The following is a 57,671-nucleotide window of genomic DNA, read 5'->3' as shown; positions in this document are numbered from 1 at the left end:
GTGAACAATTTGCGCCAGGTGCTGATTGAGGAACCTCTTGCGGAAATGTGGTGGGTCTAAAGCATGGAGAGCTTCACTAAAGTCAAATTAACAGATTTCCAGCTAAGTGCTTTAGTAGCAGGCACCTTCGGGACGGAGACGGCCATAACCGGCAGCACAGAGCTGACCGGGGGATTTTTTAATACAGCTTATGATATTGAATTGAGGGGCGGCCGGCATGCCATTCTGAAGGTTGCTCCTGCAGCGGAGACAGAGACCTTAAGCTATGAAAAGGACATTATGCGGGCTGAAGTGGAAGCTCTTCGTCTGGTCCAGGCGTCAGGAACCGTTCCGGTTCCTGACGTGTATAGCTTCGATGAGAGCTGCCGGATGATACCGTGTCCTTATTTTTTCATGGAGAAGGTTGAAGGCCAGCCCTACTCTGAAGTGAAGGATAGCCTTTCGGAAGAGCAAAGAGCTTCGATAGAATACGAAGTGGGCCGTTATCAGCGTTTGATTAATGAGATCAAGGGAGACAGATTTGGCCTCTTCGTTCAGCATGACGGGAAGACAAGTACGGGCTGGCGTGAGACATTTACGGCTATGATGGATAGTGTATTTGCTGATGCTCGGCGGCTGCAAGTCGTGTTGCCGGCTTCGGTTGATTCGATCAAGCGGAGCCTTGAGAAATATCTCCCAGCGCTTGATGAAGTGACTGAGCCCCGTCTGGTCCATTGGGATTTATGGAATGGCAATATTTTTGTCAAGGATGGGATTGTTGTCTCGATCATTGATTGGGAACGGGCTATGTGGGGAGATGTGCTGCTGGAGTATTATTTCCGGCATTTTGAGAACTCGCAGGCATTCTTTGAGGGCTATGGGGCCAGAATGGACAGTCCTAATGAGAAGCTTCGCCTCAAGCTGTATGATTTGTACCTTGATCTGATTCTGGTTGTTGAGTGTTATTCCCGGCTATACAAGGACGAGAATCATGTACGCTGGGCTTTCGATAATCTGACAGAGACCCTGAAGTCATTTGATGGTATTATAGAAACAACCGTATAGCAAATCAGGCGGCCGATTCTCTGTGGAGACTCCGGCCTTCTTGCCTGTATAGATAATGGAGGGAATATTCCTGGAAAGCGCAACAAAAAGTAAACTGACTTCCCGGCAGCAGGACTTGATTGTGAAGTCGGCTTTTGGAAGCGAGGTAACCATTCTTGAGCGGAAGGAGCTGACCGGCGGATATTTTAATGCTGCGTATGATATGCTCCTCTCGGATGGCCGGGAGACGATTCTCAAGGTTGCCCCGTCAGATGATACTGAGATTCTGAGCTATGAGCGTAATATTATGATGGCAGAGGTTGACCTGCTGCGGCTGATTCGTTCCAAAGGAACCGTACCGGTTCCCAAAGTGTACATCTACGATAACAGCCGGACTGTAATTCCGTTCGACTTTTTTTTCATGGAGAAGGTTAGGGGCGAGCCTTACAGTGATCTCAAGGATACCTTGACACCTGAAGCGAGAGCGGCAATTGAAGCTGAGTTAGGGCGGTATAACCGGTTCATTAATGAAATACGCGGGAAGCGGTTTGGCATGTATAGTGCGCCTTCTCATAGCTCGGATGATTCCTGGCGTGATACCTTCGGCCGCCTAGTTACGGCGCTGCTCGATGATGCTCAGCGTCTGGATGCACCGCTTCCGATCCCGAGAGAAACAATTGAGGCGGAGATGGCCAAGCTGCTGCCCGCACTTGATGCTGTGACAGAGCCGCGTCTCGTGCACTGGGATTTATGGGATGGGAATGTGTTCGTGCGCGATGGCCGGATTGTTGCCCTGATTGATTGGGAGCGCGCGCTATGGGGCGATCATCTTATGGAATATTATTTCCGTTATGTTGAGGATACAAGACACTTCTGCCGCGGTTATGGCGGGGGCTTTGACAGCCCGAATGAGACCGCCCGCAAAAAGCTGTACGACCTGTACATCGACCTGATCTACTTCATTGAATGTTATTCGCGCAAGTATGACAGTGAAGGGCATTTGGAATGGGCTCACGGCAATTTGCTGGAGGGCTGGCAGAGATTCTTGAGCGTGTAGCTCTGGATGGGCAGCGGGGAGCACTACAAGAATACATGCACAGAATTGTTACTAAATATGGTTGTTTTCAGAAAAATCTTGACGTAAGCGCATAAACATAGATAAAATAATACTTATTGCTTGTTTGCGTATTGAGAACTATTATCACAATTTGAAAAGATGCAGAGAGGGTGACAGAATGGAGCGCCTTTTAGAGGTAAAGGACCTGGCTATATCATTCAGAACACGCGGAGGCGAAGTACAAGCAATCCGTGGTGTCAGCTTTCATGTTAATAAAGGAGAGACTCTGGCAATTGTAGGTGAATCCGGTTCCGGCAAGAGTGTAACCTCCCAGGCCGTGATGAAGCTGGTTCCCCAGCCGATGGGTCAATACAAACGCGGACAGATTCTGTTTGAGGGTCAAGACCTAATTAACAAGAACGAGAAGCAAATGCAAAAGATTCGCGGCAAAGAAATTGGGATGATCTTCCAAGATCCGATGACCTCATTGAACCCGATGATGAAGGTCGGCAAACAAATTACCGAAGTGCTCTTCAAGCATGAGAAAATCTCCAAAGATGCCGCATACAAGCGTGCTATCGAGCTGCTTGGCCTGGTGGGAATCCCTTCACCGGAGCGGCGTTTTCAGCAGTATCCGCATGAGTTCAGCGGCGGGATGCGGCAGCGTGTCGTTATTGCCATGGCGCTTGCAGCGAACCCTAAGCTGCTGATTGCCGATGAGCCGACAACCGCGCTCGATGTGACAATTCAGGCGCAAATTTTGGATCTGATGAAGGACCTGCAGAAGAAAATTGACACTGCGATTATTTTCATCACCCATGACCTCGGGGTCGTAGCAAGAATGGCAGACCGTGTTGCCGTTATGTATGCCGGACAAATTGTTGAAATGGGTACAGCCGAAGAAATTTTCTATGATCCAAGACATCCGTATACTTGGGGTTTGCTCGCTTCCATGCCAAGTCTCGAGAGCAAGGGCTCCTTGCTTACAGCGATTCCCGGCACACCTCCCGATCTGATCAAACCTCCGAAGGGGGATGCCTTTGCACTTCGCAGCACTTATGCCATGAAGGTTGATATGGAGAAGGAGCCGCCAATGTACAAGGTATCCGATTCGCATTTGGTGAAATCCTGGCTGATGCACCCGATGGCTCCGGCGGTAGAACCGCCAGTAGTGGTGAAGAAGCAGCATCGTGAACTGAAGAACAATTATCCTCAGCCGGTTTTGGTTGAAAATCCCTCCGAATATTAATTTAGAGCTGCAGGAGTATTCCAGATGAACCAGCGTCAGGCCGTTAAGTCGGCCTGGCGCTTTTTTGTACCGGACTAGAATCTTTATGTTTATATAAACATAAAATAATACAAATATATATAAATAAAAGTATTGACTAATTCATCATTTCACAGCAAAATGTAAGGGTATACATAGGAGGCTGGAGAATGAGAAAACGAACGTTAACCGCAGTGCTATCCTTATCCTTGCTAGCAGCGTGCAGCAGCAGTAGTGTCCCTAAGTTTAATAATGTATCCGTACATGATCCATCGGTAATCAAGGTGAATGATACGTATTATGTATTCGGCTCCCATCTGGCTTCGGCCAAATCCAAGGACCTGATGGACTGGAAGCAGATTTCTTCGGGGGTGGAAGACGGGAATGTGCTCATTCCTAACGTTACCGAGGAATTAAGCGCTGCGCTGAACTGGGCTCAGACCGATACCCTGTGGGCGCCGGATGTCATTCAACTTGCGGACGGAAAATTCTATATGTATTATAATGCCTGCCGCGGGGATTCGCCGTTGTCGGCAATGGGGATCGCCGTGTCCAGCAAGGTAGAAGGACCGTACAAGGACATGGGAATCATTCTGAAATCCGGCATGGCCGGTGCTGGCAATGACGGAGAGAGGTACGACGCCACTATGAAGCCGAATGTGGTGGACCCTGATGTGTTTTTTGATAAGGACGGCAAGCTGTGGATGGTCTACGGGTCTTACTCCGGGGGGATCTTTATTATGGAGCTGGATGCCGCAACTGGCTTTCCGCTGCCGGACCAGGGGTACGGAAAGAAGCTGCTGGGCGCCAATCATGCCCGGATTGAAGGACCGTATATGCTGTACAGTCCTGAAACGGATTACTACTATCTCTTTCTGTCTTATGGGGGACTGGATGCGAAGGGAGGCTATAATATCCGTGTAGCCCGCTCGAAGAATCCCGACGGACCATTCGAGGATTCCGAAGGCAAAGCAATGCTTGATGCGCAAGGCACAAAGGGAGTGCTGTTCGATGATAAAGCCTACTCGCCTTACGGGGTGAAGCTGATGGGCAATTTCGAATTTCTGAATACGGACGGCGAACCGGCAGCAATTGGAGCAGGTTATGTATCTCCCGGCCACAATTCGGCATACTACGATGCCAAGAATGGAGATTATTATTTGATTTTTCATACCCGCTTCCCTGGACGTGGAGAGGAGCATGAGGTACGCGTACATCAGATGTTCATGAATAAGGACGGCTGGCCGGTTGTTGCTCCACATCGCTACAGCGGGGAGAAGATAGGGGAGTACACAGCCGATGACATTATCGGAGAGTACAAGCTTGTGAATCACGGCAAAGAGATCACAGCGAAGATTGCTCAATCCCAGCTCATCCAGCTAACTGCTGACGGTAAGATTACAGGAGCGGCCAAGGGAACCTGGGAGCTCAGTGATGCCCATAACGCAGAACTGACGATTGATGGCGCTGTATATAGCGGCGTATTTCTGCGGGAATGGAATGAAGCTGTAAGCAGCAATATTATGACGTTCACGGCGGTGTCCGAAGCAGGTATTTCCATTTGGGGAAGCCATGTATCGGCTGGGAAGAAGTAGCAGCCGGTCCCGGCACATCATTGAATATGGCGCTGAATGCTAAAAACCTTCAGATTATCGTGATGAGCGGTAATCTGGAGGTTTTTTGTTGTTATTCCTCCTCATACTTGCGCAGGACAATCACAGCGTTATGTCCTCCGAAGCCAAAGGAATTGGATATTCCGATATTTAGACTGGCTGCACGGGCCACGTTGGGCACATAATCCAGATCACAAAGCTCATCAGCCTCCTCCAGATTAATTGTAGGCGGGATGATGCCCTTCTGGAGGCTTTGGAGCAGTGCAATGGCCTCCAGGCCGCCTGCTGCACCCAAAGCATGCCCGGTCATTGACTTATTTGCTGTCACCGGAACACGGTAGGCTTCTTCACCGAACAGCTTTTTGATCGCCATTGTCTCCGAACGGTCTCCCACCACGGTGCTGGTTGCATGGGCGCTGATCACATCCACATCTCCAGGCTTGATGCCAGCTTCGTTCAGCGCCAGCTTCATTGCCTGATAAGCCCCGATTCCTTCGGGGTGAGTAGCCACCATATGATAAGCATCCGAGCTTGCACCATAACCGGTTACTTCACCGTAAATGACGGCATTTCTGTGCAAGGCATGGGAGAGCGACTCCAAAATAACAATGCCCGCGCCTTCACTGATAACGAAGCCGTCGCGGCTGGTGTCAAAAGGCCGGCTCGCTTTACCCGGCTCATCGCACCGCGTGGACAGTGCTGTCGCATTTCCGAAGCTGGCCAGAGAGATTTCGGTAATTGCAGCTTCGGTGCCTCCGGCAACAATAACATCGGCGCCGCCGTAACGGATCAGCCGGAAGGCTTCGCCAATCGCCGTGTTGCCTATAGAACAGGCGGTAACCGGAGATAAGGCCGGCCCTAGCGCCCCCAGCTTAATACTGATTAACGCCGAGGCCATATTCGAGATGAGCATCGGAATGAGAGTCGGGCTGATCCGCTCCGGTCCGCGCTCCCGCAGCAAATCCCCCTGTTCCATCAACGTCTGGATGCCTCCAACACCGGAGCCTACATATACACCCAGCCGCTCGCGGTCAATCTTGCTTAGCTGCAGCCCGGAATGCTCCCAGGCCTCCTCCGCAGCAGCCAGCGCGAACTGGCTGAACCGGTCCATCCGCCGCGCCTCCTTGCGGCCAAATCTTGCTTCCGGGTCGAAGTCCCGCACAACACCGGCTATCTTGGTCTTTAAATGTGTTGTATCAAATGAAGTGATCGGTGAAATTCCCGATTGACCGGCAACCAGGCGGCTCCAGAACTGCTCCACAGAATTTCCAAGCGGCGAGACGAGGCCCATGCCTGTAATAACTACGCGTTCCATAAGTATCCTCCTAAAAAGCTTAATAGCAAATTTGGGTCTTTTACGACAAAACCGGCATCCTAAGCAACTCCGCGCCAGTAATGGTTATGCCTGTATTTTTCCATGGATTTTATCCTATTACAAGTTGTCATTTATCATAGTATAATTACTACTATTCTCAGCATAGGATAAAGAAGAGGGGTTAACATCATGTCCAATCAAACAAGGCTTCAAGCACTATCGGATTTCCTGAAATCACGGCGTGCAGCCATATCTCCCGCCTCCGTGGGACTGCCTGAGGGCACGCGCAGAAGAACCCCGGGGCTGCGCCGGGAAGAGGTTGCGCAGCTCGCAGGGGTAAGCAACACATGGTATACATGGCTGGAGCAGGGCAGGGATATAAAGGTATCGCCATCGGTGCTGGATTGCATCGCAGCGGCTCTGCAACTGACCAAGGATGAACGGAGCTATTTGTTTGCATTAGCTTTGGAGAACGGCCCTGGAGCAGCCGCTTATCCGCAGGAGGAGCCGTCTGTTATCAGTGCTTCACTGCAGAAGATTCTGGATGAGCTTACCACCTGCCCTACCATTATTTCAGACCGCCGCTGCGGTATTGTGGGCTGGAACGAGGCGGCTGCTCATGTATTTCTGAACTTCGCTAAGCTGGTGCCGGAGGAACGGAATATGATCGCATTATTATTTGCCCGCAAGGAATTTAAGCGGCTGGCGGTGAACTGGCAGCAGTTCGTCAGAGGTTTTTTAGCCATCTTCCGTGCCTATTACGGGCAGTATGTGGAGGATCGCTGGTATGATGATTTTATCGCGGAAATGAAGGGGCAGCATCCAGAATTCAATGCGTTGTGGGAAGAGAGAGAGGTCAGCTCAGCCCCCGATGTGGTGCTCGAATTCCGTCATGCCAAGGCGGGAAAAATGCTGTTCCATCTGACCTCACTCCAGGTCCAGGGCAGCACTGACTTGCGTTGCAGCATTTATACGCCTGCCGGAGATTCCAACACGGAAGCCAAGCTTCGGCAGCTTATGGAGCAGCATATGCTGGAGTGATGATAAAATTATTTTATGAATTCATAAAAAACTATAAATATGCAATGTAACATTTGGCGTTTATACTCCTAATATGATGTTAACTTTTATTGAACCGGAAAAGGAGCAGACAACCATGGCAAAAGTGACCGGATTGGAAGGCGTAGTGGCAGGGGAGACAGATATCGGGCTGGTGGATGGCGAGAGGGGCTATCTGGTATACCGGGGGTATTGGGCCAAAGAACTGGCAGTGACCCGCAGCTACGAGGAAGTGGCTCATTTATTGTGGAATGGTCATCTGCCGTCAGCGGAAGAACTGAACCTGCTCAAGCAAGAAATGGCCGCAGCGCGCTCAATGCCGGAATATCTCTGCCGGATGATTGACCTGCTGCCTGCTTCGGTGCCCCTGATGCTGGTGCTGCAAAGCGCAGTAGCTGCCTTGGGAGAAGGCAACGCTGCCTGGCCGCCCACGCAGAAGCAGGGGATGAGGCTGACGTCGGTTCTGCCGACTATTATTGCTTACAGATATCGTAAGCTGAACGGATTAACACCTGTGGAACCGTTATCAGAGCTTGGGCACGCTGCTAATTACTTATATATGCTAACTGGTGAAGTTCCGGCAGATACCCATGTAAAGGCTCTTAGCGCCTATATGATCCTCTGCATGGAGCATGGCATGAATGCTTCAACCTTCGCCGCCCGTGTAATTCTCTCCACCGAATCGGATATGTGTGCGGCGGTTAGTGGGGCTATTGGGGCCATGAAAGGCCCGCTGCATGGCGGAGCCCCTTATGAGGTTATTTCCATGCTGGAGGATATTGGAACGAAGGAACGCGCTGAACCATGGCTCCGCCATGCGCTGAACAGCGGAACGAAAATCATGGGCTTTGGACACCGGATCTACAAAACGAAAGATCCGCGCGCCGAAGCGCTGCAGATTGCCACTCAAGAGATGATTGGCAATGATTCTTCCTTTGACCTGGCTCTTCATGTGGAGGCAACTGCGATCCGTCTGCTTGATGAATATAAGCCTGGACGCCGGCTGTTCACCAATGTTGAATTTTATGCCGCCGCAATCCTGCGTGCGCTTCATCTTGCTCCGGAGATTTTCACACCAACCTTCACGGCCGGAAGAATCGTCGGCTGGACATCGCATATTATGGAGCAAGCGAAGAGCAACCGGATTTTCCGTCCGCAATCGGTCTATACCGGTCCGATGCCTGAAGCGGAGTTCTAGGAATCTGTCTGCTATGTAAGCCTGAACAACTATAAACATCCCCGGCTGATTTCCAGCCGGAGATGCCTGATCAGGGAATGATCATGAGAGAGTATGAGGGGAATACTCTAGCATTTTAGAAATCGGAAGTTGCGACTTGAATCGTGCCGTTTGCTGTGCCAGCGCCTGGATGGAGCAAAGCAGCAACTAGCAAGCTACGAACAGCAAGGGTAAGACTGTTAAATGCAGGGATGGTGTAAGTGATGACAGGCGCGTCGACACGCGTAAGGACCAATTCCACCGGGGAAGCAGAAGTGTTGTTTACTGTGACAGCGGCGTTGATGCCCCCTGCCAGGTTTTCATAATAGGATTTACCTTCACCGGCAGCAAGACTGAAGATTTGTTGAGGTAATAAGATAGCCATGGTAACGACCTCCTTTTCGTTTGATAGAATATTGTATTCGCTAAATCTACTATTGCTTTGACGAATGCCTTAGGAGATTGGCACAATTTAGAGGACAGGCTTCAGAGCTTGCAGATAACTGAGTTAAATAAGGAGAATAACGATGATCAAGCTGGTTTCGTGGAATGTCAACGGGTTAAGGGCATGTGTGAGCAAAGGCTTCAATGAATATTTCAAAGAAACTGCTGCGGACATCTTTTGTGTGCAGGAGACGAAGCTTCAGGAGGGGCAGATTGCTCTGGAGCTGGGAGAAGAGTACGAACAGTATTGGAATTACGCAATCAAAAAAGGCTATTCCGGAACAGCGATTTTTACCAGAATCAAGCCTCTCTCCGTAAGATACGGCATGGAAGAGAACTCGGAGCCCGAAGGCCGGATCATTACTTTGGAGTTCAATGAATTTTATCTTGTTAATGTGTACACTCCAAATGCCAAACGCGACTTATCCAGGCTGGACTATAGAATGGAATGGGAGGACCGGTTCAGCAGCTATCTGCAGGAGCTGGACAAGCATAAACCGGTGCTGGTCTGCGGAGATCTCAATGTTGCCCATCAGGAGATTGACATCAAGAATGCCAAGCCTAACCGGGGAAATTCGGGATTTACCGATGAAGAACGCGGGAAAATGACACTGCTGCTGGAATCAGGCTTCATAGATACCTTCAGATACTTCCACCCCGATCAGGAAGGGGCCTATAGCTGGTGGTCTAATATGCCCAAGGTGAGAGAGCGTAATGTTGGCTGGCGTATTGATTATTTTCTTGCTTCATCCCGTCTTGCACCGAATTTATCCAAGGCGGCAATAGATTCCAGCATACTTGGCAGTGATCATTGTCCGGTAGTACTGGAGCTGGAAGCGGAAGAAGAATAGATTCTGTAGATACAAATAAAGGCCATATCGTCCCGGCAATCGGGAGATATGGCCTTTGACTTGCGGTACTGACGGATATGTTCGCACACAATTTCTCTGCTCTACACGGCACTATGAATAAGCGGAATCAGCCAAAGAATCTGAGCCTGAACTGTGCTGCATTTCCGGCCAGGTGATGACACTGCGGGTCCGGCTTAATCTTTCATAGACCAATTGCGGGTTCCGCTTGAAAATCCGGATGATTAGGTGGATGAGAAAAATGAAATCTATTAAGAGCGCCAGACCGCGCAGGTCGGCTGGCCACAAGATTCCGCCAATCAGCATTCCATACAGCAGGATGTATCTCACCACAAGCTCCCCTGGACGGCTGCGTCCTTCCAGTCCGCTTATGCGAATGCGTACGATCCATTTTCCCAGCGTCCGCCCGCCGGTCAACCAGGGGAGCAGCACGAAATACACGGCGGTTGTTATCCAGTAGGCGCCTTGTACGGACCACCAATTGAGCGCCAGAGCGACAGGCATCCAGACCATCGCGTCCAGCATAAAAGCAATGCCCCGGCGTGTATAGGTGACTCTCTTGGCGGATAGATCCACCTTGCTGTCAAGCTGTTCGATGCGCGGCAGCAGCCCCGACACCCATAGCGCAATTCTATACCCGGCAATGCCGCCCAGTGTGTTGGTAATCAAATCATCGACATCGAAGATACGGTAAGGATAATCGAAGAAACCGTAGATTCCCGTAATCTGTGTAACCTCAAAACAAAGGGACAACGCGAAGGACAGCAAAATGCAAACCACCCACCGGGTGCGGAAATAGTAGCCCAGGAACAGGCCAAAGGGTACGACAAGGGCCACATTGAACGCTGCCTGCAGAAAAGCCGGTTCGTGAAGAAGCGTCAGATAGGTTGACGGATCATTTGCCTTCAGAGCGGTACTTTGCTTGATATCTTGAATGAACTGCAAAGGAATGTGTTGAATCATCGAGCCGGTAGGCGGTGCGTTGTGCCTTGAAGCAGGCATTGGCAGCATAATAAGAAAGAACGCGTTGAGCAAATAGAGCAGCAGCAGATAAAGCACCAGCGCTCTGACCTTGTTGATATAACCATGCCGCCGGTATTGCACAATAAGAAAGGGGAGCGTGAAGAGCAGCGCCGCCAGCGGAAAAAACATAAATGCATGAGAGATAGGAAAAAGATAAGGTTGAAGCATGATCCACCTGCCGTGTGTGAGTTAGTAGTGAGCTGCTCACCACCAAACCATCAGTAATCCTGAATCAGCTTCATGGAGAGCCCTCCACTCATTGGACGTTCATCTCTGCCCTTATCCCTGCAATACATATGAAATAGAATGTGAATATTAAGGAATTGACGGGCTAATCCGGCATACATATGTCTGGAGAGGAGCGTGAAGCCGCATGGAGAAAAAGGTACAGCAGTATTATAAGCTCAAAGGAAAGCAGAAGGAAATTGAAAAGGAGCTGGCGGAGCTTCGACAGGATATCCTGGACTATTGCGCGCAAAAGGGGGAAGCTGACAGTGAAATAGGCGCCTACAGGGTGAAGCTGGTCGCACAGAACCGCAAAGAATACGATGACGATAAACTGTATCAAACCTTATCTGATCCTGAGGTATGGCGGCTGCTCTCCCGGGCGGACCCGGCCAAAATCGCCAGCCTGACCAAGCTTAATATCCTTCAGGAAGACAAACTTGCGCATACTTATACCTTGAAGACTGTCACTCTATTACAGGTGGATAAAAGATAACGAGTCTCTGTTATTGAAGAAAGTAAAGCAAAGTGAAGGGCTGCGCAGTGAGTAAGACAGGCGGTTGCTCCCGGAGGGGGTGCCGCCTATTTCTTGCGAAGTGAAACCTTTCTTCAGCAAGTGAAAGTAAAAGCGGATGTGGTGTTCCCCAACGGCGACTATCGGGTGACGGATAGCAGAACACCGGGTTTTCCAATCATAGTAAATGTTGACGGAGCGGATACGATCCAATTAAAAGCAACAAAAGGCAGCTTCATCCACTGGACTGCGCCTGATTATTACGTGGATGATATGGGCGCAGAGCAAGTTCTCAGGAAGATTAGCGGGCGCTGAATAGCGGACGGTTTCATATACTTTTTTCATATTTGTCTCACAAAATTCCCGTATCCAATTGTTATGCTTAAGTCACTTCAAAGGAAGAGGTGGTATAAGATGAATAACAAATGGACAAGAAAAGCAATTGCAGTACTGGCAGTAGTGAGTGTGTTGGGAGGCTCTACGAGCGCATTCGCAGCAACGGCTCCGGCTAAAGCGGCTGTTACAACTAAGGTAACCGCACCGGTTGTGAAGCACACGGCAGTGGTTAAATCCACAACCACAACTGCAAAGGCACCAGCAAAAGCGGTAGTGAAGACTCCTGCAAAAGCAGCAGTAAAGACACCAGCGAAAACCACAGCAAAGGCACCGGCAAAAGCAGTAGTTAAGACTCCTGCAAAAGCAGCAGTAAAGACACCAGCGAAAACCACAGCAAAGGCACCAGCAAAAACAACAGCTAAGGCACCGGCAAAAACAACAGTGAAGACTCCTGCAAAGGCACCAGCGAAAACAACAGTAAAAACTCCAGCAAAACCTAAGAAAAAATAAGCACTCTATCTTTTGCAATAAAACAGGTTAACTAACTTCACAGCGTATTCTTTGACTGAGACGGGGCCGCAAGCAGGATTCCCGTCTTTTGTCTATTTGTGTTAACCTGTAGATATATGAGGCTGATATAGAAAGGCAGAGTGACTTGACGGTGGGCAAAATAGTGGTGGTAGACGATGATCTTTTCATTTTACAGTTGCTCTCCGAGTATTTGCGAAAGGAAGCCTATGAGGTTGCTTCTTTCTCGAACGGGTCTAACCTGGTAGAGTATGTGCGCTCGGATGAACCGGAATGTCTGATTCTCGATATTATGATGCCCGGAATCGACGGACTTTCTCTGCTGACCGAATTACGTTCATTTACTGAGATTCCTATTATTATGATCTCCGCACGGGGAGAAGAAAGTGACCGTATTCAGGGGCTGGAGCTGGGCTGCAGCGATTTCCTGAGCAAGCCGTTCAATCCGCGTGAGCTGGTAGGCAGGGTCAAGGCTATGCTGCGCTTGGTGAAGCTAGGGAGCAGCGCGCCGGGGGAAGTTTCCGGGCAGCCCAAGTCTGAGAGTGTATGCCGTGCAGGAAACCTGGAGATTTTTCCTGATCTTCGCAGAGTTTCTGTGAATAACGAGGAAATAAGCCTGACCTCGCGCGAATTTGAGCTGCTGCTGTTTTTGGCGTCGCATATCGAGCGGCCGTTCGGCCGGGAGCAGCTTATCCAGCATGTGTGGAATTATGATTTCTTCGGAGATGTCCGGGTTGTGGACGATCTTGTCAAAAGAATCCGTAAAAAGCTTGCTGAACACGGCTCTTCACTGTTGATCAATACCGTCTGGGGCTTCGGCTACAAAGCGGCCGTGAGAAAACTATAGATGCGCACCATAAGAGGCAAAATGCTGCTGTCCTTTATTTTGGCGCTTGTGGTTACGGTTGGAATTACGGTTGCGCTGTTCGTCAGCCTGATTGATGACATCCTCGTAAATCAGGTCAAGGCACAGCTTCACGGTCAGGCGGAAAAAGCGGGAAAAATATTGCGCGACGGCGACATCTCCGGGCTGGATAACACGGAATTCAAGTATGTCGTAAAGGGACTGATGCTGGATGCGGATTACCTGATTCTCGACGTGCACAATAAAATTATTGATGCGAACGACGACAAGGAAATAGGAACCACCCTGCAATATACGTTATCCGGGCGGCAAGGCATAGCGATATTGCATGGCAAGAAATTTCTGTTCACCAAGGAGCCGCTGCCGGGCCGGCCTTACGCTATTTTCATCTATGCTCCGCTCTCCTCGCTCAGGGCCCACTACGGGTCTCTGATGAGAACAACGCTGCTGTCGATCGGGTTCAGCTTTTTCATCATCCTGGCAATTGGGTTGCTTACCGTATCGCGGGTCGTGCGGCCATTGAACCAGTTAAAGGAAGCAGTGGGGCGGTATGAGCCATTTCGTTCACCTGCTGCGGCTTTTCCAAAGGGGGATACTACGGAGATCGGCGAACTGATCACTACCTTTCAGTCGATGTCCGACCGCATACAGCAGCATCAGAGCAATCAGATCGAATTTCTGCAGAATGTATCTCATGAACTAAAAACCCCCCTCATGTCGATCCACGGCTTTGTCTTCGCCATTCAGGACCAGGTGGTCACTCAAGAGGAGGGGCTTGAAGTGATCCAGACGCAGTCGGTGCGCCTGATGGAAATGGTAGACAAGCTGCTGCAGCTTTCCAGGCTGGAGGCCGTGGATGAAGAGTGGCCAACCTCTGAAATCGACCTTCGCGCCATGGCAGAGGAAGCGGCGTTATTGCTTATGCCGGCAGCGAATGCCCGGGCCATTGAACTGAACGTGGATGGGGATAGTCTCCACACCGTTGTAGCTGGAGAGCAGTTGTTCCGAGTACTTGTAAATCTGCTGCAGAATGCGGTAAGACACACTTCAAGCCAGATCAATGTGCGCGTTGAAGCGGATTTTCCGGGAGCGGAGTGGGCAATACATATTGACGATGATGGCAATGGATTGAGCGAGCAGGAGCGGGAGGTCGTTTTCCAGCGTTTTTACACGGGGGCTAACGGTGTTACAGGACTTGGCCTGGCGATCTGCCGTCAAATTGCTGCGAATTTGGACAGCGAGCTAACGTATTCAGATTCCCCGCTTGGCGGAGCACGGTTCAGTTTTATTAAGTATGGCGGGCGGTCATCCGGGTCAGGAGGCTAATACCAATCCGGGTCAGGCTCGCAACCTCGCGTATTTTGCGTTAAAATTACTGTGGAAACGGAACGCCTGCTGCTTCGGGCAGCGGGATGTCCCGCCTGAGGTACAGCAATTAAGGATACGGGGGAAAAGAAGCGATGAAGGATTTTGATGTGATGCTGGAGAAATATGCGGACCTGGTGGTCAAGGTCGGAGTGAACGTGCAGCCAGGACAAGTGCTGATGGTTCATTCGCCGCTGGAAACGGCTGACTTGACCCGGCTGATCGTAGGCAAAGCCTACGAAGCGGGAGCCAAATATGTGTTAGTGGATTGGGACGATGAGAAGATCACCCGGATTCGTTATGAGAAAGCTCCAGAGGACTCTTTCGGCTATTACCCGCAGTGGCATGCGGATATGCTGGAGGGATTCGCCGAGGAAGGCGGAGCGATATTACATATTAAGGTGCCTGATCCGGAACTGTTCCGCGGCATCGACGGCTCGAAGGTGTCAACGGCAGTGAAAGCAGCAGCGGTGGCCCGGAAGAACTATCAGAACTACACCCGCAACAACAGAATTAGCTGGTCGCTGATCAAAGCGCCGACACGGGCTTGGGCGGACAAGGTGTTTGCAGATCTTCCTGAGGAGCAGCGTGTGGATGCTATGTGGGAGGCCGTGTTCCAGATGAACCGTGTGGGCAGTGAAGACCCGGTAGCGGCCTGGCGCGGCCATATTGCCGATCTCAAACTATCCCAGGAGCGGATGAATGCCAAACGTTATAAAAGCCTGCACTACCGCGCTCCGGGTACAGATCTGCATGTAGCGCTGCCTGAAGGCCATCTCTGGCGCGGCGGCGGCGGCGAGAATGCAAGCGGTGTGTACTTCGTGGCCAATATGCCGACTGAAGAAATCTATACCATGCCGCACCGCAAAGGGGTCAACGGAACGGTGGCGAGCACCCTGCCGCTCAATTTGAACGGACGGCTTGTGGATGGCATTACGATTACTTTTACAGACGGGAAGGTTACCGCCTACGATGCCAAGTCCGGGCGGGAGCACCTGACCTCACTGCTGGAAACGGATGAAGGAGCCTCTTATCTGGGAGAAATGGCCCTGGTGCCGCATGATTCCCCGATTTCCCGGCTGAACCGGATTTTCTACAATACGGGAATCGACGAGAATGCTTCCTGCCATTTTGCGCTGGGCAGTGCGTATCCGGTCAACATTGAAGGCGGAACTTCACTCAGCAGTGAAGAGCTGCTGGAGCGGGGAGCCAATGTCAGCTTGACGCATGTTGACTTCATGATCGGCTCCGCTGAGCTCGACATCGACGGTGAGCTGGCGGATGGAACGATCGAGCCGGTATTCCGCAAAGGGAACTGGGTGCTGTAACCTGCTGTGAACCACAGCAGACTGTATTTAAGTACATGAGCAAAGGCTGCAAACTCATCTGATGGTGGGCTTTGCAGCCTTTTTTATAAAGATAAGGCCCTATTGCTGGAACAAGTTTGCAGGATGCAAAAACGGTTTGGGCTAGTTCCCCGTCTTAAACATATAGAGACAGCAAGGAGGGGAATGGATGACAACAACATCCAAGGCGGAAATGAAAAAGATCACCGGCACCAGCGCTCTGCCGTGGGAAGAGCATGCCTTTTGTGATGCTGTGTTGGAGCACAGTGATCAGTTGTATCACATTGCTTACAGTTATTTGCGCAACCGGAATGACGCGCTGGAGGCGGTGCAGGAGACAACCTGCCGGGCCTGGATCAAGCGGGGCACACTGAAGGAGCCGCGGGCGTTCAAATCATGGATCATTCGGATATTGATTTATGTCTGCATTGATGAACAAAGAAGACGGAAAAAATCGGTGCCGACGCCGGAGGAGGCGATGGGGGAGCGCAGTGTCGAGGACAGCGGCAGCAGGCTGGAAATGATGTGGGCCGTAGAGCAGGTGAAGCCCAAATATCGTCATGTGCTGCTGCTTAAATACTATAATGACATGACCTTGACGGAGATTGCAGAACTGCTCAAGAAGCCGGAAGGAACAATAAAAACCTGGCAGCATAAAGGGCTGAAGCAGCTAAGAACAATTATGAAGAATCGGGGTGAATGGAATGAACAGTAAACGTGAAGAAGAGGTGCTGCTGTCCGATGCGGCCCAAATGCAGAGGGAGCTGGAAAAGGATGCAGGCACCACCTCCATAAGACTGTCTGTTCAATTAGGAATCGAGCGGGGGCAACGCGGTGATCGTCAACGCTTTTGGAATAAAAGCAGGAGTCTGGGGTTTGCCGCAGCCATTATAGTTGCAGCCTTACTGTTCATCATTCCATTCCTGCCGAGAGCCTCTCAGCCTGCTGCCCCTGCGCCCAAGGTGAATTGGGGAGCGCTTCAAGTTTTTAAGGACAATGTATTATATGAGATGGATGTACCTACCTTTGAATCTGCAATCCGGAATAATTATATTCAGTTGGTGAACCAAACGGTGGAGAGCGGGGGATATTCGATTACCTTAAATGCTATCACCGCTGATGAAAATAAAATCATGTACCTTTATACGGCGACTACGGATGATAAGCAGGAAATTTACAGCATCAACAGTGCAAAAATGAAGGACAGCGCCACGAACCGCTATCTGAATGCAACATCTCAGGTGGGTGGGAATGTGGAAGTGCCTGAACAACAGAGAAATCATGTCTATTACGGGCGGGGAGTTGTGGAGCTGGATCGAACGCAGCCGTTTCCGCAGCAGCTTGAAGCTGAGTTCAGAATTGCTTCTGTGAATCCCGGGAAAATGGACGCCCCCAGGACGGGAACGATTATGTCGGAAATGCATTATTCCCCGGTGCTGAAGATTGGATTCACGCTTGATCCTAAGTTTATGGCATACAAGACACAGATTGTGCAGCCGAACCGTTCGTTTACGCTGAGCGGGCATGAAGTAGTGATCAGTAAGGTTGAATTGTCTCCTCTGGTGATTAAGGCAACAATAGCCTTGAAGAATCCGTCCGAGAACAGCCGTCAGATCCGCAGTGCAATCTTTGAAGAATTCTTTTCAAAAGAAATACTGGCGGAGGTGCATGACAAAACAATATCCCTTAGCACGATCTCAGGCGGCGGTTCGGAGGAGGGGTACGACTACCTGTTCGCCAGCAATTGGCTCGACCATCCCGAGTCGCTCATAATGGCGATTAAGACAGGTGCGAAGAATAACCAAACCGAGCTGAAGCTTGATATTTATAAGCGCGGCAAATAAAAGCACATGCTAGTGTTATAAGTTTGCTCAGCCTGAAAGACGGTCCCGATACGAAAGCAATGGGACCGTCTTCGGGTTATTTCTGTATAAGTTGAACTTAAAGAAACCATAAAAAGGTAGGAGTGCGGTGGGAGGGGATTCGTCGTATCCATCCTTCTGTTGCTTGCGGACCGTAAAGCCTTTATTTTCCTAAAAGAGTACATTTAGCCGAGCTAGCGGACCGAAAAGCGCTTATCGCCGCTTCGGCAGGTATAATTGAGTAAATGTCCGCCCATAAAGGCTCTGGAGTCCGTTCACTTGCGGAAAAATGACTTCTAGCAGAAATAAGATCTGCTCAGTCCGTTCCAAACGGTGCTGCGAAATCTGAACACCAGCATATTTCCATTGAACGTCTCGCTGAGCTTTTCCTCATACTGTCCACCGGTATATGCCGACAAGGTTTTACGCCAGAATTGCTGTCCCACAATATTTTTCTCTGCCGGATTGGTGAACAGCTCCCACTGGCCTTGGAATTGTTCGAATACCTGTATGGCAGCCTGCTGGGCATAACCGGTACCTCTGAAGGGCTGCAGCACAAAAAATTCATTCATAAAAAAGTCAACGCCCTTCGCGCAGTGGGGCGGGGTTGCGACAAAGGCGAAGCCGGCAGGAAGGCCATCCATCCTGAATAGAAATGGATACAGCACACCGGGCTTTTCCCACCAGATGCTCTGAACATCATATTGGTCCGCCAAAGTTCTGAACTAGGGACTCTCCTCAAAGATCCCATGCCTGTTTAGGACCGTTCCACCCGTAAGCCCATAATGCCCGGACAAATCATGCAGGTAGAGCGGGTAAAGATTCTTGATAATATACGCTTCAGCTTGAGAGGCGAGGTTGACTTCGATGTTCATATCGAACCTACTTTCTACAATATTTGTATGAATCTAATGCAACTTTATATCACGTCATTAAGGCTGAACAAGGGAGAATTCAAGTACAGAAAGAGTTTGGTATAGTAAAAAAGAAAGCGTTCCCAAAAATATCATTTACATATATCTGTAAACAAAGTATGATTTGCGTATATTCGGGAACGTTCCCGAAAATAGTGGGAGGGTGAAACTCATGCGCAAATATATTCTGCTGGCAGCAGGCATTGTGATTGTACTCGCAGCCCTGATTTTCTGGTATCCAGGTAATGATCAGACAGAGAAAGCCGAACTGCTCAAGGAGACCGCCGGGCCTTCAGCGGAAATTGTGGAAACGGTTGCGGAGCCAAGCGTAAATCCTGTAGAGGAGAAGGCTGCACTAGCCGATTTAGTTGCTAAATATAAAGGATTGCAGTTAATTGATGCCCACAACCACGGGGCCAGCTTCTATAAGTACAAGGGGATGCTGAACACCTGGAAAGAAGATGCGGTGCATCAGGTCGTGCTGTTCGGCAATTCCTCCGAGCCGGCGGCGATTGATACGGATGAGACCGCCTGGAACGCTTACCAGCAATACCCGGAACTGATCATTCCTTATTTCTCAGGGTTTGATCTGCATGACAAAGGTAGTCTTGAGGTGGTGAAGAACAATCTGGAAAAAGGCTACTTCGGGCTAGGAGAGGTGGCGGGCGCTTCAACGGCTTCGCCGTCCATGTCTAAGGTGGCGTGGAAGGCCAATGATCCGATGGATGGTTATCTTCCGCAGATTTACGACCTTATCGCAGCCTACAAGGCGCCGATTCTGATGCATGTTGATCCTCCAAACGGCATGCCGGTTGCGAAGCTGGAGGAGGCGCTTGCGAAACATCCGGGTACAATCATTATTTTTGCCCATATCAATGCGTACAACACGCCGGAGGAGGTGGACCGGTTGCTCGGCAAGTATCCGAATCTGTATGCGGATTTTTTCGCCGGGTTCTCTGTGTATAATCCTGACAGCGGCAAGCATCCTGAGCTATATATTCCTGTGATGAAAAAATACCCAAACCGCTTCATGCTCAGCACGGATTCCGGCTATGGGATAGGCGGCGAGGAACAAGCGATTGATGCGATGTACCGGATGATTGATCTTCTTGGCGATTCGGCAGTCGCCCGCAAAATTGCCCATGACAATCTCGCTGCAATCATTGAAGCTCAGCCGGCTACAGTGACACAAATGAAGGCATTACGCAAGCTTGAACAGCAGACCGGCAAGAGTTATGATAAGGCAAAACTTTCAAAGGCTGAAGCCGGCACAATTTTGGCGGAAGCCGCAAAGGGTGAATAATCACTTGGACATAACGATTCAGCATATCGCCGACAGGCTGGGCCTATCCGTCAGTACAGTATCGAGAGCACTTAACGGCAGCTACGGCGTTCATCCCCGGACAATCGCCCGTGTGCAAGAGGCGGCAGCGGAGCTAGGCTACGTTCCGAACCTTGGCGCGAAGCAATTGGTGACACGCCGGAGCAATCTGATCGGGGTATTTATGCCCGAGCTGGACTCGGAATCAAACCGCGGCTTTGATGATATTTTTGCCGCCTTACGCAAAGGGCTGAGGTTATATCAGAAGGAGATTCTGATTTTTTCCGTCCCGTTTGGCGAAGAAGAGTATCGGCCCGGCAGTTTATCCGAATGGGTGCGGATGCGCAGCTTGGAGGGCTGTGTGTTCATGCAGCCTTTCGGGAAGGGTCATCCGCTGATCAGAGAAGCAATTAAGCTGCAGGTGCCTAGTGTTAATATGGGCTCTGCCGTGGGGCCGCGCTGTTCGCTTGCCGTCTCGGACAATTACGAGGGCGGAAGAATGGCCGGTTCCTATCTGCTGGAGCTGGGGCATGAGAAGCTAGGCTACATCAACGGGCCGGAGCATTTAAGCATTTGTGAAGACCGCTATAGAGGCTTCTGTGCCGCTTTTCGGAACGGAACCGGGACGGAGCATGATCCGGCGCTTAAGAGAACAGGGGATTTCAGCGGGGCCAGCGGCGCTGGGGTCATCCTCGAGCTGATGGAAAGTTATCCTGAGCTGACCGCCGTCTGCTGTGCCAACGATATGATGGCCATGGGAGCGATAATGGAGCTGGCCCGCCACGGAATTTCTGTTCCTGAGGATCTCTCCCTGGTAGGCTACGACGGAACTTATTTCACCGCCTATACCAATCCGCCGCTCAGCACCATCCGCCACCGCTTCGAGCAGATCGGAATACGTGCCGCGGAGCTGCTGCTAGAACTGATAAACGGAGGGGCCGGACGCACTCTGAAGGTTATGCCTGAGCTGGTCCGGCGGGATTCGGTGCGTTCGATTTAACGCTGCTTAGGGGACACTTTGGCATATACTGCCGTGTGTCCTCTTTGCTTTTTCTGGAGCAACCGGTGCCGCTTCTTAATCTGTGACTAAATTCGACATATTTCTTCTTTGTTTGAACAATTTTTATGTTACCTACTTGAAATCGCTAACAGCAAGTCATATAATAAGTTTGTCGAAACGATTCGATATATGAAAGCGTTGAACTAAAGATACATTTGAGAAAAGAACTCCTTTTCGAGGGAAATTGTAGAAAAAGTAGTTTTAGATCTCCTTTTCATGGTTATTAGTGACAAAGAGATCAGTGATCAGTACTTTATTTCACAGATAAATTCGAAATTTTTTTCGAAAACAATCGAAACGTTTCGATGAAAGGGCTTTATTCATAGTTTTCCAAGTTTGGCTAACACTAAAATAGGGGTGACAGAAATGAAGAAAAAAACTGGTATTGTAGTTTCAGCAGCAATGTTGAGCTTGTCTCTGGTCGTTGCAGGCTGTGGAAGCTCGAACTCGAACAACTCGGCATCAGGTGACAGCAAAACATTGAAGGTATGGTTCATGGGGACAGCCGATACCGTAACACCGATTGCTAAGATGTATGAAGAAAAAAATCCGGGCATCAAAGTGGAAGTGCAGGCTATTCCTTGGGATACCGCGCATGATAAATTGCTGACCGCCGTTGCTTCCAAAAACGGTCCTGACGTTGTGCAAATGGGAACCACCTGGATTCCTGAATTCGCGGCTGCCGGAGCCTTGAAGGATATGGCGCCTTATATTGAAAAATACCCAAGCATGAAAGCGGAGAACTTCTTCGACGGTGCGGTTCAAACGACCAAATACGAAGACAAGACAGTGGCTATTCCTTTCTATGTTGAAACACGTGCAATGTTCTACCGCACAGACCTGCTTGGCAGCGTTGGTTATCCTGAAGGTCCGAAAACTTGGGATGAGCTGAAGGATGCAAGCAAGAAGCTGGTAGCTAAAGGCGGCGCAGGACACTATGCTCTGCCGATCGAAGGTAAGGATTCCATTTACACTGCAATCTTCGCTTGGCAGAACGGAAGCGAGCTGATTGACAGCAACCGTCAACCGCAGTTCAATCAGCCGGCTTATGTAGAAATGGTTAATTATTTGAAGAGCTTCTATGACGAAGGTTTGTCTCCTAAAGGCACCGACCTGGATACTGTAGCAGCATTTAAAGACGGCACAATGGGTATGTTCATCAGCGGTCCTTGGATGATTCAGACTGTAAAAGAAAAAGCGCCTGAAATTGATGGCAAATGGGCTGTAACCACATTGCCAGCGAAGAAAACCAATACTTCTTCCATTGGCGGCGCTGACCTGTCGATCTTCAATTACAGCAAAAACCCTGATGAAGCAGCGAAGTTCATTGCTTTCATGGCTGAACAGGATGCCCAGTTGAAATTCTATGAAACTTCGAACTCTATGCCTGCACTGAAAGCAGCTTGGAGCAATGAAGCTCTGAAAGATCCAATGATCCAGGCTTTCGGCAAGCAGCTTGAGAATACCCGTCCTGCTCCAATGGTCAAAGAATATGAAGAAATTGCCCAGGCAGCTATGGCTTCGTTCGAGCAGATCACCATTGGTGGCGCGGACACGCAAACCGAGCTTGACAAGCTGAATGCAAAAGCAAATGAGCTTCTAGGCAATAAATAAGATCTGAACTTACGTGATCAGGCAGACTGCCGGAATCTCCTTAGCTGAGAGGTCCCGGCAGTGTGTATGTTCATTCTTGGATATGGAAGAAAGTGTGAGAAAGCGAAGGGATGTGATTTTGTGAGCTCATTTGTGAAGCAATGGAACAAATATAAATATCCATATATGTTCATCGCTCCGGCGGTGCTGCTGCTGACCTTATTTTCAATCGTTCCGATCATCATCGCGCTGGTCATCAGCTTTACCGATATGGATTTGGTGGGGCTTGCGGATTATTCCAATATTAGCGGCGTGGGATTTTCGAATTATCTCGAAATTTTTAAAGATCCGATTTTCTTGAAATCCATGTATAATACGCTTATTTATGTAGCCGTTGGTGTACCGATGGTTGTAATCGCCTCTATGGCTGTCGCGCTGCTGCTTAATTATGGAACAGGCTGGCTGTTCAAAAGCTTCCGCGTGATTTATTACATGCCCTCCATTACCAACATTGTGGCTGTAGCTGTGGTTTGGGGATATTTGTACAACGGCAGCTATGGATTGTTCAACTATATTTTGTCCGTATTCGGTCTTCCGGCACAGCAATGGCTCCAGGACCCGGTACTCGCGAAATTTTCATTGATATTGCTGGCCTTCTGGAAGTCTATTGGTCTGAATATGATTATCTTCCTGGCAGCGCTGCAAGGAATTCCCCGTTCGTATTATGAAGCGGCAGAAATTGACGGAGCAACCGGCTGGAAGAAGCTGCGGTACATTACAGTTCCTTTGCTCGGATTCGCTACTTTCTTTGTGACCATTACGACCTTGATCGGCTGGATTCAATTCTTCGAAGAACCGCTGGTGATGACAAAGGGCGGACCGCTTAATGCAACAATGTCGATGGCACTGTTCATTTACAACAACGGATTCCAGCTCAGCAAATTCGGCTATGCGGCATCCGGCTCGTTTGTACTGTTCATCATCATCATCATAGTGACACTCATTCAGTTCGCGGTCAAAAAGAAAGAAGTGGAATACTAAACCTCAGCCTCTGGCTGCGGATAGTAAGAAGGAGGGAACAAGCATGGCCCTAAAGATGAAAATGGAAAAAGGTGTAATGATCGCCCTGCTTATTATCGGAGGACTCCTGATGATGGTGCCGTTCATTTGGATGATAGGTTCATCCTTTAAGCCTGAAAATGAATTTACCATAATTCCGCCAACGCTCATACCGAGCCACCCGACCTTATCCAACTATAAGGATTTGTTCGTGAAGATGGACTTTTTGATTTATTTGAAAAATACGCTGATTATCGTGCTGTGCTCGTTCGCAGGGCTGTTCCTGAATGCGATGGCCGGCTATGCTTTTGCAAAGTTTGATTTTCCGGGTAAAAACAAGTTTTTCTATCTGATCCTGGCTACCATGATGATTCCGTCGCAGGTAACTATGATTCCAACCTATCTGATTATTAATAAAATGAATTTGGTGAATACGATGGCGGGCATTGTGCTGCCTGGTTTGGTCGGGGCCTTTGCGATCTTCCTGTTCCGCCAGTTTATGTCTACGATCCCTATGGATTTGCTCGAAGCGGCAAGACTGGACGGAGCGGGCGAGCTGCGGATTTTCTTCCAGTTAATGGTGCCGATTGTGAAGCCGGTGTTTGCCGTACAGGGGATTCTGACCTTTATCGGCGCTTGGAACAGCTTCCTCTGGCCGCTGATTATTGCCAATGACGAAAGACTATATACACTGTCCGTGGGTCTATCCCTGCTGAAGGGGCAATACGGAACCCAATTCGGGCTGCAGATGGCGGGGGCCGCATTTATGGTCGTGCCGATTATTATCATATTTATCATCTTCCAAAAGCATATCATAGAAGGATATACCATATCCGGCATAAAATAATATAGAGAAATATACCTGAGGGTCTTGGAAGGATTGAACAGGATGGCAACGATCAAGGATGTGGCAAAGCTGGCAGGCGTGGCCTTGTCAACGGCTTCATATGCGATGAACGGCGACAGCAAGGTAAGCGCCAAGACGAGAGAAAAGGTGCTTGAGGCAGCAAGACAGCTCAATTATCAGAAAAATGGCTTTGCCATGGATTTGAAAAGAAGCCGGACCAATACCATTGCGCTAATACTCCGGGATCTGTCCGGTCCCTATTATTCAGAACTGATCCGCAGTATACAGGATGTGGCATTATCCAATTCGTATGATCTGATCGCCTGCAGCTCAATGGGCGGCAAAGACTCGACTGCGGTCAAATTTTTGATGGAGAAGAGAGTCGATGGGGCCATTGTTCTGGCTCATAATATAACGGATGAGATTCTGCACGCAGCGGGAAGCAGCCGTTTTCCGATCGTTGTCATGGACCGTTTGATTACCGGAGAGGGACTAATCAATGTAGTGGTAGATGGTGAGCAGGGGGGCTACAGCGCAACCCGCCACCTGATCGAAAAGGGACATAAGGAGATCGCCTTTGTCAGCGGTCCCGCCAATTCCTATGACAATGCGCTCCGCTACCAGGGCTTTTTGCGGGCCATGCGGGAAGCCGGGCTTGAGGAGAAAACAAAGTGGAAGCTGAGCGGCGGCTTTATCCGCGAGGGCGGATACAAGGCGACCAAGATGATGCTGGTGCAGGGGGAGCTTCCGACAGCTATCTTTTATGCGAATGATGAAATGGCTGTAGGCGGGATGAAGGCGCTGGAGGAGGGCGGAGTTTCTGTCCCGGAAGAACTATCGGTTATTGGCTTTGACGATATTCAACTGGCTGAATACATTCAGCCTCCAATGACAACGATCCGCCAGCCCATGTATGAATCCGGCTCACTGGCTGGACATCTGCTGTTCCAAAGACTGAACGGCGATGCCGTCAATTCGTTCTACAAGCTAAAAATCGAGCTGATTGAACGCAGATCAGTCAAAGCCCAGAGTTAACTGGAGAGCCTCTGAATGGAGGCCTTAAGTCTGGAAATTAAGTGAAACGTTTCTTATTATTCAATAATTTGTTGGTTGTGAAGCTATATTATTAAAGGATTTATTGAATAGAAACGTTTCAAATTCACTGGGGGAGTAAATCTATGAGTGAGCATTTGTATAACAAATATGTAAAGAACATGACGCTTGAAGAAAAGATCGCCCAGTTGCTTCAGCTCGCAGCCCCATTTTATGACGAGCCGGGCGATGACTCGGAAATTACCGGTCCTATGGAAGAGCTGGGCATCGGGAACGATACCAAGCGTGCGGCAGGCTCGGTGCTGGGTATCGCCGGTGCGGAGAAAATGATGGCCGTGCAGAAGGAACACCTGGCTAGCAACAGACTTGGGATTCCGCTGCTGTTCATGGCCGACATTGTGCATGGGTTCAAAACCATTTTCCCGATCCCGCTTGCGATTGGCTGCTCGTGGAACCCGGAGCTGGCTGAGCTGAGCGCGGAGATTGCTGCACGTGAGGCTGCGGTCTCCGGTCTGCATGTTACCTTTGCTCCAATGGTGGATTTGGTCCGCGATGGACGCTGGGGCCGTGTAATGGAGTCCACCGGTGAAGACACTTATTTGAACTCCGTGTTTGCCAAGGCATTTGTGCAGGGCTTCCAGGGCGATGATTTGGAGAACGATATGACCCGCGTAGCTGCTTGCGTGAAGCATTTTGCAGCTTATGGGCTAGCCGAAGGCGGACGCGATTATAACACGGTTGATTTGTCGGAACGCCAGTTGCGCGAATATTATTTGCCGGCATATAAAGCGGCGGTAGACGCCGGGGTAGAGATGGTAATGACCTCCTTCAATATTGTGGACGGCATCCCGGCTACAGGCAACCGCAGATTAATGCGCGGGCTGCTGCGCGACGAATGGGGTTTTGACGGAGTTGTCATTTCCGACTGGGCTGCGATCAAAGAGATGATTGCTCACGGTGCGGCGGAAGATGATAAAGAAGCTGCCTTCAAAGCGATTTACAGCGGTGTCGATATCGACATGATGACCACAAGCTATGTGAAGCATTTGCCGGAGCTGGTGAAGGAAGGGCTTGTTGATGAGGCCCTGATTGATGAAGCGGTGCTGCGCATTCTGAAATTGAAGGAAAAGCTCGGTTTGTTCGAAAATCCGATGCGTGGAGCAGATCCTGAGCTAGAGAAGAAGATTGTATACAGCGATGAGCATCGCCAGGTATCCCGCAAGCTTGCCGAGAAATCCAGTGTGCTGCTCAAGAATGAAGGTGTTTTGCCGTTACAGGCGAATCAGCGGGTTGCGCTCATTGGTCCGTTCGCAGACAGCGGCGATATCCTTGGCTGGTGGTCCTGGCAGGGCTCCAAGGAGACTGCTGTGAAGCTGGGAGCTTCCATGCAGGTATTAAGCGCCAGCCCGGACCATGTAGTCATCGCAGAAGGCAGCGGTATCCACACTATTAGCGAGTCCCAAAAGGCTGAAGCCATAAAAGCCGCTGCGGACGCGGATGTTATTGTTCTGGCAGTTGGCGAAGCCTCGGAAATGAGCGGAGAAGGCGGCAGCCGCAGTGATATCAGATTGCCCCAGGCGCAGTTGGAATTGATCCGTGTGATGAAAGAGCTGGGCAAGCCGCTGGCCGTCGTATTGTTCAACGGACGTCCGCTTGATCTGCATGGTGTATACGATGTGGCGGATGCCGTGCTGGAAGCCTGGTTCCCGGGCAGCGAAGGCGGGGCGGCTCTGGCAGACCTGCTATATGGCAAGGTGAACCCTTCCGGCCGTCTGTCCATGTCCTTCCCTTATTCGGTAGGTCAAATTCCTGTCTACTATAATGCTTATAATACCGGCCGGCCCAAGCCGGAAGAAGAAACAGACAACCGTTATATTTCCCAGTACATTGACATTCCAAATGAGCCGCTGCTGCCCTTTGGTTTCGGCCTGAGCTATACAACCTTTGCTTATGAAGGGTTGTCGTTATCCTCAGAGGTTATGGCCGCTGACCGTCCGCTTGAAGTGAAGGTAACGGTAACCAATACCGGAAATATGGCCGGAACGGAAACCGTCCAGCTATACATTCGCGACATATCGGGAGAGGTAGTCCGTCCGGTTAAAGAGCTGAAGGACTTCCGGCAGGTTGGTCTCGCGCCCGGTGAGAGTAAGGAGGTAGTCTTCCGCATCGAAGAAACACAGCTCCGCTACCATCACAGCGATCTCTCTTTTACCAGTGACCCCGGCCGGTTCACCGTCTATGTCGGTGCAAGCAGCCGTGAGGTGCAGAAGGCTGGCTTCCGGTTAGCATAATAGTTTACAAATGACAGATCATTCGGGGCATTCGCCCGATCAGATAAGGAAGTGAAAGAATTGACAACTATTACAAACTCCAAGCTGTCGCTTCAAAAGGGTGAGCTGACCTTTACATTCCTGGAGAGCGGTGACCTCTATCAGGCCTTTGGCGGCAAGATGATGATCAATCAACTCCTGTCGAACAGTGTGGATGGGGCGCCTGGGAATATCTATGCAAGACTTCACCTGCAGGACGGGATTCATGCGTTTCCGCTGATTGGAGCTAAATCGGGCAGCCGCTTCCGTAAGGAGGGCGAACGCCTGGTATGGCAGGGCGAGATTGGAGCAGATCCGGCAGGTCAAGGACTCCCGGCAAACCTCAAGTATCAGGTCGTCTTCACATTGGCTGATAACGGAATATGGTTCTGGGACGTGACGATCGAAGGCGGCGGTGTTCTGCTGGACGTGATTTACACTCAGGATGTAGGGATTGCTTCCCCCGGAGCGGTTACGAGCAATGAAGCCTATTTATCGCAATACATTGACCATACAGTCTTCGGGGATAAAGACAAAGGCTACGTGGTATGCTCGCGTCAGAATCAGCCGCAAGGCGGAAAGTTTCCTTATCTTCAGCAGGGATTGCTGGGCGGTTCCGCCAGTTATTCCACCGATGGTTTCCAATTCTTCGGCCTGTCTTACAAAGAGACCGATCAACCGGAGGCTCTGCTCAAGCAGAAGCTTGCGAACGAAGTTTACCAATACGAATTTGCCTATACGGCATTGCAGTCTGAGCAAATCCAGTTAGACGGTCAGGCGCGCTTCACATTCTATGGTCTGTTCTGTGAAGATCATCCTGCTGCTATAACAGAGCTGGAGCATGCTGCGGCTGTGCAGCATGCCTGGCAGGAGACGTTATCTTTGGGTGACGTGTCTGAGCAGGGTGACTGGAATACCCGTATTGCTGTATCCCCGAAGGTAGGGGAACCGCTGCAGACCTTGCCGCTGACGCAGGATGAGCTGAATGCGCTATTCCCGCACAAATTCCAGGAGGAACGGGAAGACGGCAAGCTGCTGGCCTTCTTCACAGACAGCTACGAGCATGTGGTGCTCAAAGATAAGGAGCTGCTTGTCGAGCGTCCGCACGGACATATTCTCATGAGCGGCGACAATGCACGTCTGAACCCGGAAGTGCTGACCACTACTTCTTATATGTACGGTATCTTCAATTCTCAAGTGGTTGTCGGCAATACCAATATGAATAAAATGATGTCCAATGCCCGCAACGCATTGAATGTATACAAAACCTCCGGTCAGCGCATTTATGTGCAGACAGAAGGCCAATACCATTTGCTTACCATGCCTTCACTGTTCGAAATCGGCTTCAACTATGTCCGCTGGTATTATAAAACAGCTTCAGACACCCTGGTAATTACCAATTACACCACTATGGATGCACCGGAGATCAGACTTCATGTCCGTTCTGCGAACGGCATCGCTTACCGCTTCCTGATCACTAACCAGATTACGATGAATGTGGCGGAATATGAGGTTCCTTACCAAATGGCCCAAGACGCAGCAAGCGGAGCATTAACCTTCCGTGCGTCGGAGACGGGAACTAGCAGCCAGGTATATCCTGAGCTGGCCTACCGGATGTTTGTTGAGGGAACGTCTTACCAGCTTGGGAATGAGTCGGTACTGGTAGAAGGTCCGGTAGAAGGCACCGCCTCACTGGTTGTTCTGGAGCTTGAGGACAGCGCGGACTGGACGTTGAGACTGCAAGGGCTGCTGGATGGCAAAGAGCTTCCGCTCACACACACTGCCGCAGAGACCGAGATCGCCCGTTACCGCGAATTTTTTGCCGGTGTGATGAATGGCTTCAAGCTGACCCAGCCGGGCGGCGATGAAGGTGAGCTGTTCAAGGTAAATGCACTTGCCTGGTGGTACACCCATAACATGCTCGTTCACTATTCGATGCCGCATGGTCTGGAGCAGTATGGCGGAGCGGCTTGGGGTACGCGCGATGTGTGCCAGGGACCGGTGGAATATTTCCTGGCTACCCATAAATATGAGCAGGTACGGGAAATTCTTCTGACAGTATTCGCCCATCAATATGAGGATGACGGCAACTGGCCGCAATGGTTCATGTTCGACAAGTATACTCGAATCCAGCAGGAGGAGAGCCACGGCGACATTATCGTCTGGCCGCTCAAGGTGCTGGGAGATTATTTGCGGGCAACCCGTGATTTCGCCGTTCTCGACGAGCAGATTCCGTATACCCGCAAGCATGTCTTTGATTTTACAGAAACGACAGCTTCCCTTCGTGAGCATGCGGTTAAGGAACTGGATTATATTAAAGCCAACTTCCTCCATGACACCTTCCTGTCCTCGTACGGAGACGGCGACTGGGATGATACGCTGCAGCCGGCCAATGCTCAGCTTAAGCAGTATATGGTCAGCAGTTGGACGGTTGCTTTGACGTATCAGACGGTGCTGGGGTTGTCGGGAGTGCTGCAAGGTGTGGATGATGTATGGTCCGGAGAACTGAAAGGGCTGGCGGAAGGAATTAAAGGCGACTTTAACCGCTATATGCTGGGAACCGATGTCATCCCGGGCTTCCTGTACTTTGAAGATCCGGCTGATGCCAAGCTGATGCTGCATCCCGAAGACATGGAGACGGGCATTCAGTACCGTCTGCTGCCGATGACCCGCAGCATGATTGGCGAGCTGCTGACACCGCAGCAGATGGAGGACCATTACAAGCTGATCCAGAAACAGTTCCTCTGCCCGGACGGTGTGCGGCTGATGAACCACCCGGCTCAGTATGCGGGCGGAGTGAGCCTCCACTTCAAACGTGCAGAGCAGGCGGCGAACTTCGGCCGTGAGATTGGCCTGCAATATGTGCATGCACATATCCGTTTTGTTGAGGCTATGGCGAAGATCGGTAAACGCGATCAGGTATGGAAAGGACTGGCGGTCATCAACCCGGTCGGCATCCGCGATGCGGTTCCGAATGCGGAGCTGCGCCAGAGCAATTCCTATTTCAGCAGCTCGGACGGCAAATTCGCCAACCGCTACGAGGCGCAGGAGCGTTTTGCAGAGCTGCGTGACGGCTCGGTTCCGGTCAAAGGCGGCTGGAGAATCTATTCGAGCGGCCCGGGGATCTACATGAACCAGTTGATTTCGAATGTGCTGGGCATCCGCGAAGCCGGCGGCGATCTGATCATTGATCCTATGCTCCCGGATGAGCTGGATGGCACACATTTTGATTTTGAATATGGAGGCGCTAAGGCCACCTTTGTGTACCATCTTGCACAAGGCGAGCTTAGCGCTGTCAAGGTGAACGGCCGGGAGGTTCAGGCTGAGCGGCTGGCTAATCCGTACCGCACCGGCGGACTGCGGATCAAGCGCGCTGACTTTGACCGTCTGCGGAGCGCAGAAGGAACTGTAGTAGACATTTATATGTAACTTAAGATGAAGAAAGCGGCCAGTGGCGCAGACATCCTCAGGTGGGGGTCTGCGCTCATTGGCCGCTTTTTTTTAAATACGCCAGAATTTATATGTTTCACACAATAATTTATCCTTCTATTTCTCGCTGAAACGGATACCGTCACGTCTTTAGAAGGATGGCGTAGCCGTAGCCGCTTGTCAGCTAAAGAATAAGGGAAATAAGCGGATGACGGCTTGAGGGAAGGGGGCTCCGTTAAGATGGCTGCCTAAGCCCTAACTGTATATCGTACAACTAAAAAGCCGTATTTTTGTGCTGAATCTGACTTAATTGCATTCTGTACATCTAAATTGGCGGCAATCCGATAAAAATATAGTTTTAGCCATTTTTAATTGCAAGAATACAGTTACCGCTACAAATACAGGTTAAAGCAGCCTTTTAACTGCATAAATACAATTAACTACTGCAAGCGTCAGACTGCATTGTGTTTGGGAATGCCCAGGAGGTATGGCTCACAATCCGCCGCAGTCTATCCAAAGTTTAAAGGTTAGGCGTTATTTGTCAAACAACGAACGCAAGAACTCGATTCAGCCGGATGACATCTGCCGGAGCGATTTTTAGGGTGTGCAGTTCATCGCCTGTGCCTCCATAAATATAGTCCAGGGACAGCAGGCGGTTATCGAACAGGCAGGGTAAGCCGTGGCCGATCAAAGGAATTGCTCCTATATGATAGCCTGTGGCTTCCAGAACTTTGGAGGGCTCCGCCATCTTCAGGGTAACATAACCGAGCTCCTGCTTCAGAGCTTTAAGATCTACCCGGCCCCGTTGAGAGCTGGCTATAAAAGCAACTAATCCGTGCTCTGTTTGAATGATAAGTGTAGGTGCAGCTTTTGCAAGATCAAAGTATTGCTCCGCATCCCGGGTGGAGCGGATAGGGGCCTCATGGGCAATCAGCTCATAGTCGCTGTTCTTCTCGTCCAGAAACGCTGCAAGCTCCGGTAAAGTAAGCATTAGAGCACCCGTCTTTCCCTGGCGGAGAGGTCGAAATAATCAAGGCTCATCGCTGCCCGGACTTCCTTCATCGTCTCCTTGGCGATTTCGCGGGCATGCTGCGTTCCGGACATCAGAATTTCTTCCACTGCTTTTGGCTTACCTGCGTAATAGGCCCGGCGTTCCCGCATAGGCGCGATTAGCTGCTCAAGCGTCAAGGAAATACGCTCTTTACAGGCGGAGCAGCCCATAGTTCCACGTTCACAGCCTTGACGTATCTCAGGAAGAGCATCCGGCTGGAAGGCTCTGTGATAAGCGTAAATAGGGCAGATCTCCGGATGGCCGGGATCGTTCTTATGCACACGGGCGGGGTCGGTGACCGCTCTTTTTATTTTATAGGCAATGTCTTCCCTGGTAGAATCAAGCGCGATGGCATTCCCGAGACTCTTGCTCATCTTCGCGTTTCCATCGGTCCCCACCAGTCTTGGCGTATTGCTAATGAGCGCTCTAGGCTCCACGAGTATAGGCTGATACAGCTCACCAAACCGGCGTACGATCTTGCGGGCCAGCTCTAAATGGGGAAGCTGATCATCGCCCACGGGAATCAATGTTGCTTTGCAGAAGGTGATATCTGCGGCCTGACTTACCGGATAGCCGAGAAAACCATAATACAGCTCATCCAGTCCCTGCCCCTTGGACTCCGCCTTAATGGTTGGGTTGTGGCGCAGCGTATTGACGGATACGAACATCGAGAAATATACGGTCAATTCAGCGATCTCGGGAATCATCGACTGAATGAAGATTGTGGACTTCTCCGGGTCAATCCCTGCGGACAAATAGTCAAGGGTCATCTCGTGAATGTGGCTGCGGATCAAGTCCTTTTGTTCAAAATGGGTCGTCAGCGCCTGGACATCGGCCAGAAATACAAAGGATTCATACTCCTCCTGTAAACGCACCCGGTTCTCCAGACTGCCGGCATAATGGCCAAGGTGAAGCTTTCCGGTAACCCGGTCTCCTGTCAATACTCGTTCTGTCATCGCTTAACATCCTCCTATAATAGTTATAAGTAAAGTTGTGCAGCTTGTGAGATTGCATTAACCGCCACCACCAGCCATCCTCCATGGCCATCACCCCCCTGAAAAACAAAATAACCCCGCCCGCTAAGGACGAAGTTGTCGTTGTACCACCTTAAATGACCGCTGAGCCGCAGATAGACGGCCTTCCGGTCTTCGTAATACGGTGCGGAGATTGATGCATGAATCATCTCGAGACCGTTCCCCTGATAACGGCGGGATTCCCGGCATTTCCCTACTGCCCCCGAAGGAGGGAGGTTCGGAAAAGCAACTCCAAAGGCCATTCGAGCATATCCTGGACACCGGTTCACAGCAACCACCGGCTCTCTGCAGATCCACGCGGAATATGTCTACTTACCCTTTTTCAATGTTGTTCTTGATATATGGGAATATTACCTGATGATGTATGATTCGTCAAGCCTCTATTACAAAAAGCCGAAGCCCCATTTCTGGAGCTCCGGCGGACTGGCGAATATCTACCAGGTATTGAACTTAACGTGGTGAGATGGTCTCAATGGAATCCACGGTTGTTTCGGAAAGCTTAATCTTCGATTTGCCGTCGGTGCTCATCCGGTACAGGTTGTCGTTATCTTCTGTATTCCAATAGTAGATGCCGGCTACTTTCTCATTAAACGCGCTGTTATCCCAATCTACGCCGTTCAATTTGGTTAATGTGAGATTTGCATTCAATGCATAAGCACCTTTAGTAGCAAAAAATACAGTTTGTCCGGAGGCTGTACCGTTCTTGAACTTGGCGACATGTTTTACATTGCTTAGTTCAACCGGTTTGGTACTGGTTACTTTACCGTTAACTACAGTGCTGACGTAGCCTTTACCGTTACTGCCGACATAGGCCAGCTTGCCTCCGCCCATATCCGAAAGGCTGATAACACTGGTCTGGCTGAATTGAAAGACTTTACCGGCTTTATCTATTGCATAGGCTTTGCTTTTGGAATAAATGAAATTGTCATCATCATCAACTGTGACACCCTTGTTGTAAACGAAGTAGTCATTCGACCACCCGCCCGAGAGAGTAGCATTTGCATCCAGCGGACTATTGACATTTACTGCTTTTGCATTTCCTCCATTGATTGGAAGGGTGTAGAGGACCATGCAGCTTAGTGAATAATACGTTTCTTCCGGCTTGGTGTCCACCATTACAGAGACTGTGTTGTTACTTGGATGGATAAAACGCGAGGAGGGAATGGCCCCTTTCGCAATCCATTGTACGTTTCCGCTGCCATCTCTTGACTTCGAAGCAGCCCAGGTGTTCGCACCGTCTTTGAGGGCATTATAATAAATCCGCCCATTTACTACTGAAAATCCCGGAAATTCAATATCTGCATTGGAAACAATCTGTTTGATCTGGCTGTCATCTGCTGCATTGGCCAGCGAACGGTAGATCTTTCCTGTACTGTCCATGAAATATAGGAAATCACCCTCTACCAGATAAAATACAATATTTTTGGTAGCGGCAAAACTGTTGATCAGCGGGTCTGCCTCCGTCAGCGATAAGCGCTGCAGTTGGGAGGAGGAATCACCGGTAAGAAAATACAAGTATTTGTCTGTTGCTTCAACATCTGTTCCTTCAAAATTCTCAGCGAGCTTCTGGATTGTACCTCCGGCCGCCGGCACACGGTATAAAGTATCCTCCGAGGTATAAAAAACATACCCGTTCTCTGAAGCGGCAGAAGCGGTAGGGGTTAGCTTGCCTCCTCCAAGTGCTCCGATACTTACCAGCACACCTGCAAGCAATGTGAACAATACTCTTTTGACTACTCTGGGCATTCGATTCATTTGAAGACTCCTCTTGTAGATGAAATTGTGTAATTCAAAACATATCTATTAGAATATCGGATTCAAATGAAAAAAATAAATAACACAAAAGAACCATTATTTTACTTGGAGTTTACATCAAAGTGAAATTCATTGAGTGAATAGCACAAATTTTAAGGATTGAGGGTTGACATCAGCTTACTTGCCATGTAACATATGAAAGGTCGTCATACCAATAACTGCATACTTTTCTCGTATAACCTCGCAGCCATCAGGTAACCACAGGGCGAGGGTTTCTACAGGAAGCCTACTCTTCCTAACTACGATGACAAGGACCATGCTCTACGTCCCTTGTCCCCGGAGTTAGGTTTATTTGTGTGCAGCGGCCGATTCAGAGTATTCAGGAGGTTCTAAGAAACATGAAAGATTCGAAATATTTGCTCTCCGTCTTGGCGGGGGCTATGAGCTACGGCATTCTATCTACAATTGTCGTTCTTGCTTACGGTAAAGGATACCAGCTTGGGGAAGTGGTTGGCACACAGCTCTTAACCGGGTGCATTCTTGCCTGGCTGCTGGCCTTATATACAAAAATCAGACAGACACGAAAGGCGCGCACCCGCGGCATCACTGCTGCTGTACAGCGGGCGGCATCGCCTTTGACCTGGAAGCACCGGCTGCTGCTGATGCTGGCGGGAGCCCCAACGGTGGCAACGGGTCTGATGTATTATCAATCCCTGCGCTACATTCCGGCTTCGCTGGCAATTATCCTGTTGTTCCAATTCACTTGGATCAGCGTGCTGATTCAAGCCGTCAGCAAACGCCAGCGGCCTGATAAGATTACAATGCTGACTTTGCTGCTGCTGTTCGGGGGAACGCTGCTGGCAGCGGGAATTATGGATCAGGGCGCGGCTCATTTCAACGTCCTGGGAATCACTCTGGGACTATTGTCTGCGGTAAGCTATTCCATGTTCATTATTTTCAGCGGCAAAGCTGTTCCTGCTGCGCACCCGGCATACCGGAGTGCCTGGATGATTACCGGAGGCCTGCTGCTGCTGTTCATTCTATTCCCGCCGTACTTCCTGTTTAACGGCTTGCTGTGGGGACAACTGCTGCTGTTCGGTTTCCTGCTTGGTTTGTTCGGCGCATTTATCCCGCCTGTGCTGTTCGCTATCGGAGTTCCTCATATTGGCGGCGGAATGGCCGGAATCCTCGGTGCTGCCGAGCTGCCGGTTGCCGTATTGCTGTCCTCGTTCGTGCTTCATGAGCAGGTGAGCGGATTGCAGTGGACCGGTGTTGTCCTGGTGCTGCTGGGGGTCATGCTTCCAGAGCTGTATAAGCTGCGCTGGAAAAATGCGTCCGCACTCCCTTCATAAGCCTCATTCGCATACACGCGAAGCCCTTAGCCTGTCGCTGCAGACACCGGTCTGCTGAAGCACAGTGCGCGTCCTTGCCGGACAGGGCTTCGCGTTTTTTTGCGGGCTAAAGAGGAAGACGCTGCGGCATGTCGAATTTAGGTACGGGTAAGAAACCGTTAATCCAACAGATAGGAGTACATCATGCGAACAAATTTGAAGGTTATTTCTTTGATTATCATGATTCTGCTGACAACAGCAAGCGTACCGGCAAGAGCAAACGGGGGAGTGGCAGCGGGGCAATCAATAGCCAGTGCTAAGAGTAAGCCGGTGATCTGCATAGATGCAGGCCACCAGAGCAAGGGCAATAATGCCAAAGAGCCGGTTGGACCGGGAAGCCGTACCTTCAAGGCCAAGGTGTCCAGCGGGACGCAAGGTGTGAGCACGAAAATACCCGAATACAAGCTGACGCTTGAAGTGGCATTGAAGCTGGAAAAGGCACTTCAGAACGATTATGAGATTACGATGATTCGCCGGACCAATAATGTGGATATATCTAATAGTGAACGGGCAACAAGTTGCAATCAGGCCGGGGCCGACCTTGCTCTTCGATTACATGCAGACGGAAGTGACAACCGCAGTGTACAAGGAATGTCGTTTCTTTACCCTTCTGCGTCCAACACTTTTACGAAAAATATTGCTTCACAAAGTCTGGAGATCGCTAAGGTCCTGTCCCAGGCTGTGCTAAAAGAAACGCAGGCGGCCTCGCGCGGAATCGTTCCACGGAGCGATCTGACCGGCTTCAACTGGTCCAAAGTGCCTGTCGTGCTGATTGAAATGGGCTTCATGACGAACCCGAAGGAAGACAAGAAGCTAAGCGAGGCTGCGTACCAGGATAAGATTGTAAAGGGGATCAAGAAGGGGCTCGATTCGTATTTTAAGTGAGCAGGGGGGAGTCAGAGTGAGTATCCGTAGAAGGATTGTACATCTAATGGTATTCCTGCTGGCCGCCGTCATGTTCATTCCCGCAGGCGGGAATGTGGCCGCTGCGGCTGCGGCTGGACCAGTAAATGTGTCAGGCGGCTATGCGCATGGGCTTGCAGTCTGGAGTGATGGTACGGTGACTGGATGGGGCTACAACAAATATGGCCAGGTCGGCGACGGCACAACCATTGATCAGTACATTCCAAGAAAGGTTGCCGGGCTGACAAATATCATGCAGGTTGCAGCGGGCAGCAATGCCTCTTTTGCACTGGACAAGAATGGAGAGGTATGGGCCTGGGGCCAAACCTATGGTTCATATGTCTTGGATGATCCAGTTCTGCCTAATCAGAAAAGTGGAGGCCCGGTCAAATTAGCGGGGCTTCAGGACGTGACATCCATAACTACAGAAGGCTCTTCGGGAATAGCGGTAAAAAAAGACGGAACGGCGGTGCTGTGGTACCCTTCCTTTGAGCAGAGCGATAGCATCATGCAGATGAAGGTCCGGTATTTGCCGTTACAAGGAATTTCGGAAATCCGTTCTGCTGTTATAGCCGGTAATGACGCGCTGTTTCTTACAGACACCGGCAGTGTGAAAGGGTTGAGTATTTATAACAGCGTAATGGGCAGAAGCCGCTGGGCGAGTGATCCGGTTAGGGTATATACGCTTGCCGCCTCAGCGATTAAGCAAATTGCCGCTTCAAGCGGCGATGCTTTCCTTCTCCGCACAGATGGGCAGGTTCTCCGCTGGAACAACTCATTACAGGAGCCTGTGGCGTCAGGACTTGGCAATATATATAAGCTGCAGACCGGTTACAAGCGGCTGTTCATGCTCAAGACGAACGGAACACTCTGGCAGTGGAACTATAATTCCGGCCCGTTGTCCAAGCCGTTTCAGGTAAAAGGCGCGGAGGGCATCACGAATCTCTGGGGAAGCACGGGAAGCTTTGGTTTTGCCCAGCGCAAGGATGGCACACTTCTGGGGTGGGGAGAAGGTTACTACAGCGGATCAGCGACTGGCAGCGGGAATGTTGCCAATGACGAGGCTATCGCTGTTGTCCCGGTTCAGCCTCCGCTGAGCTTTCTGGTGAATGGCCAGCCGGTCTCTTTTTATGGTACTGCAGGGGTTATTGACGGCAAGCTGTATGTTCCTTATACCAGTGTGTTTAAGGCACTTGGAGTGAAAACCGGCAGGAGCGAGTCCAACCCGGACCCGAGGTATAACAACTACCGTTTTTCAGTCTGGTCTTTTGTATATGGAAGCACGACAGTTCAGATTAAAGCCAGCGATCCGGAGCAGATATTCATCAACGGCAGGAAATCGGAGTCTGTAATTCCGCTAAAAGGCTTGTCGGATTCAACCCAGTTTCCACTCCAGGACCTATGCGATCTGCTGGGCGTTAGCCTGCAATGGAATAAATCCTCCGGGGAAGTTCGGCTGGGGAATTAGAGAAGGATAGAGCAGTCATCACTGCCGCCAATTTTTGGCGGTTTTTTTTCTACTATAATAAGAGCATAGCCTGCACATCGAACATGATGCCGCTTTCATTTAAAAATAGTATAAAAGAATCATTAAAACGGTAAAATTGGGCTGTAAGCTGCTTGAATTTTATGTACATATGGACCTTGCTTTTTTTGCGAATGAGACTGTTGGGATGTCTTTGCCTCTTCGCTGCGTCAAAGCCCTGTATGCCTAAAGTCATAAAATTCAAATATTCATACATATGCAGCATTTCGGGGAATTACAATTTTTTCTGGATTTACCCGATAGATATAATAGATTCGTGGTAGAAGGAAGGAGAACTACAGCAATGATCACAGCAATAGATACATGCCGCCAGCCGGTGAATTCAAAAAGCATGTTATCGCAGATGCAGCAGCATGACCTGAATAGTCCCTCTAATCAGCTTTTAATCGAAGTGTTTCAGCATAGCATTCTTAATATTAAGGATCATCTTTCCGGTCCCTATTTGTTTCTGCTTACGGATGAGGAGGGGGTGCTTCTCAGCATGGATTACAGTTGTAATCTTGAAAGCGCTGTGAACCGCTCTCCTATCCATTTAGGCATGTTTTTTACAGAAAAACACTGCGGAGTGAACGCAATTTCGGAGGCGATATCGCAAGGAGGTCCTGTGTATTTGCCGCCGGAGCAGCACGAAAGCCCATTTTTCAAAAATTGGCACTGCTTCTCTGTTCCTTTGACCGTAGGCCCCACTATTGTTGGTTATCTTGATGTGTCTACTATTAATGCAGATATGAAAAGCGAACTGATAGCTATCGCCAAGCTGATTCCCGCAGATATACTGAACAATTATCAGACCAGACTTGTGTCCCAAGCCGCCGGCCAGCCCTCTGCGCAACTGAGTGAACGTCAATTAAAGGTGCTTGCGCTGATCTCTCAAGGTCTGACCGGAAAGGCGATCGCTGCAAAATTGAAGATCAAGGAGTGTACAGTAAATCATCATAAAAAAGTTATTTTCGATAAACTTGGGGTGCAGTCCAGCTCAGAAGCCGTTTCGGTTGCTACCCGGCTGTCTTTTTTGTAGAAGGTTGCCTATAGTTTTATATAGGTGGAAATGATAACATTACATGTTAAACTTTTCTGGTGCGAAAACGATAAAAAGAATGACCAGGAGGGTATTATGAACAAGAAGAAGGTTGGATTGTTATCAATGGTATTGCTGTTGATGCTGGTAATGGTTACAGCATGCGGCGGGAAAGACAAAGAAGTAACCTTAGGTGTGACTGAAAGCGGTTCTTACACAAATGACTATTTCGGTTTGTCCCTTAGCTTTCCAAAAGAATGGGTATTTCAGAACGCTGATCAGATGATGGAGGTTGTGAAGGCCGGTCAAGAGGCTGTTGCCGGAGGCAATGAAGCCAAGAGCAAAATGCTGGATCTGGCGAAGACCAAAACACTGAACCTGCTGATGGCCTCCAAATTCCCGCTCGATTCCGGGAAGACTGGACCTTCGGCTGTCGCTGTAGCTGAGAAAATCAGCATGCTGCAGGGGATCAAGAGCGGAAAAGATTATCTGGAGGCTTCCAAGAAGCTGCTCGTAGACAGCAAGCTTCCGTATGAATTCAAGGATGTCACGTCGGTTAAAGTCGGCGGAAAAGATATGGATTTGATGCAGGCTACCATTAATACAGGTACTGTGGTAGTTACACAAGACTATTACAGCATTATTATGGAAGGGTATGCACTGAACTTCATCCTTACATACACCGATGATGCATCGAAAGCGGAAACGGATAAGATTCTGGAATCTGTAACGTTTAAATAAGCATTAACTAGGGGGTGTCCATGGGACACCCCTTTTTGAACACGTAAAAGCCGCGATTCTCCAATTACCGGAGGATCGCGGCTTTACTCGTTTTATTTTGAGCAAGGCGCTCTTAACGAACTACTATTTTACCTTCGCCCGCCAGTCTGCGCAGCATGCTTGGGAGACGATCACGTTCCGCTTCAGGAATGTCCAATTGAATACCATATTGGTAGCTGCCCTCGTGCTCCTTATTCCATTTCAGCGTTCCTTCTATGTACATAGGCTCTTCGGTCAGCAGCATCTCCATGCCAACGCGTACATGGTTGCTTTCCGGATTGACATTCAGAGGGAAGGACAAGCGGCAGCCCGAACGGCTGATTTCCAGCAGTATAGCGCTTACAGGCTTGGGAGGAACAGGAATCCCGTTAATTGTAAGAATATGAAGATCAAGTGTAGCAGGTTCTATAAGGGTATATCGAAAAGGTTCAGTTCTGCGGTTTGCGTTCATATACTCCTCCATACTTTTCCATGTGTATTGTTTATTTATCGACACGCAAGCGGCAGAAGTTAAGAGTTGAAATCCTTTTATAAACCGTCAATTTACAATTCTTTAAGGTCACTAGTTTCAGGCTCGGCCCGGTAAATATTGTTGCTGTTGGCATCCGCCGTAAAAGTCGTTGCAAAAGTATGCATAATCGTTGACGACCTGCATTAGAAAAGAAGCCAATAATCTTTATACTGTATTTGAAAGCGATTACACAAAGCGATAGGGGGAAATTGTAGTGAACAAAAAAAGAGGGCTAACACTAATGTCCGGTGTTCTAATGCTGTCGCTGCTCAGTGCGTGCGGAGGCAACAACGGCAACACCGGAGGCAGTCAGGCGGAGCCGCAGGCCTCGGCAGCCGCGACACAGGCGGCGGGAGATTCCGGCACAGTGGATACATCCAAGCCTGTCGCGCTGAAGATGATTATGGTGGGACCCAAACCGGTCGACTACGATACGGTATTTGGGGAGATCAACAAGAAGCTGAAGGAGAAAATTAACGCGACTGTGGAAGCCGAGTTCCTGGACTGGTCCGATTGGGCGCAGAAATATCCGCTCAAATTCGCGGCCAATGAGGATTTCGACCTTATTTATGCCGCTAACTGGGCAGGCTACAACGATCAGGCCATCAAGGGCGGCTTCCTGGAACTGACCGACGATATGCTGCAGAAGTACGCACCGATGACTTGGAAAGCGATGCCGGAGGTGAGCTGGGGGCAAGCGAAGGTAAACGGCAAGCTCTACATGGTGCCCCAGAACCGTGGAGAAACGGTTGAGAAGCTGATTCTATACCGGGAAGACCTGCGCAAGAAATACAACCTGCCGGAAATCAACAGTCCTGAGGCCTACGCTACCTATCTCAAGACTATCGCTGAAAAAGAGAAGGGGGTCACACCTTTCACATCGGAGACCGGAGACTGGAAGTTCCACAATCTGGACCGGGTGCTGCTGAAGCAGCAGAACGAATGGAACATGTTCGACCTAGACATGCCGATAGGCTTCAAGCTGGACGATCCTGCCGGCAAAGTGTTCAATGTATATGAAACGCCGGAATTCAAGAAATTGGTCTATTATTATAAAGATTTGTCTGACCACAATGTGTGGTCGAAGAGCGCGCTGAACAGCAAGCTGGATCACCAGCAGGAGTTCCGCGAAGGCAAGACGGCCTCGATTACGCATAACATAGGCACGCTTGGCTCTTTGATGACCGACATGCGGGAAAAGAAAAAGCCATACGAATTGGCGCTGGCTGACGTTACGCCGGACAAGAAGAAGTCGGTCGCTATCTCCATGCAGAACGGGATGTCCGTTCATGCCACCTCGAAGAATCCCGAGCGGGCGCTGATGATGATAGATCTGCTGCAGAACGACAAGGAACTGCACGATCTGATCATGTACGGCATCTCCGGTGAGCATTACAATCCGGTCGGAGACGATAAGTACACTAACGCAGCAAAAAACGCCAACTATACCGGCTTCTCCAACTGGGGCTTTAACTCGCCGCTGAATCGTGACAACGCTTCCTTCCCGGAAGAAGCAAATGCGCTGACCGACAAATGGGAAGGCGAGGTTTATCACTACCCTCTGGAAACCTTTGTATTCGATAACACCAAAGTGAAGACAGAAGTCGCGAATGTCGGCAATGTGATGCTCCAATACGGCATTCCGCTGGAATATGGCATGATTGATGATGTAGACAAGGGGCTGGACAAGCTGCAGAAGCAGGTAAAGGCCGCGGGAATAGACAAAATAATCGCAGAGGTTCAGCGTCAAATTGATGAATTTTTGGCGAAATCGGCTCAATGATATGATATAGACAATCCCATGGTTAATTGAATGTTCCAAGAAATCGCTCCTTTCTGAGATGGTTACTCGACACTGCCATTTCACTACGAGAGCGGTTTCTTTTTTTGCATGGTTAAACTTGCAGATGCGGTGAAAGACAACCGTGTCTTTTTTATTGACGAGAAAGGCTCCTATTATAATGACCCGATCTCTTTGGAAGCACAACTGAAATTCATTGTAGAGAGTTTTCTATAAACTGTACGCGGTATCCGATCCATTGCTGCACACCTGCAAGGGAGCCATACGGCTCCCCTGAGGTAATGCATTACTCCCATCTAAAAAAACGGAGAGAAGCGCCAGCACAGATTACCGCCACTGCGATCATCACAATAATGGGAACGAGAGCATTTTCGATGGGTAAGCCGAGTGAGGTGACCTTTAGCAGCTTAATTCCTTGAGTCAGCGGCATGAAATCCGCAATCCTTTGCAGAGGAGCCGGCATTACCTCATAAGGCAATGTAGTTCCTGAGAAGATCAGCATCGGAAAATACAACAGGCTGGCTAAAATGCCCGCTGTTTTAATATCTGGCGCCACTCCGCCCACCAGCAGTCCAATGCTGAACATAGAAGCCATAATTAAGAAGTATGCGCCTACAAACTGAAACCACGAACCGGCAAAGGTAAAGTCGAAGAAAGAGGCTGAAACGGTAAATACAAGGAGAAGTGAAGCAACGGCATAGAGCGCATAGATGGCAACCTGTACCGCCAAAATGAGGGCAGAACTGACAGGCGTTACCCGGAACCGCCTCAGAATTTTTTTATGCCGATAATCGGATACGACCAAGGGCAGACCCATCACGCCACCCGCACATATCGCGATCGTTGCAGCAGCTCCGAAGGACTGTTCCAGAAAAGAATACTCTGCACCGTCAAATGCAGGCTGGTTGCCATAAATAACGCCGAGAATAACTACCATCACAACCGGCATACAGATTGCAAAAATCAACATATCCATGCCCCGCAGCGATAATCTAAGCTCTGTCTTGAACAGGGTGCGAAATGTCCGCATGTGCTTGTTCCTCCTCGTCTGTGTACCACAGATATGCATCCTCAAATTTGTCATAGGGGCTGGCTGCAATAGCCTCCTGTACGGTTCCGTAAAATATGCTTCGCCCATTCTTCAGAATGCTGATGCTGTCGCACAGCGCTTCCACTTCGTCCATGAAATGTGAGGTTAACAGAATAGTCAGTCCTTTCGCTTTCAACCCCGCCAGGCATTTCCACACATCCCGCCGCGCTTTTGCATCCAGTCCAGTCGTCAGCTCATCTAAAAACACAACCTCGGGATTGGGAATTAAGGCGAGGACGATGAACAAACGCTGCTTCTGTCCGCCCGAAAGCTCGCTGACACAGATCTTTACCTTGTCCGCCAGGCCAAATTGCTGCAGCAGGTCTATGTAAGCCACAGATGTTTTGTAAAAAGATTGCGTGACCTCACAAAGCTCCGCTACCGTGATCTTGTTCTGATAGTTGGCTTCCTGAAATTGAACGCCAACCCGCTCGAACAGCTTTTTGCGGTCTGAGAGGGGATTCATTCCCAGAATAGATACAGTCCCCGTATCCTGCTGCTTCGTGCCTAAGATGCACTCCATGGCGGTGCTTTTCCCTGCACCGTTTGCTCCCAGCAAGCCGAACACCTCCCCGCGGCAGACGGATATACTAATATTGTCAACCGCCTTAAGTGTGCCGTAGGACTTGCTTAGTTCATTGACCTTGATTGTGGTTTCCATGCTAGAGCAATCCTCCTTATTTTTTTGTGCACAAAAAGAATAACACCAGAGCAAAGTCTGGTGTTATAGTGGAGGGTTTGCCTTGAAATGTTTCTTCATTTCTTCCAGATGCAGGAGCATGCTTCGCGCATTCGTTGCGGCATACCGCAAGGAGGTGAGCAGCTTATCGCATACCGAAATGATGCCTTCATCATCTTGCGGCGTATCAATGACCTCGCGTATATCTGCCTCTGGATCGCTGGAGAGCGCACTTAGCATCCGCAGAATCGCTGCAAGGGAATAATTTGCACAGCGCAGGGAACGTATGATTTTGAGCAGATGGATATCTTCATGCGTATACACCCGATAGCCGTTGTGCCTCCGTTTGACCGTAAGCAAACCGTTCATTTCCCAGTTTCTTAGCGCCTCCATTGAGATTCGCAGAGTGTCAGCCGTTTCTTTTCTGGTGAGGCAGGTGCTGTCCGTTTCCTGCTTCTTGCCTGACAAGAGCTGCTCTGCAATGGATAGAGCTTCTTCGGCGTTTCGCTGCTCCTGTTCAATCTGCTGCAGATAGCTTCGGGTAAGCAGAATCGCTCTGTCGAAATCTCCGGCTGCCGATGTCTTGATAATGTCAATCGCTTTTTTTCGCAGGCCGTTTTGCAGAATCTCCACCTGTAAGGCCGTTCTGACAAGCTTGAATTGCTCCAGATGCAAATCTGTAAACACCCGGTAGCCATTTGGTTTCCGTTCCGGCTTGGGGATTAGCCCAAGGTTCTCGTACAGCCGCACCGTATTGGGGTGGACTCCGATATTACGTGCAATTTCAGCCGTTCGATAGGTATTCATTCCGTGAGCTGACCTCCAATCTTCATCTAAATCATAACATTAAGCAAAAGTCTGTGGTGTGATTTCGTAACCTTGCAGATTATCCTTCGTATAAAGGTAAAACGTATGATCCGAACAAATAAAACATTGAGGTAGTGCATCCGATGAATAAAAACATTAAAAATCAGGCTGATACAGGATATCGAAGGTCCGAGCAGAAGGCGGCCCAATATTTTGCGTTACTCTGCAATCAGGTCAGGGATAAGTCTTATGTAACTGCCCTGACAGAGGATATCGAAATATGGAAAAAGCGTCATATACGCCGGTTTGCCCGGGTGCCCTTCTTTTCACAGAGAAAGAGAAAACCCGATACTAAGGATTATTATAGATACATTCAGTGGCTGAATTATACGGGGAAATTGGATGATTACCTGGATCGGAGTGTCTCCTATATTTATATGAGGGATCTGGGCAAAGCTCTGAATTCTTCTCTCACGCAGTCCGGGATTCAGCGAACCATTGCGGACTTGAAGAAATACTTGCTTAAGCCGGCCAACGCAAACAGGGAGAACCAGCCGGAGTTTATGAATTTGGCAGGGGTGTACCGGTGGGCTCAAAAGGAAGGGATCGAGGCCGCCACAATCTGGGTATTGGGCAAGCTAAGGTCCGTATCTTCCCATATTCCGGAGGGGATGGATGCGGAGCATGCCCAGCGTAAGCTGATCAAAATCATTGTTGGCGTTGTTCTGCATGTGATGGAGGAAATGGGCGATGGGGTCTCCCCCGAGGAACGTTCCCGCCGGCTGGATGAAGCTATCCGGCTCGGATATTCCTATGGCTTAACCTATCCGTTCATTGATGATCTGCTTGATTCCAATGTGTTGACGGTTCAAGAGAAGGAGCAATATTCCAGCATGATACGTACCGCACTTCTCACTGGAGCTGTGCCTGAGCTGGGGGAATGGTCCGGAGATAATATGGAGTTGATTCAATACATCCATTCGGAGCTTTCGGCAGCTTTTGAGTATATCAAGGAACATCAGGGAACGGAAACGCAGCATACATTTTTTGAGCAGTCGTATGTCTTTTTTCAAGCGCAGGATATCGACCGTGTTAAGGTACTGTCGCGAGCTGATTACACTAATGAAGAGCTGTATGTCCCCGTCATTTTAAAATCTTCATCGTCCCGGCTGATTGCCCGATCCGTGAGCAGTGCCCCTGAGGATGGGGGATTTGAGCAGCGGACCTTCTTCTTTGGCATCTATAACCAGCTTGCCGATGATTTCGCGGATATGGCTGATGATATGAAGGACGGTGCGGTAACACCTTATACCTATTATCTGCAATATCATCAGCAAAGAGCCGATTTGATCAATCCCTTCGAGCTGTACTGGGCGGTAATCTCCAATTTGATCCATAACGTCTATGGTTCCGATGCCAAGGCGCGCGAAGTGATATTGGACCGGGCAATCAATGGGCTTAAACGATATAAAGAACGTGCAGGTGCTGCAAAGTATGATGAAGTGATGGCGACTTTTGCCTCTGGGAACCCGGAATTTAGCCGCCTCATTCAGAAAATGGTGCAGCGGGCGGATGATGTGGATTTCTTCGACAAGCTGCTGCGGGACCGGATGATTGCTGAGCTGAGAAGCGATGCCAAAGAGAAGGAGGAGTTTTCCCATACGCTTAAGAATGTCCGCAATCAGATTAACCGCCAATTGAAATTTACCAAGCCTCAAGGGATTCCGGCAATGAAGGAACAGCTTATAGATGCTGCAAATTACAGCCTGGAAGGGGACGGGAAGCGGGTACGCCCGATATTGACTTGGGTCATGGGAGTGAACGAATTTGGCTTAGATGGGGAGGCAATCCTGCCGCTGTTGAGATCGCTGGAGTATATGCACACGGCATCCCTGATTTTTGATGATTTGCCTTCACAGGATAATGCGTCAACCCGCAGAGGGCGGCAGACCTTGCATCAGATTCACAATAGTGCTACAGCGGAATTAACCGGCCTGTATCTGATCCAGAAGGCGATAGGAGAACAAGCGTCTCTCGACCGGTTCAAGGCTGAAACAGTGCTTGCTTTGATGCGCTACTCGGCCCAGAAGGCAGAAGAGATGTGCATGGGGCAGGCGATGGATTTGGCTTCAAAAGGAAAGGCATTGACGCTGGAGCAGTTGAATATGGTGTGCTTTTACAAGACAGGGGTGGCGTTTGAGGCTTGTCTGGTTATGCCGGCCATGCTCGCAGGAGTCAGTGAACCGGAAATTGCCGCGCTCAAGAAGTACGCTTATCATATGGGGATTGCTTTTCAGATTAAGGATGATTTGCTTGATGTGGAAGGGGATGTGCGCTTGCTCGGCAAGCCTGTTGGCCAGGATTCCGGTAACAATAATTCGAATTTCGTATCCATCCTTGGCCTTGAAGGCGCCAGTAAGGAGATGTGGGAGCACTACTGCCTTGCCCTGGAAGCACTGAGGGAAGTGCCCCGCAATATCGCGTTTCTGAAGCATTTAATGAATTATGTGGTGCATCGGGACCGTTAACATGTGCCTTTCAAATAAAGAAGACCGGCAGCCCCTTGGATAGGTTCGACTGCGGTCATCTTCTGATATCAATTAACCTTAAACTGCTTCAGCTCTTCTTCCAGCTTTTCGGATAATTGGTTCAACTGATTTGATAATTCGGCCACCTGCTCGATGCTGCTCAACTGCTCCTGTGTGTTGGCGCTAACCTCTTGTGTGGAGGCGGAATTCTCCTCGGTGGTGGAAGAAATAATTTCGATTGCCTGTAAAATTTCATCCTTGTGCTTGTGGACTATAGAGGTGTTATTGCTGATCTGAATCATCCGCACCTTTAATTCCTCTAAGTCTTTGTTCAGGCTATAGAATACCTGCTGTGTATTCTCTGCGGATTTGGCATTTGCTTCAGCAATCTTCAAGCCATTGTTAGTGTGTTCTACGGAAATTAACGTTTTTTCTTCAATTGCCCTGACTTTTTCGTAGATTTCCTGAGTGGCTAAGGCCGTCTGCTCAGCAAGCTTGCGTACCTCTCCGGCAACCACGGCAAATCCTCTGCCATGTTCACCTGCACGTGCAGCTTCTATAGAAGCATTGAGAGCCAAAAGGTTGGTCTGAGTGGCAATTCGATTAACTGTACCGACGATGCTCGAAATCTCGTGACGGCTCAGATCAATGTCTTCTATAATAGATGACACCGCCTGAGTAGACCTGTGATTGTCTTCCGCCGATTTGGATAGCTGCTCAACTAAGGCAAGACCTGATCCGCTCAGTTGCACAGAGATTTGCGCCATCGTTTCTACTGCCTGTGCATCACTGGTAATTTCGTTAATCTGATTCGACAATGCTCCGGTTTTGCGGAGAATACTCTCTGATTCAATGGACTGGTAATTGGTGGCATTCGCAATCTCATTGATGGCGGTTGCCGTTTCGTTCATGGTTACTGCTGTTTTCGAAGAAATAGCCTGGAGGTTGCGGGATGACTGGGCCAGCACCTGAGTCGTATTACTGATCACCTGAATCATGCCTTGAATCTTCTGGACCATGTTAGACATACCTTGGGCGATTTGCCCGATTTCGTTGCTCGATTGTTCATTGAATTGAACGGTTAAATCCCCTTCTTCAATCCGTTTGATTGCGGTGAGCAGTCTTGGGATGGATCTTAACAGGTAACGGAGCGTGATGTAACAGATCAACACAAGAAGAAGGGCTGCGGCTGCAAAACCGGCGATTGTAACCATTCTGAAGGATTTCAATTGGCTAAGCGCCTCTTGCTGAGTAATGGTGAGGCCTACAGACCACCCTGTATCCTTACTGGTGGCATAACCGATATAACGGTGTTCCCCGTTGTCATTAATCAGCTCTACGCCGGTACCTCCGTTAATCATTTTCTTGCCAACCTGGCCGAGATCACCTGGGCTCTCATTGATTTTTTCTTTTAGCACTTTGTCTTGATCCGGGTGATACAGGATGTCACCTGACCGGGTGGCTAGAATTGAATAACCAGTGCTGCCCAAGGAGTAGCTCTGCATGATGGCCGGGATTCCATTAAAAGCAATATCTGCGACGATGAAGCCGATCAGTTGATTGCTGTCATTTTTGATAGGATAGAAAATCCCCATAAGCAGAGTGCCAGTGTTGACGTCGGCATAAGGCTCAGAATAATATAGACCGCCGGCTTCAGATGCAGGCTTGAAGTAGGGGCGTGACCGGATATCGAAATCAGACTTGGAAGCAGCACCATCATTTTGGAGAAAGTAGCCCTTCCCGGATATTCCCGCAACCCATACGTCAGTAAAGGATGGCTCTGATTTTACAATTTCCGCCATAGTTGCTACTGTCTCTGCGGCATAAGGAGAGGTTGTCACTTGGTCTGGTGTTGTACTCTCAATATATTGCTTGAAAATAGTGTTGGTGGACATTTGTCTGACCAATGAGCCTTTTTCTTTGAATAATGCGTCAAATTGATTGACGATGCCCTGTGTCTTGGTCATAAGGATAGATTCTTGCTGATCGACGAGGATGCTTCTGGTATTCGAATAAAAGAAGGTACCCAGAATCGAGAAGACGACAACAATAATGACTAACGTTACAATGGCCAATGTGTTTGCAATGCTGGATAGTTGAAATCGCCGTTTATTAATTAGCTGTGACATATGTCATCTCCCTGGTGTATGTTTAGAGCGAAAGCTCTTAGGTATATGTCGGAAATTCTACGGTATTACTTTAGGCTAACCAATCAAAATAAAGAGTCATCGGTCAGCGGCATAACCTCAGCACATAAAGGGTCGCTATCGAATGGGCTCTTGCAGTTACTTTTCCACAGTTGTGAGAGGATTAGAGTAGCACCCGATTACTAAATCCAAACGGCACATTTGCCAAGTCACACCTTTATTGGAATTCTTATAATTGTGTGTGGGAAACCTAGAAATTATTAAAAACAAAATGAACTACAAATTAATTTCGGTTATAATATAGTATATCTTTGTTAAAGATTGTATATATGAAGATTGTATATATGAATGCGCTTTTGTGATGAAAAAATGTGGGAATGTGAGAGGTGGTGTTACTGTGGGAAGAGTGGCAGGCATTCGAATTAAAAATTACGGATCTCTTAAAGATATAAAGATGGGAAAGCTTTTATCTGATAAAGATGGAACCGAATTGTCAAATATAAATGCAATTATCGGACAAAGTGGGACTGGGAAAAGTACTCTTGCTGATGCCTTTGGCTTCTTGGCTGATTGTCTTGAAAAAGGTGTAGAGGTTGCTTGCGATTTAAACGGAAGAGGTGGATTCGACAAGGTGATTTCTCAAGGTATTCAAGATTCAATTGAATTCGAATTGTATTACAGAGAAACTAGTAATTCTTCACCAATAACATATGAATTGTCCATCGGTTTGGATCGAACAGGTAGACCAATTGTTCAAAAGGAACGTCTACGGCAACGAAGAGTTAAAGAGAGATATGGAAAACCATTATCTTTTCTTTACCTAGAAATGGGCAAAGGTTATGCTTTTAAAGGCAATGATACAGGGCTTTATGAAGACTCGGTAACTGAAGTCGGAGAGAAAGTTAACGTTGAATTAGCTGATCCACGACAATTAGGCATAGTTACTCTGGGAGAACTAAAGGAACATCCACGCATTGTACAGTTTAAAGATTTTCTGAAGAATTGGTACCTGTGTTATTTTTCACCTACATCAGCCAGAGAAATACCCAATGCAGGACCACAAAAATACCTTAATCGTTTAGGAAATAATCTTAATAATGTGGCTCAATTTCTACATAGAGAAGATCCGCAAGAATTCAGAAAGGTTCTAAAAAACATTCAATCAAAGTTGACTGGCATATCGAAAATTGAACCAGTAAAACTTCAAAACGGACAATTAGTTCTTGAATTTTCGGAAGAAGGTTTTACTAATCCATTTTATTCGCAAAAAATGTCTGATGGAACCTTGAAACTTTTTGCCTATTACTTACTCCTTCATGAGAAAGAGCCCCGACCTCTGGTTTTCATTGAAGAGCCTGAAAATGGTTTATATCATAAATATTTAACAGATCTTGCTGTTGAAATGAAAAAAAGTGTTAAGGGAGGGTACTCAAAACAGTTATTTATTACAACACACAGTCCTTTCTTTGTAAATGCGCTCTCTCCAGATGAAGTTTGGGTTCTCGAAAAACAAAAAGATGGTTTTTCTACAATAAAACGAGCCTCGGAATATGATCACGTTAATGCTCTCAATGAGGAAGATATTAATCTAGGAGATCTTTGGTACAGTGATTACTTCGGATAGGTGTGAGTTGTTATGAACGATGATGTTTATGTTGAATTCCTTGTTGAAGATAACTCTGGTAAAATATTGCTTGAAAAGATTATGAATAAGTATACAGAATCCTATTCAAATATTACTTACAGAATAAATGGTTTTAAGGGCATTGGTGGATTGCCAACAAAAAATGTGAAAATCAGCGAAGTGAAAACTCGTAGACTCTTAAGTGATTTACCTGGATATCTTAAAGGATTTAATAGATCTTTATCGTTTTTACCTAAGAAAGCTATTTTTGTAGTGGTTGATTGCGATGATAAGGTTTTTTCTGAGTTTAATAATCAATTATTAGACATGTATGATGAACTCAATTTAGATATTGATGTATTTTTTTGTATCGCTGTTGAAGAAATGGAAGCATGGCTTCTGGGAGACAGCGATGCGGTTATGTCCGCCTATCCAAATGCTAAACGTCCATTACTACAAAACTATGAGCCTGATACAATAATTGGAACTTGGGAGCTTCTTGCTGATATTGTATTTCAAGGGGGAGTGGCTCAGTTAAAGAAAAATGCTTCTTCATATTATGAAATCGGGGCTGAAAAGTGCAAGTGGGCAAAAGATATCGGGGAGTTAATGGATATAAGGAATAATAAATCTCCAAGTTTTAATTATTTGCTATCAAAATGGTTCAACCTCAGAATCAGTGCTTGATTATTAGCACAACATCCGATGGCGGTTACATTCGATCAGAATACCCGCCTTATAGCGACTGCGATTCCTTGTAAAATAATGGCGGCGTTGAAAGGCTTTAATTCGATTGTGGCGGCCCTCTACGGTTGCGTTTGTCCATCGGCATAGATGGTAATTTACGATCTCCTCTTGCCAATTACGCATGGTCTTTAGCGCACTTTGGACGGCGGCGTGGTCGATCTGATCGCCTTGCTTACACCAACGCTCAAATCCCAGCATGGCAACGACATAGCTAGGCGAGCAATCATACCAAGTCGTGAACGCTTCTTTCCATTCCCACACGCTGCGCAGCAGCGGGGAGTAGCTCAGTATGGCGTCCAACTTCTTTTTGCTTTCCTCGTTCAGCGCTTCGGCAGGCGGATTCAGGAGGCGATGGTTCGCTTTCAGGTATGCTTTGGCACGCGGCGACAGTGTAGGCTGAACGGTTTTCCGAACTTCTTGCACGCTTTCAATTACATAACCGTGAACATGAAACCGATCTGCGATGCGAATCGCTTTCGGAAAACACTCGCCAATCCAAGTGTGGTAGGCCTGAGCCAGATCCATAACCACTGCCTTCGGGTGAAGCAGAAGGAACTCCGGATGTGCCTGGGCATACGCCCGCAGGGCTTCCAGCTTTCGGCCCGGCAGCAGGTCCAGCATCGTCTCGCCTTTAAGGTTGTGAATGCCGGTGTTATACGTATGACCTTTCTTGATCGCGAAGTCATCGACACCCAGAACCAATTCAGACGTTCCTTTGGCTTCTTCCCACACTTGTTCGTAGAGCGCATCGCTAACGTCAGGAACCGCCTCGTTATGCATACGTTGTACGGTACTTGCCGGCGCTTGCTGCATCCTGGCGCTATGCGCGGCCGTGGATCCAAGAGCCTGTTCGACCGTGTGGGAGCGAAGAAGCCTGCTGTAACGTTGTTTGGGACCAACGAAATCATATATCCATACGAACCCGGCTTCGCAGCTATTACAAAACATGCGAATAGTCGGCACGTGCAGATAGGTTTTCTTTTCAAAAACGGATAGATGTCGGACGGTTCGCATACCATTGCTTCCCTTCCGAATGACTTCTTGATCCGAAGCGCAGCATGGGCAGATTTGCTTGTCATCTAACGGCACGGCTTCTATGTGAACTTCATCCTCATGAACGGATAACAGTTGGTGAATCTTTAGCTCTGGTATGTCGAGCAGTTCGTTGATATACTGAGTTGGCATCTGTCTATTCCTTTTGTTGTGGGTGGGGACTTACAACAATACAGGATTAGCAGATGTTTTTCCAATTTTATCCGATATTCATTTCGTCAAGCACTGATTTCTGTTTTGAGCCATCAAAATTAGATCATTTATGCAATAGAAATATATAATACTTTGAAATTAACCTGTAAAATTACTTTTATTGATTGTGACTTACTGCCACCTATTTACTTTTTGACATCACCTGGCACTTAGGATGAACTTTACATTCCCGTGTTACTAGTATAAAGAGGTTGTCCCACAAACCATGAATGGCTGCTTGGGACAGCTCCTGGTTTTGAAGTAGGATCAACATAAGCACTTGGGTGAACGCTCCACGAACGAAATGTTGTTCCAATCGCTCTGTTCTCCAGATTTTTTTCATTCCCCTAAGCGGTGAAAATCCAGAGACCAAGGCGACAGCTACCATCTCAAAATGCTTTATGTCTGGCCGCACGCCGGATGGCGGAACCAGAAAGTGTGTTTGAACAACTGAAGAACAACGGGTGATTCCGGAGATTGCTGCTTCGTGACATAGCGAAAGTGTCGCTTGAGGTCGGTTGGCCTTCCCTTGCCCAAATCTACTGAAGCAAGCTGTAAATTACCAAAAACACAGAGCAGCGATTCTCCAATAACGGGAGAATCGTTGCATTTTTTGAAATTTAAGCTTTTGAGAAAAACCAGTCTCTGCTAGTAGAATATCTACTTATGGGATAGCCCCATTCCGTTGCTATTTATGCCGAGTATGTTACTTTGCTTGAGTTAAGCTGTCTACGACAAATTGAAGCTGGGCCTCTAACGAAATTGGGTCACTGAACACGAAGCCGCGGCTGTTTTCATAATACACACGATGGTTTTGGACAGCAGGGAGGTTGTCCCATAGCTTTCCCTGAAAAATTGGGGCTGCGTTGTCATCGCCAGTCCACCCGCTAATAATGATGTAGTCTCCTGCGTATTTGGGCAAAAGTTCAAGGGAGAGCTTAGTCCAGCCTTGGCCACTGTCAATGGCTTCCTTCTGAATCAGTGGGGGTGCCTTCAAACCGAATTCTCCATATACAATGTCTCCGCCTCTGCCAAAGCTGCCATAAGCATAAAATTCCTTGGCGCTTGTCGAATCGAAGATCGAAACAGTACGATCGCCAACTGCATTCTGAACAAGTGGCTTGTATTTAGCAATTTTAGCGTCCCAATTGGCAATCCAGGCCTTTGCCTGTTCTTCTCTACCTGTCATCTTGCCGAACTCCAACAATTGTTCCCGCATAGGTACTCCGTATTCCACAGCGACAGTCGGTGCTATTTTTGACAGCTCCTCAATCGTTTTAGCATCGTTCCAGACTACGATTAAATCTGGGTCGAGCGATAGAATTTTTTCGTAAGATACATCGTTGCCGATGTTGACAACGTCATCCAGCTTACCTTCAGTATAGCTTGTGAAGGATTCTTCACCGGTTCCCACAGGCTTTATGCCAAGCGCAAGTAAATGTCCGGTGAAGGCTCCGGCGACCATTACAATTCGTTGAGGGTTTTTGGGAATTAAAACCTCGCCGTTGATAGCAGAATAGGTTACCATTTCCGAGCTGGTGGTTGTATTTTTGTTTACTGCATTTCCAGAATTGTTGGTGTTGCTCTCTGTTTTGCTTTGCGAAGGGTTAGTGCCAGTTCCTCCGTTTGAGTTCGTCGGGGATGAGCATGCACTGAGTAAAAGAGTTAGGCATAGCAGTATCGTAATTCCCACAGGTAGTTTGCTTCGATTCATCCGTAAATCTCCTTTTTCGCCATAATGATATTGATAATTATTATCAATATTACGACTATAACGACGAAGCTTACGCGGAGCAATGGACGATCCAAGCCTAATGATAGGATGATAAGAGCCTTCTGATGCTTGTAGCAACTCTTCTCTGAATTGCTTTGGCGTTACTCCAGTCTGTTTTTTGAACATTCTGATGAAATAGGAGACATCTGTGTATCCTACGCACACTGCAATTTCTTTTAGAGTTAAGCCGGTCTGCCGGAGAAGTGTCCCTGCTTTATTCATTCGAATTCCGATTAAGTAGTCGATGATACTTGAGCCAGTATCACGCCGGAAATGCTTGGACAGATAAGGCGCGCTGTAGTGAAATGCTTTTGCCATGATATCCAACGTCAGCGGCTCAGCATAGTACTCTTGCATATAGCGAATAAGCTGAGCGGTTAGGTTGGGTCCAAAGATGCTGACCTGCTGTTGATCCATTTGCTGTAGCAGCTCGTATATCAATTGATAGAACAAGGTTTTGACATGGAGTCGCTCCAGGTGTCCCTGTGTACGCCATTCACTCAGCATCTGCTGAATCAACTCATGAAGGATGACAGGATGGAGCGGAATAAACCCGTAATGGAGGTTGAACGGTAATTGCTGATGATCCATATTCTGAAGTCTATGCGGATTTCCGGATAAAGGTAAGGAAGCTTTATAGAAAATTAGATAATAGCGAAAGGATTCATCCGCCACAGTAATGTCCAGACGGGAGCCTTTGCCTCCATGAAGCATATAGAACCCGTTCACCGTATACTCATTTTCATCTAAAAGAATAGTGGCACTGCCATGGGTTATGTACAGAAAAGCACTGGCAGGAAACAGGTAAGAGCGTGCTCGCTGTACGTTTAGTCTGCCTATATGTCTAACATCTATGATTTTGACGCTGGCATCGTTCCAAATCAGCATGTGTTCTTGTGCATTTACCTTCAATAAGAGTAGTCTTCCTTCCGTAAGCCATTGAAGCGGGCCTTTTCTGCGATGAGCTTATAACTATAACATTAAAAATACTGCTTGAATAAATTATAACCAACCACTGGTGGTTGGCAAAGCCTGTTTTTCGTCCGTAGGTACGGGTAAACACATGAAATAGGCCCGAGTTCCTTGTAGGCAAAAGGTTTCCGCGTCAAATCAGGGGATGCTATAATACAAGAGACGAGCCTGTAGAGAGGGTGACAGCATGGTCAGTAGCAGCGAATGGACCGCCGAGTGGGTGTCTAGGAAGCCGTTAACCAGGCAGTGGATGGTGGCGGGAGAGGTTCATTTCTTTCAGCGCCCTGCCTTGATAATGATCACCGATGGACAATCCATTTGGAGTATTAACGGGCATAGGGTTCAGGTCTCTTTTGCTCAATTGATTGCGGTGGAAGAGGATTCAGTCATTGAGGTGATTGACGGTGAGGCGCCGGATTTGGCCGGTTGGCAGATCCAATTTAATACATACACGCTGTTTGGCGGTGAACGGGAAACTGGTAAAGTGGAATGGAAGGTGCCAGCGGGCAATTCCTTTCAGCAGGTGCAGTTAACCAGCCTGGACCTGGCAGGACTGGGTCATTATTTGCGGGAGGCTGCGGCCCTTGATGTGATCCAGAAGCGGATAGGTAATCAAGCCCTTGTATACGAATTATTGAAGCATATATACCGGGAACAGCCACACGGCGACCATTCAATGGGGGAAGGGCTGCTGCGATCCGTCACCTATATGCAAGAGCACTACAACGAGATGATTACCCGCAATCAATTGGCTCA

The 57,671-nt window shown here is 48.8% G+C and carries 49 protein-coding genes (2 of these 49 running past the window's edge); 34 read left to right on the top strand and 15 right to left on the bottom strand.

Features of this window, described 5'->3' with window-relative positions:
* From B212_RS0113385 to B212_RS0113365, 5 genes are all read left to right on the top strand, one after another.
* Positions 1–60, top strand: the end of a protein-coding gene (locus tag B212_RS0113385) for a sugar phosphate isomerase/epimerase family protein (protein WP_019911321.1). The gene continues 909 nt to the left of window position 1, outside the view; 60 of the gene's 969 nt are visible here — the last part of the coding sequence; its start codon lies off the left edge, out of view; it ends in the stop codon at positions 58–60.
* A gap of 3 nt (positions 61–63) precedes the next feature.
* Positions 64–1,044: a phosphotransferase family protein gene (locus B212_RS31420; protein ID WP_019911320.1), complete on the top strand. Its 981-nt coding sequence runs from the start codon at positions 64–66 to the stop codon at positions 1,042–1,044.
* Positions 1,045–1,165: 121 nt separating this feature from the next.
* The gene (locus B212_RS31415) at positions 1,166–2,080 is read left to right on the top strand and encodes a phosphotransferase family protein (RefSeq protein ID WP_232231478.1); all 915 of its coding nucleotides are present in this window, start codon (positions 1,166–1,168) and stop codon (positions 2,078–2,080) included.
* 178 nt (positions 2,081–2,258) lie between these two features.
* Positions 2,259–3,329, top strand: a complete 1,071-nt coding sequence (locus B212_RS0113370) for an ABC transporter ATP-binding protein (RefSeq protein ID WP_019911318.1) — start codon at positions 2,259–2,261, stop codon at positions 3,327–3,329.
* A gap of 188 nt (positions 3,330–3,517) precedes the next feature.
* A complete protein-coding gene (locus tag B212_RS0113365; protein ID WP_019911317.1) occupies positions 3,518–4,942 on the top strand; it encodes a glycoside hydrolase family 43 protein in 1,425 nt (474 codons plus the stop codon).
* 91 nt (positions 4,943–5,033) lie between these two features.
* Here B212_RS0113365 and fabF read toward each other — a convergent pair whose 3' ends face one another.
* Positions 5,034–6,275 (bottom strand): beta-ketoacyl-ACP synthase II, encoded by a 1,242-nt coding sequence (gene fabF / locus B212_RS0113360; RefSeq protein WP_019911316.1) that lies wholly within the window; start codon positions 6,273–6,275, stop codon positions 5,034–5,036.
* A gap of 189 nt (positions 6,276–6,464) precedes the next feature.
* Between fabF and B212_RS0113355 the strand changes: the two genes are divergently transcribed.
* Positions 6,465–7,316 carry a helix-turn-helix transcriptional regulator gene (locus B212_RS0113355; protein WP_019911315.1) on the top strand — a complete coding sequence of 284 codons (852 nt, stop codon included), beginning with the start codon at positions 6,465–6,467 and terminating at the stop codon, positions 7,314–7,316.
* A gap of 115 nt (positions 7,317–7,431) precedes the next feature.
* Positions 7,432–8,532, top strand: coding sequence for a citrate synthase/methylcitrate synthase (locus B212_RS0113350; RefSeq protein ID WP_019911314.1), 1,101 nt, complete (start codon positions 7,432–7,434; stop codon positions 8,530–8,532).
* 115 nt (positions 8,533–8,647) lie between these two features.
* On the opposite strand, the gene B212_RS0113345 is transcribed toward B212_RS0113350, so the two are convergent.
* Complete coding sequence (locus B212_RS0113345; RefSeq protein ID WP_019911312.1) at positions 8,648–8,935, bottom strand: hypothetical protein; 288 nt, start codon at positions 8,933–8,935, stop codon at positions 8,648–8,650.
* 145 nt (positions 8,936–9,080) lie between these two features.
* On the opposite strand from B212_RS0113345, the gene B212_RS0113340 reads away from it, so the two are divergent.
* Positions 9,081–9,845: an exodeoxyribonuclease III gene (locus B212_RS0113340; protein ID WP_036669348.1), complete on the top strand. Its 765-nt coding sequence runs from the start codon at positions 9,081–9,083 to the stop codon at positions 9,843–9,845.
* Between the two features lie 111 nt (positions 9,846–9,956).
* Here B212_RS0113340 and B212_RS0113335 read toward each other — a convergent pair whose 3' ends face one another.
* Complete coding sequence (locus tag B212_RS0113335) at positions 9,957–11,054, bottom strand: VanZ family protein (RefSeq protein WP_019911310.1); 1,098 nt, start codon at positions 11,052–11,054, stop codon at positions 9,957–9,959.
* Positions 11,055–11,259: 205 nt separating this feature from the next.
* On the opposite strand from B212_RS0113335, the gene B212_RS0113330 reads away from it, so the two are divergent.
* The 8 genes from B212_RS0113330 to B212_RS0113295 all read left to right on the top strand — a co-directional run bounded on the left by B212_RS0113330 (position 11,260) and on the right by B212_RS0113295 (position 17,909).
* Positions 11,260–11,607, top strand: coding sequence for a hypothetical protein (locus B212_RS0113330; RefSeq protein ID WP_019911307.1), 348 nt, complete (start codon positions 11,260–11,262; stop codon positions 11,605–11,607).
* A gap of 93 nt (positions 11,608–11,700) precedes the next feature.
* Positions 11,701–11,940: a hypothetical protein gene (locus B212_RS0113325; protein WP_019911306.1), complete on the top strand. Its 240-nt coding sequence runs from the start codon at positions 11,701–11,703 to the stop codon at positions 11,938–11,940.
* Between the two features lie 99 nt (positions 11,941–12,039).
* Positions 12,040–12,471 (top strand): hypothetical protein, encoded by a 432-nt coding sequence (locus B212_RS33155; RefSeq protein WP_019911305.1) that lies wholly within the window; start codon positions 12,040–12,042, stop codon positions 12,469–12,471.
* A gap of 151 nt (positions 12,472–12,622) precedes the next feature.
* Positions 12,623–13,336, top strand: a complete 714-nt coding sequence (locus B212_RS0113315) for a response regulator transcription factor (protein ID WP_028530807.1) — start codon at positions 12,623–12,625, stop codon at positions 13,334–13,336.
* Positions 13,337–14,680: a sensor histidine kinase gene (locus tag B212_RS0113310; protein WP_019911303.1), complete on the top strand. Its 1,344-nt coding sequence runs from the start codon at positions 13,337–13,339 to the stop codon at positions 14,678–14,680.
* A gap of 134 nt (positions 14,681–14,814) precedes the next feature.
* Positions 14,815–16,047, top strand: coding sequence for an aminopeptidase (locus B212_RS0113305; protein ID WP_019911302.1), 1,233 nt, complete (start codon positions 14,815–14,817; stop codon positions 16,045–16,047).
* Positions 16,048–16,234: 187 nt separating this feature from the next.
* Positions 16,235–16,780: a sigma-70 family RNA polymerase sigma factor gene (locus B212_RS0113300; protein WP_019911301.1), complete on the top strand. Its 546-nt coding sequence runs from the start codon at positions 16,235–16,237 to the stop codon at positions 16,778–16,780.
* Positions 16,770–17,909: a DUF4179 domain-containing protein gene (locus tag B212_RS0113295; protein ID WP_019911300.1), complete on the top strand. Its 1,140-nt coding sequence runs from the start codon at positions 16,770–16,772 to the stop codon at positions 17,907–17,909. The genes B212_RS0113300 and B212_RS0113295 overlap by 11 nt, the downstream gene beginning before the upstream one ends.
* Positions 17,910–18,223: 314 nt before the next feature.
* Here the strand turns inward: B212_RS0113295 and B212_RS35365 are convergent, their stop codons facing one another.
* Complete coding sequence (locus tag B212_RS35365) at positions 18,224–18,595, bottom strand: hypothetical protein (protein ID WP_232231477.1); 372 nt, start codon at positions 18,593–18,595, stop codon at positions 18,224–18,226.
* 418 nt (positions 18,596–19,013) lie between these two features.
* Here B212_RS35365 and B212_RS0113285 point away from each other — a divergent pair, with 418 nt between their 5' ends.
* The 8 genes from B212_RS0113285 to B212_RS0113250 all read left to right on the top strand — a co-directional run bounded on the left by B212_RS0113285 (position 19,014) and on the right by B212_RS0113250 (position 31,512).
* Positions 19,014–20,144: an amidohydrolase family protein gene (locus tag B212_RS0113285; protein WP_019911297.1), complete on the top strand. Its 1,131-nt coding sequence runs from the start codon at positions 19,014–19,016 to the stop codon at positions 20,142–20,144.
* A 4-nt stretch (positions 20,145–20,148) separates the two neighbouring features.
* A complete protein-coding gene (locus B212_RS0113280; protein WP_019911295.1) occupies positions 20,149–21,162 on the top strand; it encodes a LacI family DNA-binding transcriptional regulator in 1,014 nt (337 codons plus the stop codon).
* 426 nt (positions 21,163–21,588) lie between these two features.
* Entirely contained in the window at positions 21,589–22,836 is a 1,248-nt protein-coding gene (locus tag B212_RS0113275) for a sugar ABC transporter substrate-binding protein (RefSeq protein WP_019911293.1), read from the top strand.
* A gap of 165 nt (positions 22,837–23,001) precedes the next feature.
* Complete coding sequence (locus tag B212_RS0113270) at positions 23,002–23,856, top strand: carbohydrate ABC transporter permease (protein WP_442950114.1); 855 nt, start codon at positions 23,002–23,004, stop codon at positions 23,854–23,856.
* 43 nt (positions 23,857–23,899) lie between these two features.
* Positions 23,900–24,721, top strand: a complete 822-nt coding sequence (locus B212_RS0113265) for a carbohydrate ABC transporter permease (protein ID WP_019911291.1) — start codon at positions 23,900–23,902, stop codon at positions 24,719–24,721.
* A gap of 42 nt (positions 24,722–24,763) precedes the next feature.
* Positions 24,764–25,756: a LacI family DNA-binding transcriptional regulator gene (locus B212_RS0113260; protein ID WP_019911290.1), complete on the top strand. Its 993-nt coding sequence runs from the start codon at positions 24,764–24,766 to the stop codon at positions 25,754–25,756.
* A 143-nt stretch (positions 25,757–25,899) separates the two neighbouring features.
* Entirely contained in the window at positions 25,900–28,065 is a 2,166-nt protein-coding gene (gene bglX, locus B212_RS0113255; protein ID WP_019911289.1) for a beta-glucosidase BglX, read from the top strand.
* Positions 28,066–28,125: 60 nt separating this feature from the next.
* Positions 28,126–31,512 carry a GH36-type glycosyl hydrolase domain-containing protein gene (locus tag B212_RS0113250; RefSeq protein ID WP_019911288.1) on the top strand — a complete coding sequence of 1,129 codons (3,387 nt, stop codon included), beginning with the start codon at positions 28,126–28,128 and terminating at the stop codon, positions 31,510–31,512.
* A 541-nt stretch (positions 31,513–32,053) separates the two neighbouring features.
* Here B212_RS0113250 and B212_RS0113245 read toward each other — a convergent pair.
* From B212_RS0113245 to B212_RS0113230, 4 genes are all read right to left on the bottom strand, one after another.
* Positions 32,054–32,503 carry an aminoacyl-tRNA deacylase gene (locus B212_RS0113245; RefSeq protein WP_019911286.1) on the bottom strand — a complete coding sequence of 150 codons (450 nt, stop codon included), beginning with the start codon at positions 32,501–32,503 and terminating at the stop codon, positions 32,054–32,056.
* Complete coding sequence (gene trpS / locus B212_RS0113240) at positions 32,503–33,519, bottom strand: tryptophan--tRNA ligase (protein ID WP_019911284.1); 1,017 nt, start codon at positions 33,517–33,519, stop codon at positions 32,503–32,505. The genes B212_RS0113245 and trpS overlap by 1 nt, the downstream gene beginning before the upstream one ends.
* A gap of 23 nt (positions 33,520–33,542) precedes the next feature.
* Positions 33,543–33,839: a hypothetical protein gene (locus B212_RS0113235; RefSeq protein WP_019911283.1), complete on the bottom strand. Its 297-nt coding sequence runs from the start codon at positions 33,837–33,839 to the stop codon at positions 33,543–33,545.
* A 208-nt stretch (positions 33,840–34,047) separates the two neighbouring features.
* Positions 34,048–35,352 carry a DUF5050 domain-containing protein gene (locus tag B212_RS0113230; RefSeq protein ID WP_019911282.1) on the bottom strand — a complete coding sequence of 435 codons (1,305 nt, stop codon included), beginning with the start codon at positions 35,350–35,352 and terminating at the stop codon, positions 34,048–34,050.
* 398 nt (positions 35,353–35,750) lie between these two features.
* Between B212_RS0113230 and B212_RS0113225 the strand changes: the two genes are divergently transcribed.
* The 5 genes from B212_RS0113225 (at position 35,751) to B212_RS0113200 (ending at position 40,951) form a co-directional block, all read left to right on the top strand.
* A complete protein-coding gene (locus tag B212_RS0113225; RefSeq protein WP_019911281.1) occupies positions 35,751–36,704 on the top strand; it encodes an EamA family transporter in 954 nt (317 codons plus the stop codon).
* Between the two features lie 183 nt (positions 36,705–36,887).
* Entirely contained in the window at positions 36,888–37,628 is a 741-nt protein-coding gene (locus B212_RS0113220) for an N-acetylmuramoyl-L-alanine amidase family protein (RefSeq protein WP_019911280.1), read from the top strand.
* A gap of 16 nt (positions 37,629–37,644) precedes the next feature.
* Positions 37,645–39,114, top strand: coding sequence for a hypothetical protein (locus B212_RS0113215; RefSeq protein ID WP_028530803.1), 1,470 nt, complete (start codon positions 37,645–37,647; stop codon positions 39,112–39,114).
* A 361-nt stretch (positions 39,115–39,475) separates the two neighbouring features.
* Positions 39,476–40,210: a LuxR C-terminal-related transcriptional regulator gene (locus tag B212_RS0113205; protein ID WP_019911276.1), complete on the top strand. Its 735-nt coding sequence runs from the start codon at positions 39,476–39,478 to the stop codon at positions 40,208–40,210.
* A gap of 96 nt (positions 40,211–40,306) precedes the next feature.
* Positions 40,307–40,951, top strand: a complete 645-nt coding sequence (locus B212_RS0113200; RefSeq protein ID WP_019911274.1) for a hypothetical protein — start codon at positions 40,307–40,309, stop codon at positions 40,949–40,951.
* Between the two features lie 112 nt (positions 40,952–41,063).
* Here the strand turns inward: B212_RS0113200 and B212_RS0113195 are convergent, their stop codons facing one another.
* A complete protein-coding gene (locus tag B212_RS0113195) occupies positions 41,064–41,441 on the bottom strand; it encodes a PilZ domain-containing protein (RefSeq protein ID WP_019911273.1) in 378 nt (125 codons plus the stop codon).
* Between the two features lie 274 nt (positions 41,442–41,715).
* Here B212_RS0113195 and B212_RS0113190 point away from each other — a divergent pair, with 274 nt between their 5' ends.
* Positions 41,716–43,284 carry an ABC transporter substrate-binding protein gene (locus B212_RS0113190; protein ID WP_332258049.1) on the top strand — a complete coding sequence of 523 codons (1,569 nt, stop codon included), beginning with the start codon at positions 41,716–41,718 and terminating at the stop codon, positions 43,282–43,284.
* A 304-nt stretch (positions 43,285–43,588) separates the two neighbouring features.
* On the opposite strand, the gene B212_RS0113180 is transcribed toward B212_RS0113190, so the two are convergent.
* The 3 genes from B212_RS0113180 to B212_RS0113170 form a co-directional block, all read right to left on the bottom strand.
* Positions 43,589–44,332, bottom strand: coding sequence for an ABC transporter permease (locus tag B212_RS0113180; RefSeq protein WP_019911270.1), 744 nt, complete (start codon positions 44,330–44,332; stop codon positions 43,589–43,591).
* Positions 44,295–45,053: an ABC transporter ATP-binding protein gene (locus B212_RS0113175; RefSeq protein WP_019911269.1), complete on the bottom strand. Its 759-nt coding sequence runs from the start codon at positions 45,051–45,053 to the stop codon at positions 44,295–44,297. The genes B212_RS0113180 and B212_RS0113175 overlap by 38 nt, the downstream gene beginning before the upstream one ends.
* A 63-nt stretch (positions 45,054–45,116) precedes the next feature.
* Positions 45,117–45,878, bottom strand: coding sequence for a MerR family transcriptional regulator (locus tag B212_RS0113170; protein WP_019911268.1), 762 nt, complete (start codon positions 45,876–45,878; stop codon positions 45,117–45,119).
* Between the two features lie 143 nt (positions 45,879–46,021).
* Here B212_RS0113170 and B212_RS0113165 point away from each other — a divergent pair, with 143 nt between their 5' ends.
* Positions 46,022–48,406 (top strand): polyprenyl synthetase family protein, encoded by a 2,385-nt coding sequence (locus B212_RS0113165; RefSeq protein ID WP_019911267.1) that lies wholly within the window; start codon positions 46,022–46,024, stop codon positions 48,404–48,406.
* Between the two features lie 68 nt (positions 48,407–48,474).
* On the opposite strand, the gene B212_RS0113160 is transcribed toward B212_RS0113165, so the two are convergent.
* Positions 48,475–50,535, bottom strand: a complete 2,061-nt coding sequence (locus tag B212_RS0113160) for a methyl-accepting chemotaxis protein (RefSeq protein WP_019911266.1) — start codon at positions 50,533–50,535, stop codon at positions 48,475–48,477.
* A gap of 415 nt (positions 50,536–50,950) precedes the next feature.
* On the opposite strand from B212_RS0113160, the gene B212_RS0113155 reads away from it, so the two are divergent.
* A complete protein-coding gene (locus tag B212_RS0113155) occupies positions 50,951–52,177 on the top strand; it encodes an AAA family ATPase (protein WP_019911265.1) in 1,227 nt (408 codons plus the stop codon).
* Between the two features lie 12 nt (positions 52,178–52,189).
* Positions 52,190–52,864 carry a DUF4276 family protein gene (locus B212_RS0113150; protein WP_019911264.1) on the top strand — a complete coding sequence of 225 codons (675 nt, stop codon included), beginning with the start codon at positions 52,190–52,192 and terminating at the stop codon, positions 52,862–52,864.
* Positions 52,865–52,867: 3 nt separating this feature from the next.
* On the opposite strand, the gene B212_RS0113145 is transcribed toward B212_RS0113150, so the two are convergent.
* Together B212_RS0113145 and B212_RS0113135 are read right to left on the bottom strand one after the other, a co-directional pair.
* Entirely contained in the window at positions 52,868–54,109 is a 1,242-nt protein-coding gene (locus tag B212_RS0113145; RefSeq protein WP_019909810.1) for an ISL3 family transposase, read from the bottom strand.
* 766 nt (positions 54,110–54,875) lie between these two features.
* The gene (locus tag B212_RS0113135; protein ID WP_019911262.1) at positions 54,876–56,855 is read right to left on the bottom strand and encodes an AraC family transcriptional regulator; all 1,980 of its coding nucleotides are present in this window, start codon (positions 56,853–56,855) and stop codon (positions 54,876–54,878) included.
* A 247-nt stretch (positions 56,856–57,102) separates the two neighbouring features.
* Here B212_RS0113135 and B212_RS0113130 point away from each other — a divergent pair, with 247 nt between their 5' ends.
* Positions 57,103–57,671 carry the beginning of a helix-turn-helix domain-containing protein gene (locus B212_RS0113130; RefSeq protein WP_051128171.1) on the top strand. Its footprint extends 1,060 nt past the window's final position, so only the first 569 of its 1,629 coding nucleotides appear in the window; its start codon is at positions 57,103–57,105; its stop codon lies beyond the right edge, outside the window.

This window comes from Paenibacillus sp. HW567 (assembly GCF_000374185.1).
Lineage (GTDB): Bacteria > Bacillota > Bacilli > Paenibacillales > Paenibacillaceae > Paenibacillus_AQ.
The sequence above is the reverse complement of the archived record's forward strand: the minus strand, read 5'-3'. Positions and strand labels throughout refer to the sequence as shown.

Coding starts and splice junctions, on each gene's coding strand:
- B212_RS0113175 (WP_019911269.1), bottom strand. CDS start 45,053: ATGGAAACCACAATCAAGGTCAATGAACTAAGCAAGTCCTACGGCACA.
- B212_RS0113265 (WP_019911291.1), top strand. CDS start 23,900: ATGGCCCTAAAGATGAAAATGGAAAAAGGTGTAATGATCGCCCTGCTT.
- B212_RS0113310 (WP_019911303.1), top strand. CDS start 13,337: ATGCGCACCATAAGAGGCAAAATGCTGCTGTCCTTTATTTTGGCGCTT.
- B212_RS0113305 (WP_019911302.1), top strand. CDS start 14,815: ATGAAGGATTTTGATGTGATGCTGGAGAAATATGCGGACCTGGTGGTC.
- B212_RS0113345 (WP_019911312.1), bottom strand. CDS start 8,935: ATGGCTATCTTATTACCTCAACAAATCTTCAGTCTTGCTGCCGGTGAA.
- B212_RS0113330 (WP_019911307.1), top strand. CDS start 11,260: ATGGAGAAAAAGGTACAGCAGTATTATAAGCTCAAAGGAAAGCAGAAG.
- B212_RS0113180 (WP_019911270.1), bottom strand. CDS start 44,332: ATGCGGACATTTCGCACCCTGTTCAAGACAGAGCTTAGATTATCGCTG.
- B212_RS0113170 (WP_019911268.1), bottom strand. CDS start 45,878: ATGAATACCTATCGAACGGCTGAAATTGCACGTAATATCGGAGTCCAC.
- B212_RS0113195 (WP_019911273.1), bottom strand. CDS start 41,441: ATGAACGCAAACCGCAGAACTGAACCTTTTCGATATACCCTTATAGAA.
- B212_RS0113225 (WP_019911281.1), top strand. CDS start 35,751: ATGAAAGATTCGAAATATTTGCTCTCCGTCTTGGCGGGGGCTATGAGC.
- B212_RS0113150 (WP_019911264.1), top strand. CDS start 52,190: ATGAACGATGATGTTTATGTTGAATTCCTTGTTGAAGATAACTCTGGT.
- B212_RS0113165 (WP_019911267.1), top strand. CDS start 46,022: ATGAATAAAAACATTAAAAATCAGGCTGATACAGGATATCGAAGGTCC.
- B212_RS0113350 (WP_019911314.1), top strand. CDS start 7,432: ATGGCAAAAGTGACCGGATTGGAAGGCGTAGTGGCAGGGGAGACAGAT.
- B212_RS0113355 (WP_019911315.1), top strand. CDS start 6,465: ATGTCCAATCAAACAAGGCTTCAAGCACTATCGGATTTCCTGAAATCA.
- B212_RS0113245 (WP_019911286.1), bottom strand. CDS start 32,503: ATGCTTACTTTACCGGAGCTTGCAGCGTTTCTGGACGAGAAGAACAGC.
- B212_RS33155 (WP_019911305.1), top strand. CDS start 12,040: ATGAATAACAAATGGACAAGAAAAGCAATTGCAGTACTGGCAGTAGTG.
- fabF (WP_019911316.1), bottom strand. CDS start 6,275: ATGGAACGCGTAGTTATTACAGGCATGGGCCTCGTCTCGCCGCTTGGA.
- bglX (WP_019911289.1), top strand. CDS start 25,900: ATGAGTGAGCATTTGTATAACAAATATGTAAAGAACATGACGCTTGAA.
- B212_RS0113230 (WP_019911282.1), bottom strand. CDS start 35,352: ATGAATCGAATGCCCAGAGTAGTCAAAAGAGTATTGTTCACATTGCTT.
- B212_RS31420 (WP_019911320.1), top strand. CDS start 64: ATGGAGAGCTTCACTAAAGTCAAATTAACAGATTTCCAGCTAAGTGCT.
- trpS (WP_019911284.1), bottom strand. CDS start 33,519: ATGACAGAACGAGTATTGACAGGAGACCGGGTTACCGGAAAGCTTCAC.
- B212_RS0113285 (WP_019911297.1), top strand. CDS start 19,014: ATGCGCAAATATATTCTGCTGGCAGCAGGCATTGTGATTGTACTCGCA.
- B212_RS0113145 (WP_019909810.1), bottom strand. CDS start 54,109: ATGCCAACTCAGTATATCAACGAACTGCTCGACATACCAGAGCTAAAG.
- B212_RS0113200 (WP_019911274.1), top strand. CDS start 40,307: ATGAACAAGAAGAAGGTTGGATTGTTATCAATGGTATTGCTGTTGATG.
- B212_RS0113275 (WP_019911293.1), top strand. CDS start 21,589: ATGAAGAAAAAAACTGGTATTGTAGTTTCAGCAGCAATGTTGAGCTTG.
- B212_RS0113160 (WP_019911266.1), bottom strand. CDS start 50,535: ATGTCACAGCTAATTAATAAACGGCGATTTCAACTATCCAGCATTGCA.
- B212_RS0113270 (WP_442950114.1), top strand. CDS start 23,002: ATGTTCATCGCTCCGGCGGTGCTGCTGCTGACCTTATTTTCAATCGTT.
- B212_RS0113300 (WP_019911301.1), top strand. CDS start 16,235: ATGACAACAACATCCAAGGCGGAAATGAAAAAGATCACCGGCACCAGC.
- B212_RS0113220 (WP_019911280.1), top strand. CDS start 36,888: ATGCGAACAAATTTGAAGGTTATTTCTTTGATTATCATGATTCTGCTG.
- B212_RS0113335 (WP_019911310.1), bottom strand. CDS start 11,054: ATGCTTCAACCTTATCTTTTTCCTATCTCTCATGCATTTATGTTTTTT.
- B212_RS0113295 (WP_019911300.1), top strand. CDS start 16,770: ATGAACAGTAAACGTGAAGAAGAGGTGCTGCTGTCCGATGCGGCCCAA.
- B212_RS0113235 (WP_019911283.1), bottom strand. CDS start 33,839: ATGGCCTTTGGAGTTGCTTTTCCGAACCTCCCTCCTTCGGGGGCAGTA.
- B212_RS0113370 (WP_019911318.1), top strand. CDS start 2,259: ATGGAGCGCCTTTTAGAGGTAAAGGACCTGGCTATATCATTCAGAACA.
- B212_RS0113365 (WP_019911317.1), top strand. CDS start 3,518: ATGAGAAAACGAACGTTAACCGCAGTGCTATCCTTATCCTTGCTAGCA.
- B212_RS0113205 (WP_019911276.1), top strand. CDS start 39,476: ATGATCACAGCAATAGATACATGCCGCCAGCCGGTGAATTCAAAAAGC.
- B212_RS0113260 (WP_019911290.1), top strand. CDS start 24,764: ATGGCAACGATCAAGGATGTGGCAAAGCTGGCAGGCGTGGCCTTGTCA.